The organism is Marinovum sedimenti, assembly GCF_054052205.1.
The window spans coordinates 2,511,795-2,568,765 of the sequence record NZ_CM133223.1; the positions used below are offsets into that span (position 1 = coordinate 2,511,795).

The window sequence follows — 56,971 nt, forward strand, 5'->3', positions numbered from 1 at the left end:
ATTCCGTTTCGTTCTTCAAAAGCGCATAGACCGTCCGCGCCGTACGATCGGCCAGCGCGATTGCAGCTTGTTTAGGCTTTTTGCGCTGGATGATTTTCCACAGCCAATCATCGCCAGGTTCCCCACGGCGGCGGGCGCTGACCTGCGCCATGGCACCGAGGTATAGCAATCGTCGCAAGTACCGGTTGCCCATTTTGGAAATGCGCCCCAATCGTTCCTTGCCCCCGCTGGAATGGGGCTTTGGCGAGAGACCCAGCGTCATGCCAGAGGCATGCTTTCAGTATGACGCTGAAAGATCCCTTCCTGACTTGAAACCGGACACCTCTGGCAAGGATGCGACCATCGCACTGGCTGTGATCGGGCCCACCCCTGGAATTGTTTGCAGGCGCTTCGCCGCTTCATTCGTGTTCGCATCTGCATGCACATCTGCGGTCAGATCCGTGATCTTCTTTTGCGTATCCATCAGTTGATCCGCCAGCAGATTCAGCGCTTTATGTGCTGCGGCAGGCAAACTCGTTTTATCACAGGCTTCGATCAGACGACCGACGTTCTGGATGCCCTTGGGTATGACGACACCGAATTCCCCTAAATGTGCGCGGATTGCATTCACGATCTGAGTTTGCTGACGTACCAGAAACTCACGTGCCTTATAGGTGACCAAATGACCTTGGGTCGTCTCGGATTTGACCGGAACAAACCGCATCGATGGTCGTGTGACAGCTTCGCAAATCGCTTCCGCATCGTTCGATGCGCTTTCGCGGCCCCACTGGGGCCACGGTCGCATCTCACCATCGGTCTTCCCACGCTTGACGTAACTCTTCACGTAACTTGGCGGCATCAGCCGAACCTCATGCCCCAGCTTGATGAGCGCACGCGCCCAGTAGTGCGCGCTGGCGCAAGCTTCCATACCGACCAAACAGCTGGGCAGTTTCTGGAAAAACTCCAGCATCTGGCTTCGCCGGAGCTGCCGCCGTATGACCGGTTTCCAGGACTCGTCTACGCCGTGAAGCTGGAAAACAGATTTGGCCAAATCGACCCCGATCGTGGTAATCTCATTCATGGATGGCTCCCGTCATTGGTGAAGTTACGAGCACCCAATGTGGCACATTGCGATGCCGGAAGCGGTGCCATCCATCCCATCAATGGCGGAAAATGGCCACGCCTTGGCGGAGCGGCAGCCCGAGGATGACCTTCAGGGTGAGGCAGGCCTGAATTGCAGCGTCGCTATAGGCCTGTTGACGGCCGCGACGGCTCGACGGAATGACTTCCCACTGCATTGAGGGATCGAACCAGACGGTCAGCAATCCGCGCTGCCTTAGCGCCCGATTGTAGCTTAGCCAAGTTGGTGGTCTTGTGGGTCGTTTTCGGAGGTTTGCTCATGCCTTCCGGTTACTACATTGGATTCGCAAGATGAATCCCTCCCCCTTTGTTCAACAAGGCCCTTCCGATGTCAATAAATTGCTTGGCTTCGAATCCCGTTTATTAAAATTCAACATTATAAAACTCGAGTAATAAGTCGCAGTGTTGTCGGATTTAGGTTCCGCAAACCGTCCCAGTGAAGAACGAAATATGCCCCATCACTTGCAATACATATCTTGGGGAATGGGTAAATGCGGACTAGAACTTATATTGCCAACAACGGGCTGGATCAAATACACACTTTTGCCGGGGGATTGGATAACACTGTTAATCATTGGGACACCTTAGGGTTTGAACGGATTACCGAGTTCTCCCACGGACACCATGCCCGCGCCGGCGGAGGCAACGACATTTTTGACTTTCAGAATTTGGATAACGTGGCGGGCACCGTAGTTGGCCGACTTGAGGATTTTGATCCAGCGCGTGACGAAATTCTCGTTGAAGGCCAGGCTCTCGATTTCGACAATCTGCCCTCCAATGTGCGGGTTGTTGCCTTCAACGGTGGACACAATGAAGCGGGTGCCACCCCACAGCCTTGGCTCTTGATCGAGACATCGGGGGGTGGGCACATCTTCTATGCGCTGGAAGGCGCGCGGGTCGACTTGGACCGCGACGGCGGCTCAAACGCCCATCGCCACGAAAACCATTTCATTTCAGAATCGATGGTGCCCGATTTCGACAGCCTGCCTGATTTTAACTATGACGACCCTCAGAACGTAGTGCCCATCGGCTATCAGGCAGATGGCGGCGTGGTCATTGAAGACCATGACCACTACGCTGACGACGTCACCACCGTGGTTGAGGGAACACAAGACGGCGACCTGATCGCGGCTGGCCTCAATGATGATACGGTGCGGGGTTTTGGCGGTGATGACTTCATCTGGGGCGGCAGCGGTGCCGATGTCGTCGAGGGCGGCAGTGGTAGCGACGAGATATGGGGCGGTGGCGGCAGTGACAGGCTGGACGGCGGGGAAGGCCGCGACATAATTCGCGGCGAAAGCGGGAATGATGGCATTCAAGGCGGAAGCCACGCGGATGTGGTGCGCGGTGGCGACGGCGACGACACTCTGGACGGTGGTTTTGGCCGCGACCGTGTATTCGGCGGCGCAGGCAACGACCTGATCATAGACAACGATCAAGACGGACCAAGCGGCGCAGACTTGTTGGTTGGAGGTGCTGGAAATGATGTAATCCGCGCCCAAGGCGGAGAAGACACCTTGATCGGCGGCAACGGTGCAGACATTCTACAAGGCGGCCATGGCTCGGACGTTCTGCGTGGTGGTGCCGGCGCAGACGAACTTTACGGGGGGCGGCACTCCGACCGGTTGAGCGGTGGGTTTGGCGACGATACGCTCGATGGCGGGTTGGGCCGCGACCAAGTTTACGGTGGCGCAGGAAATGACCTGATCCTAGACAACGATCAAGGCGGGCCTTGCGGCACGGATTTCTTAGCTGGAGGCGCAGGAAACGACGAAATTCGCGCCGGTTGGGGCGACGATACGCTAATTGGCGGCGGTGGCAATGACACGCTCTCCGGCGGCTACGACGACGATCTGCTTGAGGGCGGCTTCAACGCTGACGCGCTCTATGGCCAGCGCGGCCACGATACTCTGGTCGGTGGCAATGGGCGCGACATGATGGACGGCGGCGGCGGAAACGATACGCTGATTGACAATCAGCAAACCGGGATCTACGGCAACGACGTGATGCTGGGCGGCAATGGCAACGACATCTTCCAAATTGCCGGCGGTGATGACACCATCTCGGGGCAAGCGGACGCCGATACCTTTATCTTTATCGGCAATAACATCGAAAATGACATTGTGACTGATTACGAGGTTGGCACCGATGCGCTTCATCTGGACGATGCACTTTGGGGCGGCGGCCTGACCGAGGCCGAGGTCATCAACCAGTTCGCCACCGTGGTAAATGGCGATGTCGTGTTGGACTTCGGAGGCGGCAACTCGGTCACGCTCGAAGGCGTTGGCAGCACCTCCGGCCTGACCGCCGACCTCGAAATCTTCTGATCCGGCGCAGCGCCGTCGGTCATTTGGCCGTCGGCAAACTCGGCGCGTTCACCTCACAATTGCTGTCGTGTTTTCCTGTCGTGTCAAGCTTGGGAGCGGACGCCGCTCAGTTCTTTTCTTACTGTCTGCACTCGCGATCATAATCCGAACTGTCTCTTGTAAAACGCGGATCAATAATGGGCCACAGAAGCGGCTGCGCATCGCAGTTGTAGCGGAGTAAAACTCCGCCAGTTTGTGTCCTTCGTTTAGGGTCAGGACTCGTTCTCGTTTCATAGCCAGAACATGACGGTTGCGGCGAGGGCGATGGCGGAGAGGAAGACTTTCGGGCATCGGTCGTAGCGTGTGGCAATCCTGCGCCAGTCCTTCAGGCGCCCGAACATGATCTCGATCCTGTTGCGGCGTTTGTAGCGGCGCTTGTCGTATTTGACGGGCTTGGCGCGGGACTTCCGGCCAGGGATGCAGGGCTTTATCTCCTTGTCTTTCAACGCTTCCCTGAACCAGTCGGCGTCATAGCCCCGGTCGGCCAGAAGCCATTGTGCCGATGGCAGGCTGCCAAGAAGGGCCGCAGCGCCGGTGTAGTCGCTGACCTGGCCCGCGGTCATGAAAAACCGGATCGGTCGTCCCTCGGCATCGGTGACGGCATGCAGCTTGGTGTTCATGCCGCCTTTGGTTCGGCCGATCGCGCGCCCCCGCTGGTCGTCGGGCCCCCCTTTTTCGACCGCAGACTGCTCGCCGTGCGGTGCGCCTTCAGATAGGTCGCGTCGATCATCACCGTCTTTGGAACCGCTGCCTCCGACGCAAGGCCGTGCATCATCCTCGCGAAAATGCCCTTGTCGCTCCATCGTTTCCAGCGGTTATAGAGCGTTTTGGCCGGGCCGTATTCCGCGGGCGCGTCGCACCAGCGCAAGCCATTGCGATTGATGAATATTATTCCACTCAGAACACGCCGGTCATCCACCCGCGGCTTGCCATGGCTCTTGGGAAAAAACGGCCGAAGCCGGTCCATCTGCGCGTCCGTTAGCCAGAAAAGGTTGCTCATCATCACCCCCGTCAGTTTGGGAGCTTGAATCACGCTGCCGACGTAGCCTCAAGCAGATCAATGGGTCCTGAGCCTAGGACTTCGACAAAATCAGCGACAGATCTGACAATCCCACCCGACCGGGGTTCGCTGCTGCGGTAAGTAAGTTCTATGAACTCATTATTGAAGTGAACACAATGACTTACCCCTACAAAGCGTCACTTGCTGCGAAGTTTGTCTCTGATTGCGTGCAAGCTCTCTCGCACCGTAAGACCCAAGCGGAAATAGCGTCACAAGCTGGCTTCGCGAATGCCAACATGATGACCTTTCTGAAAAACGGAAAGAACAAGATCCCACTCGACCGGGTGCCGTCTCTTGCAGCAGCGCTTGAGGTCGATCCTGCATACCTGATGCGCCTGGCGCTTGAGCAATCGGCCGGCCCGACCGCCGCCAAGGCAATCATCGACGTCTTTGGAACGCCAGCGACTGAGAACGAACAGGGGTGGCTTGCCGAGTTGCGTGATGCGTCGGACAACAGCGATCCCCGCATCACCGCCCGGTCCCGCGTGGCTCTGAGAGGAATTTTCAACAAATGACTGAGGCAACATTCGCCGCTCCTGCGGCCCCGTCGGGGCAATGGGACAAGCTGAGCTCGAACGAGAAGGCGTGGGTCGAGTTTATCCGGGTTATCTCAAACGGAACTGATCCGCGCATCACAGCTGGTCGGGTGCGCGCGATGAGGGTGCTGCTCGACGATCCGTGATTGCTCCGAGGGCGGGAGGTTTCCCAGTCGGCTTGCGTTTCGTTAGGTGTCTGGTCCTCTTAGCCGAGGCTGCACGCTCACGCGCCCGGAGGGCGTGTATGCGGTCCCCTGAGGGGTCGCGGGGGTGTCAAGTTGCTAGTAGTTGTTTTTATGCTACAAGTATCGCGCCAATAATTGCTACAAAGTTCGCCGTGGGTTGCGCGTAACCCTTTGTAATTACTTGCTGTAAAGGAGAGGGGGAGAAGTCCAGCCTCTCACCTTTCTCCCCAAAACTGTCGCGGCACGTTTGATGCGCCTGCATGTGCTAGGAGTGGCAGCACAGCAAGTTGCGTTTGCGTGCCGTCAGCTGTGGGGGCGCACCAAAATATGCTCCGGGAGAATGCGTGGTCGGCAAGCGCTGGGGCGCTTGTTCAGTTGCATGCGGGTTAGGCCGGGACTGTCGCGGGAAGCGAGACCCGGCTATTGCGAATCGCGCTGTGGCAAACAGTGGTGTGGAGGTGCGGGTGGCATTGCGCCAAGCCGCGCACTGTTTCGCACCCGGTCGCGTAAAGCGAATTTGGCAATGAAAAACCGGTGCCGACACATCTGCCGCCACCGGTAATTTTCTGAAAGTACCGCGTATCCTAGAGGATATCGAACTCGGTGCTGGTGCCGCCGGCGGTTGCGGAGCCGGAATTGTCCGGATCGGTGCCGCGTACGCCTCCGGTCATCAACAGTTCTGCACTTTCGATATCATCCGGATGCTCGGTGAACTCGGGGAGGGTGTCGGCCGCGGCCGCGACTTGGGTGCCGCTCCACTGACCCTGCCCACCGGTCGTTCCGCCCGAGCCAGACCCTTTGGTGCCGCCCGTCGCGGAGCCACCGGTGCCGGACCCTTTGGTCCCGCCGGAGCCAGAGCCGCCAGTGCCGCCCGAACCCGAGCCGCCGGTACCAGATCCGCCAGTACCTGAGCCACCTGTGCCCGAACCACCCGTGCCGGACCCTTTGGTCCCGCCGGAGCCGGAGCCGCCCGTGCCACCTGAACCCGAGCCGCCCGTTCCTGAACCGCCGGTACCCGTTCCGCCGGTGCCACCTGTGCCCGAACCACCCGTGCCGGACCCTTTGGTCCCGCCGGAGCCGGAGCCGCCAGTGCCACCTGAACCCGAGCCGCCCGTTCCTGAACCGCCGGTACCCGTTCCGCCGGTGCCACCTGTGCCCGAACCACCCGTGCCGGACCCTTTGGTCCCACCGGAGCCGGAGCCGCCAGTGCCGCCCGAACCCGAGCCGCCGGTGCCAGATCCACCGGTGCCACCTGTGCCCGATCCACCGGTGCCGGACCCTTTGGTCCCGCCGGAGCCGGAGCCGCCGGAGCCGCCCATGCCTGAACCGCCGGTACCCGTTCCGCCGGTGCCACCTGTGCCCGAGCCACCCGTGCCGGACCCTTTGGTCCCACCGGAGCCGGAGCCGCCAGTGCCGCCCGAACCCGAGCCGCCCGAACCCGAGCCGCCCGTACCTGAACCACCAGTACCAGATCCGCCGGTGCCACCTGTGCCCGAACCACCCGTGCCGGACCCTTTGGTCCCACCGGAGCCGGAGCCGCCAGTGCCGCCCGTACCTGAACCGCCGGTACCCGAGCCGCCGGTGCCAGACCCGCCGGTGCCGCCAGTGTCGACGGAGTCAGCCGGGACAAGATACGCGTCCAGTTCCACTTTCGGCGGCAGGCCAGGACCATGGTCGCCTGTAATGGTGAAATCGTCCTCAGTGTAGGTAAAGCTCGTCGGATCCTCGGGCAAAATGATATCCGAGACATTCTCGAAATGGCCCCAGGCAACGGGTTGCCCGTCGGCACCCACGAACTCGACCGAGCCGGATTGGTTGCCGGTCGCCGGATCGGTGGTGACGTTGATGACAAAGGCCGCGCCCGCATCGGAGAGGTCGAGAACCGTGTCGCTCTGGCCAGCTACCGGGTCTGTTGAGCCTTTGGTGCCACCTGTGCCCGAGCCGCCTGTGCCGGAGCCACCTGTGCCCGAACCACCGGTTCCGCCTGTGCCTGAACCGCCAGTGCCGGAGCCTTTGGTGCCACCGGAGCCGGAGCCGCCCGTGCCGGAACCACCTGTCCCCGAGCCACCGGTTCCGCCCGAACCTGAGCCGCCCGTGCCAGTGCCTTTGGTGCCGCCTGTGCCGGAACCACCTGTGCCCGTACCACCTGTGCCACCTGTACCCGAGCCACCGGTTCCGCCTGTGCCTGAACCGCCAGTGCCGGAGCCTTTAGTGCTGCCGGAACCTGAGCCGCCCGTGCCGCCGGAGCCGGAACCGCCCGTGCCAGTGCCACCGGTACCGCCCGAACCTGAGCCGCCAGTGCCGGAGCCTTTGGTCCCGCCGGAACCTGAGCCACCTGTACCGGAACCTCCCGTGCCCGTGCCGCCCGTGCCGGTGCCACCGGTTCCGCCAGAACCTGAACCGCCAGTGCCACCGGTTCCGCCAGAACCTGAACCGCCAGTGCCACCGGTTCCGCCAGAACCTGAACCGCCAGTGCCGGAGCCTTTGGTGCCACCCGAACCAGTGCCACCTGTGCCAGTGCCGCCAGTCCCAGTGCCGCCAGTCCCAGTGCCACCTGTGCCAGTACCGCTCCCAATCGGGTCATCTTCTTTTTCGAACTCTTCCGCCAGATTGGCGGCGTACCATGCCTCCAGGGAATCGCCCTCGACGCCGCCATTGTGGTATGCCTTGGTCGTGCTGGCCGTGTCGTTGCCTGAACCTGTGGTGTCGGTCCGCAAATTCGTATCGCTAATCTGATCGTCAGACATTCGAAATCCCTTCTTGATGACGTGCCCATACGACGCCATCGTCCACAGTAAGCGGGCGGGTCTTTGGGCTGGGTTTATTGCGCGTATCAATTTGGGCTAAACGACCGCGGTAAATCGATCAAGTTTTCAATAATTTCATGGCTAATTCACCGCCCCACCGGAAACAATCACCTGCCTTAAGGAGTATTAACGCCGGAGCCTGTGGCAATCTGCCCAAGGCCGCCCCGGCGCGCTGTCGCAATTTCGCCCAAGTGATTCTCTCGCCGTCCACAGACCATCAAACTTCCGCCATTTTGTTCAGCTACTCCGGAGCGTGACGAGTAAAACCACGGGGCCATGATCGGCGTTGTGTCGGGCACTATTTGGTCGAAAGGTGATTGGGATGACACGCAGAAAATACCGCGAGCGGATTGCGAAACTGGTGACCTGCGCCGAGGCATTCTTTGGCGAAAAGGTAATGAAAACATCGGCTCCGGGTGGGGAAGGGCGCGCAAGTTGGCGCTTTGAGATGGAAAGCCGGCCGGTCATTGTCACCATGCGGCCGAACTTTCGGCGCACCCATATCGAGGCGATGGCGCTGCGCAAGATCGGCCAGTTCAACTCCGACATTCCGCAATGCCTCGGGGTGGTCGGTGAGGTCATGTTTCAGTCGGATGTCGGCGCGCGGCGGCTCAATCAAGAGATTGCCCTGATTGCCCCCGACCAACGTTTGGATATGGCGCAAGAGGCTGTTGCCGCGATATTTCGCATACAAGCGGCGGCGCGGCAGGCCGGGTTAAACGAAACAATGCCGCACCTCGGGGTCAATCGCGAATGGATCAGCAATTTCACCGAAGCGATCATATCATTAGAGCCGTTTTCCGCCGGGCGATGCGCGAGCGTTGATAAAATCGCCTTGGCCGAGGCAATTGCGCGCCCGGCCACGCAATTCGTCAAATGGGATTGTCGCTCGGGCAATGCCGCGATTGGCGAAGACGACCGCCTGCGCTGGTTTGACTTTGAATATTCCGGCGTGCGCCACGGCGCCGAAGACCTTGCCTGGTTGCTTGGTGATGAGGCTTGGCCGATTGCGCCCGACGCGATGGAACAGATCATCATTGCGAATTTTGACGCGGCCTGCGGTCATGATCTTGAGGGGTATCTCGATTATCTCGCGGTCTATGTGACCCTGCATTGTGTGCAACGGCTCAAGCTGATTGTGAAAGAGGCACACAAGCGTGGCTGGCTGTCGAAGGCGCGGGTGCGCAAATACGATGATGCTGGCGTTCACCCGGAATTTGCCGCCCAGATCTGTCGGGTCGGGGCCTATTTCGGCGCGCGTATGCCGCTCACGGTGCCCTTGGCGCGGGACTTTGAGGACGCGCAGAAGGTGTTTGAGGAGGTGCTGCGCAAAGGCAGCACCACGGCGCAAAAAGCGAGGGTGGCGGCATGAACGATCTTCGTCCAGATACGGCGCTGCACGCCGGGCTGCGTGTCGAGGTGATCGATACGTTTGACGGGTTCAAGTCGGTGGAGGCCGATTGGAAGGCTCTAGAGGCGCAAGACCCTGAAACCACAGTGTTTTTGTCGTGGGATTGGCTGGCGCAGGCCTTTGCCGACAATCCGTTCCGCTGGAGCGTGCTTGCGGTGCGGGCCGCCGACGGGTCGAACCGGCTTGTCGGGCTGTTGCCGCTGAAATACCGCGTGCATTGGAGCAGTTCGCGCAGTTGTTTCCAGTCCGAGATCGAGGCCGGCGGCCGGCTTTTGTTCAGCGAATACACCGGGTTTCTTTGCGATCCAGGCCAAGAGCCGCTGGTGATGTCGACGCTGGCGCATGCGCTGCGCACGATGCCGTGGTCGCGGCTGTCGCTGCGCTATGTCGCCCAGACGCGCCGGGCCGAACTGTTCTGCGCCGCATTCGAGCGGTTTGGATATGCGGTGGCGTGGAAGGATTATCGCATCAACGACGGCGAGACCGATAATCTGGTCTGTCCGCATGTGACCCTGCCGGACGATTTTGAGGACTATCTTCAGTCGAGCGTCAGCGCCAACACCCGCCAACGCTATCGCCGATTCAAGCGCAAGTATTTCTCGGGCGGGGAGTACTACTTCACCCATTGTGAGGCCGACACGCTCGACCGGGACATCGCCAATCTGATGCGGTTCTGGCAGATGAAGTGGGATCCGGTCAAAGGCGCGTCGAGCAGCAGCAAGGTCGCGGCGAACTTTGAGCAGGTGCTGCGCGCGGCGCACAGTGCCGATGCGCTGTTTTTGCCAACGCTGTGGCGCGGGGAAACGCCGCTTGGCGCTTTAGGTCATGTAATGGACCCGCGGGTCGGGGCTATGCATTTCATTATCGCGGGCCGCAATCCCGAGGCAGACGAGGCCTTTATCGGCCCGGCGCTGCATTTCCATAGCATCGAATGCGGGATTTATCTTGGCTGCCAAACCTATGATTTCGGCCACGGCGATGAGCCTTACAAGTTCAGCTATGGCGCGGAAAAGGTGCCGGTGTCGTATTTCACCATCATCCGCCCGGATGAAGACCGCGCGATGATGTTCGACCCGCTCAGCACCGGTGCGGCGCTGAAACGGATCGGGCAGTTCATCAAAGCCGGCAAGACAGAACAGGCCGAAGCCGCCTGCACCCAGCTTGCCGAATTGCTGGGGTAAACGCTGCGATTACAACCGGTTGGTGGAGAAGGTATCGCAAGCCTCCACCTGACCAGTCTCATAGCCATTGGCAAACCAGCGCGACCGTTGCTCGGATGTGCCGTGGGTAAAGGTGTGCGGCTGCGGCACCCGTCCGGCGCGTTTTTGCAAATAGTCGTCACCGATCCGCCGCGCCGCGTTCAGCGCTTCGTCGATGTCGCCGGGTTCGAGCAAGCCTTTGACCGAGCGCGCCCAGACACCGGACAGGCAATCGGCCTGAAGCTCCAGCCGCACGGTAAGCGCATTGGCCTCAGTCTCGCTCGCGCGTTGGCGTGCCTGTTGCACTTGCCCCAGAATGCCAAGCTCGTTTTGCACATGGTGCGCCACCTCGTGGGCAATCACATAAGCGGCGGCGAAATCGCCCTCGGCGCCCAATTCACGCGATAATGTGGCAAAGAAATCAGTGTCGAGATAGGCTTTCTCATCCGCCGGACAGTAAAACGGACCCGTCGCGCCGCTGGCATTGCCGCAGGGCGATTGCGTCACGCTGGAAAACAGCACCATCACCGGCGGCTCATAAGCGCGGCCGATCTGTTGCGGGAAAATATCGGTCCAGACATCTTCGGTGGTGGCCAGAACTTGCGAGGTGAACTGCGCCGCGCGCTCCTCTTCGGGCGAGATTTCGCGCGAAACGCGGGTTTGACTGCCGCCGCCCAAGGTGCCATCCAACAGCGGTGTCACGTCGATCCCAGTGAAATACCCCACCGCCAGAACGACCAAAAGCCCGACACCGCCGATCCCCCCCGCCTTGACACCCCCGCCGCTGCGACGGCGATCCTCGATATTGCGGCTGCTGCGGCGTCCTGTCAGGCGCATGGGGTCTCTCCTCGCTGTGGTGTGGCCAATCGTGGCGCGAACCGGGGGCAAGCCGCCCACAGACCACGCAGTCCGAAGGAACAACGGCCCAACCGCCCAGAAGTTCCCCGGTTTGGGTGCGGTCGGCTTAAGTGGCTGGTGTCGCGGTCAATTCCTGATCGAGCCAGTCGCGGGCGGCTTCCAATTCGCTGCGCTCAAACACCCGCATCCGCGCTGGCAAAAGCGCGCCCACTGCGCGGGCAATCGGGCTGATCCAGCCGATGTCGGTGACCAGCGCGATGTGGCTGATGTGCGGCACCGCCTTGAAATCAAACTTGATCCCCGGCAATAGGATCGACGGATCAAAGCCAGAGAAATGGTCCACCACCTCGATCATCTGCACCTTACCGTGGGTCGCGATAAACGCCTCCATCGGGTGGGCAATCTTTTCGTAATCCTCGCGGCTGATATGGCCGCTGACAGTGAATTCCACCCGCTTCTTTTCGGGGATTTCGGTGTAAGTGACGGTCATCTGGTCTCTCCTGTGCTGTGGTGTCCAGTCTGCCATCGCAATTGGCCCGCCGCCTTGATGCGGATCAACGTGAGCATCGTTCCCCGGCGTTGCGGGGGTGAAAACCTCCAGCGCGGCCACCCACCTGAGAACGCCCGGACTGTGCAGCCAAAGGCAAAGCGCGGACTGTCGGTCATGGGGTGCTTGTATCCGATCGCCCGCCGGGGCATCACGGGTGGCACTGTTTCAAGAGGTAAGCCATGGAATGTGATCACGCCAGTTGGCCGGAACCGGTGCGGCGGATCGTCGCTGCTGTTGGGGGTTGGTCATGAAGGTCGACGCGCTGGTCATCGGCGGCGGCCCTGCCGGGCTGATGGCAGCCGAGGCGTTGGCGCAGGCTGGGCACCGTGTGGTTTTGGCCGAGGCCCGGCCCTCGCTGGCCCGCAAATTCCTGATGGCGGGCAAATCCGGGCTGAACCTCACCAAATCCGAGGCTGCCGCGCCCTTCCTCGACAGCTACACCAACCGCACCGAGGCATTGCGCCCGATGCTGGCGGATTTCGGACCGGATGAGATGCAGCGCTGGGCCGAGAGCCTCGGGCAGGCGCTGTTCACCGGGCCAACCGGGCGGGTCTTTCCCAAGGCGATGAAGGCGTCGCCGCTGTTGCGCGCCTGGCTTGTCCGATTGGATGCCCTGGGCGTGGCGCGGCAGGTGCGCTGGCGTTGGCAGGGCTGGGACGGGGCGGACACCGTGTTTGACACGCCCGAGGGCCGGATCGCGGTGCAGGCGCACGTGACGGTGCTGGCGCTGGGCGGCGCAAGCTGGGCGCGGCTTGGCTCTGATGGCGCATGGGCCGAAATCCTGCGCGGCGAGGGCATTGCGGTCGCGCCCTTCCGTCCGGCAAACATGGGGCTCCGCGTCGACTGGTCCGATCATATGACGGCGCGTTTCGGTGCCCCGGTCAAAGGCGTGGCCTGGCACGCAGGGCCAGTGATGAGCCGGGGTGAAGCGGTGATTTCGGCGGGTGGCCTCGAAGGTGGTGGCATCTACGGGGTATCCGCTGCGGTGCGCGACGGCGCGGCGCTGACCGTTGATCTTGCTCCCGATTTCACCCTCACGGCGCTGACCGACCGGCTTTCGAAACCGCGCGGCAAGATGTCGGCGGCCAATTTCCTGCGCAAACAGGCGCGGCTTGATCCGGTGCAGCAGGCGCTCTTGATGGAGTTCGGCAGGCCGCTGCCCGAGACCCCGTTCAAGCTGGCCGAGCGGATTAAGGCGCTGCCGGTGCGCCATGCCGGACCGCGCCCAATGGACGAGGCGATCTCGGTGGCGGGGGGCGTTGATTTCGCCGCGCTGACGCCTGAGTTGGAGCTGCGCGCCCGCCCGGGCGTGTTCATCGCCGGCGAAATGCTGGATTGGGAGGCCCCGACCGGCGGATATCTCCTGACCGCCTGCATGGCCACTGGGCTTTGGGCGGGCCGGCACGCAGCGGCTTGCCTTGGCGCGCGGCGCGTGTAACTCAAGCCCGACAAAACGGGAGCCATCATGAACATCGGTCTTATCCTCCTCACGCTGAGCTATGTGTTCAGCCAGTTTTTCCGCTCGTTCCTTGCCGTTCTGGCCGAGGTGCTCGAGCGTGACATCGGGGCCTTGCCCGACGATCTGGCGACGGCGTCGGGCATTTGGTTTCTGGTGTTCGCAGCGATGCAGATCCCGGTGGGCAGCGCGCTGGACAAGATCGGGCCGCGCCGCACCGCGTCGGTCCTGTTCCTGCTCGGCGGGGCAGGCGGGGCAGCGGCCTTTGCTCTGGCCACCGCGCCTTGGCATGTGATGCTGGCAATGGGGCTGATCGGCTTTGGCTGTTCGCCTGTGCTGATGGCGTCGTACTACATCTTTGCCCGCACCCAGCGCCCGGCGATCTTTGCCTCGCTCGCCGCAACCGTTCTGGGCATCGGCACACTGGGCAATCTGGCCGGCACCGTGCCGCTGGCGCTGCTGGTCGAGGCGATCGGCTGGCGCGAAACGCTTTGGGCGCTGGCCGCTGTCTCGGCGCTGATCGCCGTCGGCCTGTTCTTTGTGGTGCGCGATCCGCCGCGCGCCGACACCGGCCACAAGGGCTCGGTGCTGGATCTGCTGCGGATGCCGGCGCTTTGGCTGATCTTTCCGATGATGTTCGTCAATTATGCTGCATCGGGCGGGCTGCGCGCCGTCTGGATCGGACCGTATCTGCGCGATGTACACGGGTTGGCGCAGGGCGCGGTGGGGCTGGCCACACTGGCGATGGGGCTGGCGATGATTGCGGGCACCTTCGCCTATGGGCCGCTTGACCGCTGGCTCGGCACGCGCAAATGGGTGGTGATCCCCGGCAATGTGATGGTGGTTCTGGGCTGCGGCGCGCTCTGGCTTTGGCCTGCGCCAGGCATGGCAGCGGCCATTGCGCTGTTCTGCATGGTCGGCCTGTTTGGCATGGCGTTTCCCCTGATCCTGGCGCATGGCCGCAGCTATGTGCCCGACCACCTCGCCGGGCGCGGCGTGACCTTGATGAACCTCTTCGGCATCGCCGGTGTCGGCGTGTTCCAAGTGGTCACTGGCCGCGTTCAGGACGCCGCCGCCGCCACAACACCCGTCGCCGAAAGCTACGCCCCGGTCTTTGCCGTTTTCGCGATCATCACCCTCATCGGCATCCTACCCTATTTGTTCAGCCGCGACCGTCTCGACTGATCCCCCTGCTTCTTCTGTTTATAAATACCGCGGGGGAGAGGCCGAAGGCCGAGAGGGCAGAGCCCCCACACTGCGCTGACCTTGCCACAGGCGATGCCGCAGTGCAGCATCACCCCCCTTTCCTCTTGCCGCGCTCTGCGGTATCAGGCGCGCACCAAATGCAAAGGAAAGGGTACCATGGGTTATCGAATCGTCGTCGCAGGCGCCACTGGCAACGTGGGCCGCGAAATGCTCAACATCCTCGCCGAACGGGGCTTCCCGGTCGATGAAATCGCAGTGCTGGCCTCGCGCCGGTCGCTGGGCACAGAGGTGAGTTTTGGCGACAAGACGCTCAAGATCAAGGACATCGACGGGTTCGATTTCTCTGGCTGGGACATGGCGCTCTTTGCGATCGGCTCTGACGCCACCAAGAAATACGCCCCCATCGCGGCGGCGGCGGGCTGTGTCGTCATCGACAACTCCTCGCTCTATCGCTACGACCCCGATGTTCCGCTGATCGTGCCCGAGTGCAACGCCGACGCGATCCACGGCTATTCCAAGAAAAACATCATCGCCAACCCCAACTGCTCGACCGCGCAGATGGTTGTGGCGCTCAAGCCGCTGCATGACCGCGCCAAGATCAAACGCGTTGTGGTATCGACCTATCAGTCGGTGTCCGGCTCGGGCAAAGAGGCGATTGATGAGCTCTGGGATCAGACCAAGGCGATTTACAATCCGACCACGGAATACAAGCGCAAGGTCTATCCCAAGCAGATCGCCTTCAACGTGATTCCGCACATCGATGTCTTCCTCGACGATGGCTCGACCAAGGAAGAATGGAAGATGGTCGCCGAAACCAAAAAGATCATCGATAAATCGATTAAAGTCACCGCAACTTGTGTGCGCGTGCCGGTTTTCGTGGGCCACTCGGAATCGATCAACATCGAATTCGAAGAGTTTCTCGATGAAGACGAGGCGCGTGACATCCTGCGCGAAGCGCCCGGGATCATGGTGATCGACAAGCGGGAAGACGGCGGATACGTCACCCCAATCGAATGCGTCGGTGATTTCGCCACCTTCATCAGCCGCATCCGGCAGGATTCGACCATCGACAACGGTCTGAACCTGTGGTGCGTCAGCGACAACCTGCGCAAAGGCGCGGCGTTGAACGCGGTGCAGATTGCCGAAACTCTGGGCAACAAGGTCCTGAAAAAGGGCTAATCCAGCGCGTCGCTAAAGCTTTGAAAAGGGGTGCCTCGGGTGCCCCTTTTTTTTATGCTCTGTCCTGCCGTTAGGGGCTGACGTCGCCTGCGTCCTTGCCCAAAATCCGTTGTTTCAAATGGCCCGGGGCGGCGCGTTTGGCTGGCGCATCTGGGCGTTTTCCCTGCGGACAGGGGCCAGGGCCGTGCAGAGGCGCGCACCGCTAGGCATGCCCAACAAAGCCAAGCATCTCCTGTCCTCGCCGGATTCACTTCGGGCGGGGTGCAGTCTGGTGTGCGGATCTAGCCACCAGTCTCTCCCCCGGCGCGACAGGCCGAAAACCGGTGCGAGGATTGCCTGCATCAGGGCCAAGAGCGCCTCAATCGCGCTCATCAACCCGCGCGCAGGCGGCAAAGTCGCAGTCCGTGAGTGGCCCAAGACCTGTGAAAACCTCATATCCCGTCGACTTGCGACTCGCTTCGCCACAGTCTGTAAAAGCCTATGCAGTTTCAGGGTGATTAATTGAATCATCATACCACTTAAAATTGCATCACAAGGTTAACAGACGGTAAACGCACCCCAGATTGACGTAATATTCACACATTAGACAGAATATGTTGAATTCGGAGGAATATGCGCAATATTTGAAAAATGAGGCCTCGTTGCTGCCACATTTAGATGGGACGCTTGGCACATAGGAGGCTTAGACAATGATACATCCACAGGACATCGCCCCACCGACGGGGCCCTCACAGACCCGCTGGCGCGGTCCGCAGGCAAGCAATCGTCTGGATTGCGAAACCGGGGTTCTGCTTCGCACCTTGCTTGAGCCGGTGTTTCAGCAAGCCACAAGCTGGGGAAACTTGCGCCGCAAGCTGTCTGGCAAGGGTTTTGGGCTAAGGTTCCACGACGGTCGGCTGGTTCTGACCGACAAGGCCAGCGACGAACGCATTTGTTCGTGCAAGTTTCTGGGCCATTCGCTGCAATCACTCAGCACCAAGCTGGGCCGGGCGCGGGTCATGGCCTCGACCCAAGGCATGGGACGTGGCACGCTGCTGGCCTAAGCCGCAGCGCGCATCCTCTTATCCGACGGGCCGGAACTGGCCCGATGCCGGATGAAATTCTTCCAACGCGCCTTCGCCAATGCCGGTCCACAGACCGTGCAGCGAAAGCTCTCCTGCTTCGACCCGCTCCGACACAAAGGGGAAGGTCATCAGGTTTTCCAGTGAAATCACAACCGACCGCTTTTCTAGCGCGCGTGCCTGTTTTTCGCCGGGCTCAACAGTCTTGATCGACTCATACCCCGGGCGCAGGATATCCATCCAGCGGCCGACGAAGGAATGCGGCTTTTCAAGCTCTGGCGCTTTGCCGTTGCACATGTCGATACAGCCCTGCACCCCGCCACATTGCGAATGCCCAAGCACAATCAGATGCGCCACATTCAGCGCCGTCACCGCGTATTCCACCGCGGCCGATGTGCCGTGGTGATCGCTGTCGGGCGCATAAGGCGGCACAAGGTTGGCGATGTTGCGGTGAATAAAGAACTCGCCGGTGTCCGCGCCAAAGATCGAGGTCACATGCACCCGGCTGTCGCAGCAGGAAATCACCATCGCACGCGGATGTTGTCCGTCGGTGGCGAGGCGTTTGTACCAAGCGGCGTTCTCGGCATAATCGGTGGCTTTCCAACCCTGATAGCGCTGCACCAGATATTTGGGCAGAGATTTCGCATGTTCCATCGGCGCTGTCCCATCTTTTCATCTGGCCACGGGTGATACGCGCAAACTGCTACGAATTCGAGCGAAATAATGCAGCCGCAGAAAGGTTTCCCAAATCAGTTTGCTCTAGATCGGTCTGTGCCGTGGGGGCAAGAGTGAAAGGTAGGATCCGATGGAACAGATAAACAGGCTTGCGCCGCAAGAGGGCGTTCGGCTTGATGAGGCGCGGATCGAGGCGCTGTATCATCAGATGGGCGACCAAGGGGCCGATGACGTGGTGTGCCGCGCATTGGAGGAGATCGCCGTTCGGATCGCCTGTGCCGCGAAACTGCGCCTGGACGGCAAGATTGACGAGTTGCGCAAATGTCTGCGCTCGCTGTCAAAGATTGCCGAGCAGGTCGGGATGGTGGCGCTTGCCAGTGTCGCGCGCGATGTGTGCCAGTGCATTGATCAGCAGGACACCGTTGCCATTGCGGCCACCTTATCGCGCCTGGTGCGCACGGGAGAGCAATCGCTGACCGCGATCTGGGATTTGCAGGACTTCTAGACAGGACTTCTAGACTGGACGTTTGGGCAGACCTCTTGGACAGGCGGTCTCGCCGGGGGCAATCGTTGGCCGTCACGCGCGGCGCCCCTTGCAGGCACCACCGGGCAGGCTAGGCTGCAGAAAAGGTTTTTTCCGGAGTGTGCCCCATGTCGCAAGACAATCCCATGATGTTTGCCGATCCCGATGCCGCGGCGATCCCGCTGGCGCTTTTGACCGTCGAGGCGTTCGATGGTTGGAAACTGGCGCAAGAGCCAAGCGCGCGGGGCTGGGCCGAAGCCAATGGATTTACCGCCGGGCCCGGTCAGACCCTGCTGTTTCCGGGCGAGAATGGCGCACCCGAGGCGGTGCTGGCCGGGGTTGGCTCTGCCAAAGACCGCGCGCGCGGGCGATTCGCCCTTGCTGCGGTGGCGCAGAACCTGCCCGACGGCACGTATCAGATTGAAAGTGGCCTGCCTGCGGACCCGGCCGACATCGAGGCCGAGCTTTTGGGTTGGCTTTTGGCGGGCTATCGGTTTGACAAATATCGCGCTGCGACCGGCAAATCGGTGCGGCTGGTGGCCCCGTCGGGGGTAGACACCGCCCGGATCGAAGCCATTGCCGCAGGCGAGGCGCTGACCCGCGATCTGATCAACACGCCCGCCAATGACATGACGCCGGATGGGCTTCAGGCCGCTGCGGCGGCTCTGGCCAGCGACCATGGGGCCAGCTGCACGGTGATTGGCGGCACCGAGCTGTTGGCCGAAAACTTCCCGTTGATCCATGCGGTGGGCCGCGCGTCGGATTGTGCGCCTCGCCTGATCGACATGCGTTGGGGCAAGGCCGGGCCAAAGCTGACCTTGGTGGGCAAGGGCGTGTGTTTCGACACTGGTGGCCTCAATCTCAAGCCCGGCGCATCCATGGGCCTGATGAAGAAAGACATGGGCGGCGCGGCGACGGTTCTGGGGCTGGCGCAGATGATCATGGCGCTGGACCTGCCGCTGCAATTGCGGGTACTGATCCCGGCGGTCGAGAATTCGGTCTCTGCCGGCGCCTTCCGTCCCGGCGACATCCTGACCTCGCGCAAGGGGCTGACGGTCGAGATCAACAACACCGATGCCGAGGGGCGCTTGGTTCTGGCCGATGCGCTGGCGCTGGCCTGCGAGGAACCATCGGACATGGTGATCTCGATGGCCACGCTGACCGGCGCGGCGCGGGTCGCGGTAGGCCCCGATCTGGCACCGTTCTACACCGATGACGAGACCGCAATCCGCCTCGAGGCAGGCGGGCGCGAGGCGCACGATCCGCTATGGCGGATGCCGTTCTGGGATCCATATGAATCGATGATTGAACCGGGGATTGCCGATCTCGACAATGCGCCCAAGGGCGGCTTTGCCGGATCGATCACCGCCGCGCTGTTCCTGCGCCGTTTCGTGACCGAAGAGACCCGCTATGCGCATTTCGACATCTACGGCTGGCAACCCGAGGCCAAACCGGGCCGCCCCAAAGGCGGTGTCGGCATGGGCGCGCGGGCAATTCTCGCGGCGCTGCCGGAGCTGTTGCAGCTGGAGGACTAAGCGATGAACACCGACAGGCGGGTGCTGAAATCCAACGGGCGTGTTGCGCACAGTTCGCTGCGCGGCACGGTCGAGGCCGCGCATTTCACCGATGGCGAACGCTGGCAGGTGGTGGCGGACCGGGTGGCGGTCATGGACGCCGATGGCGTCAAACGCGAACGCGAGATGATCCTCGGGCAGGGGTTTCAGGAGTTGGAGGTGCGCGACCGGATGGCCTTTGGGTTCTGCGAGCACAACGGCTATGTCGGCTATGTCGACACGCTTGGCCTCGCGCGGAATATGCCTGCGCCGACGCATAAAGTGGCCGCGTTGATGAGCTATTCCAAGGCCGCGCCCGATCTGAAAGCGCGCAACGAGGTTTCTTTGCTGTCGCATGGAGCGCTTGTGACTGTGCTAGGCCAGCAGGACGATTGGAGCGAAATTGTCACCTTTGCCGGTGACGAGGGCGGCCCGGCGTCGATCTGGGTGCCCTCGCAGCATCTGGAACCGATTGCGCAGCTCAAGGATGATCCGGTGGCCGTGGCCGAGATGTTTGTCGGCACGCCGTATCTTTGGGGCGGCAATTCGGTGTTTGGCTTGGATTGCTCGGGGCTGGTGCAGGCCGCGCTGCACAGTTGCGGCTATACCTGTCCCGGCGACAGCGATCTTCAGGAGGCGGCGCTGGGCGTGACCTTGCCCAAGGAGGTGCCGCTGCGGCGCGGCGATCTGTTGTTTTGGCCGGGGCATGTGGGGATCGTGGCCGACGAACGCACGTTTCTGCACGCCAACGCCCACCACATGGCCGTGGCTTATGAGCCGTTGGACGCGGTTTTCGCCCGCATTGGCCGCCACGGAGCGGACTCAGTGCGCCGCCGCGCGCGGCTTGATCCGGCACAGAAAGGGACGCAATGACCGAGGATTTCTTTACACCGGTGTCCGGCATGGACCTGCCGCGCTTTGCCGGGGTGCCAAGTTTCATGCGCCTGCGGGTGGTGCAGCCCGGCCATGCGCGGTTTGACGATGTCGATATCGGCATCATCGGCGTGCCTTGGGACAGCGGCACCACCAATCGCCCCGGTCCGCGCCACGGGCCACGGCAGTTGCGCGATGCCTCGACCATGATCCGCGCCGAAAATGCCGCCACCCGCGTGCGCCCGTTCGAGGCCGCCAATTGCGCCGATCTCGGCGATGTGGGCATCAACCCGGCGGATATTGACGATTCGATGGATCGGATCACCGCTTTTTACGAAAAGCTCGCCCCCGCAGGCATCCGGCCGCTGACGGCGGGCGGCGATCACCTGACCTCGCTGCCGGTTCTGCGGGCGCTGGCCAAGGACGCCCCACTTGGCATGGTGCATTTCGATTCCCACACCGATTTGTTTCACAGCTATTTCGGCGGCACAATGTACACCCACGGCACCCCGTTCCGCCGCGCCATCGAGGAAGAGCTGCTTGATCCGCGCCGGGTGGTGCAGATCGGCATTCGCGGCACGGCCTATGACTTTGAGGACCGCGACTTTGCCGAGGCGGTCGGGGTGCGGGTGATTCCGATTGAGGAGTTCTTTGCCCGTGGTGTGACCGATGTGATGGCCGAAGCCTGCGAGATTGTCGGCGAGGCTCCGGTGTACGTCAGCTACGACATTGATTTCGTCGACCCGGCGTTCGCGCCCGGCACCGGCACGCCGGAAGTGGGCGGGCCGAATGCGTTTCAGGCGCTGCAGGTGGTACGGGGATTGTCGGGCCTCGATATCATCGGGGCTGACATGGTCGAAGTGTCGCCGCCGTTTGATAACAGCGGGGCCACCGCCTGGCTCGGCGTGTCGATCATGTTCGAACTGCTCTGCGTGATGACCCGTTAGGGGCAGTGGCTAGGAGACAGGGGCTTACAGCCCCTTGTCTTGCGCCCGGATCTGGCGCGCGCGCGTCAGGATGGCATCTTCGATGGCGCGCACGGTTTCGGCGCTGACCGGACCCGCCCGGGTTTGCAGCGCGAGATTGAGCGAACGCGCATCAAGCGCCGGGTCGGTGACGAAAATCGTGGCGCGATAGGCGCGGCCGCCGCCCGGAGGGGTGCCATAGCCAGTGGTGATCACGCCGGTAAACGGGTCGACCGATTCCACGGGAAGGAAATCGAGCACCTCAAGCGAGGCGTTCCAGATGTATTTGTTGACCCGTCCGACAGTGGAGCGGTCCTGCGGGCCGCGGAAAAAGTCCCACAGGGTCGAGCGTGGCGCGCCGCGGCCTTCATAAAGCTCTTCGGCCAAAACCTCGTCCGGGTCGCGCCCGGGGCCGAACTGCGTGCCACAGGCGGTAAGGACAAATGCGGCACCAGCCAGAAGAATCACGGCTTTTCTGGATATGGCGATCATCTTTGCTCCTGCGCGGCGGCTTCAGTTGGGTTCAACGTCTTCAATACAAGCCATAACAAGCAACGACAAGATACTCATTCGCAATCGCTTTTCAGTGCATTTTGAGGGGGCGAAACCACTGTAGTAATATGCGGCTGTCCGGCGGGCCAATTTCTTGTGACAATTGCGCATCACTCAAAGCCTTGTTGCCGCCACGATTTCGGCACGCGCTTGCATCAGGAGGGGCAGAAGGTGCAAGACAAGCTCATCAAGGCCGGGCGACCGGTTTGGTACGTGCACAAGACACATGAGGGAAACAATGAAAAATATTCTTTTTGCTACCACGGCACTGGTCGCAACTGCCAGCTTCGCTTCCGCTGAAGTATCCGGCTCCGGCCCCGGCACAATCAACATCACCGGTTCCGCCGAAATGGGCGTAATGGGCGGCGAGTCCATCGACATGTTCGGCCCGTTCGCAATCGGTACAACCGATGTTGACGCGCAATTCCACACCGACATCGACATCACTTTCGCGATGACCGGCACAGCTGACAACGGCCTGACTTTCGGCGCGTCGGTTGACCTCGACGAAGGCGGCGCGGGCGCAGCAGCTCACGCAAACGACGCAGACGATGGCGGCGCGACAATGTTCGTATCCGTTGGCGGCGCGACACTGACAATGGGCGACACCAACGGTGCACTCGACCAAGTCATGCGCGAAGTTAACTATGCTGGCGGTTCGCTCGGCGACAACGAAGAGCACATCGCATTCGGTGGCTTCGGCAACAACGGTCTCGACGGCTTCTACGACGGTCAGATCGCTCGTTTTGACTATGCTTTCGACGGCTTCACCGGCTCCCTGTCGGCTGAAATCGACGACTCCGGCAACGACAACCCAGTTTGGGGTCTCGGCGCTCGTTACTCCGGCGAAATGTCCGGCGTTTCCTTCGGCGTTGGCCTCGGCTACCAAGCTGTAAGCGAAGTCGGCACCGTTACCTTCATGGGTTTCCCGGTTGGTACAGACGCATCCGTTTCGCTGGTTGGTCTGTCGGTTGACGCAGGCTTCTCGAACGGCGTGACCGCTGGCTTCACCTACACCGTTGCAGACATCGACGGCGACGAAGCAACTCACGGCGCGCTCGGCCTCGGCTACGAAATGAACGCTCTGGCAATCGGTGTGAACTACGGTCACTACACCATCGACGGCGACGAGTACACTTCGGGCTTCGGCCTCGCGGCGTCCTACGACCTCGGTGGCGGTCTGTCCGCTCAAGCCGGCTACGGCGCTTCGACTGTTCGTGAAACCTTCACCGCATCCGGTGATGACGAAAACGGCAGCAGCTGGTCGCTCGGTCTGGCAATGTCGTTCTAAGAACGTCTTAAGCCTTACTTAGTTAAGAGCGGGTCTTCGGGCCCGCTCTTTTCGTTTGTGCCCCCTTTTCCTTTCCCGCATGGCAATGTTAGCAACGGTCCAGACAACAAGGGCCGGGATATGGGACTGACAGACATCACCGCGCGCATGCACAAGGCCGAGATCGCCTCGGGCCGTGCAGAGGGCAGCACCACACTTATTGCCGTATCAAAAAAGCAGCCGGATGCGCGGGTGGCAGAGGTGTTGGACGCCGGCCACCGGGTCTTTGGCGAGAACCGGGTGCAAGAAGCGGCGGGCAAATGGCCCGACTTCCGCGAGGCCTATGACGGGATCGCGCTGCACCTGATCGGCCCGCTTCAGACCAACAAAGCCCGCCAAGCGATGGAGCTGGCCCAGGCCATCCATTCCGTTGACCGCCCGAAACTGGCCACCGCTCTGGCGCGACTGGCGCAGGAAATCGGCCAGTGTCCGGACCTGTTTGTGCAGGTGAACACCGGGGAAGAGCCGCAAAAGGCCGGGGTTCTGCCTGCTGACGTTGATGGGTTTATTGCCGACTGCCGCAAACTTGATTTGCCGGTGCAGGGTTTGATGTGTATCCCGCCGGTAGAGGAGCACCCCAGTTTGCACTTTGCTCTGCTGGCGAAGTTTGCGGCGCGCAACGGGCTGGCGGGGCTCTCGATGGGCATGTCGTCGGATTTCGAGCAGGCCATCGCCCTTGGCGCGACACATATCCGGGTCGGGTCTGCGATCTTTGGCGAACGCCCAACACCACCTCAGGCGTAACGCGGCAAACCTATACGTTCGTATAGGCTGCATATCCGTTTGGGTAGGTGGGTATACGACTGTCCTCCGGCGCCGGGATTCATATCGTGTAAAAGGAATGTGGGCACCTCCTCACTGCGACCCCGCCACTGTGCGGGAGGGGGAGGCACACGGTTACGTTCTGAGCGCTCTGCGTTCATCACTCACGGGACACACCGTTGGCGGGCGGCCAGATGACTGGGCGCCCGCCGTCACTTTGCGGCAGCGGCTTCCGTACCATCCAAAGATTCGATCACCTGAGTCAGACGCGCAATCGCGTTGGTCCACGTCCCGGCGTCGGGATCGTTTTTGGCTCTGCCCTGCATCGCAATCAAAGCGGCGTGCAGGTCGGTTTCGCCAAAGACCGCCGCAGTGCCAGCCGCTTGGTGGCAGCGATAGTCCACCTCGGCCGGATCAGGCTTGGACGTTGCGAGCCAAGCCACCAAAGCGTTCATTTCCGTCAAGAACCGCCGCCGCAGATCCGGCGGGATTTCCACCGGGTCCTCGTTTACCAAAGGCACCGAGGAGAGCAGGCCGATGTTGGCCAAAAGCTCCACAAGGCTCTTTTTCATCAACGGTTTGGTCAACGCGTGCTGCATCCCCGCAGCAAGAAAGCGGCGCCGGTCTTGCGGCAGCACATTGGCCGAAAGCGCCACAATCGGGACCGTCGCAGATGCGCCCTCAGAGGATCGTATCGCCGCTGTGGCCTCGATCCCGTCCATCTTGGGCATCGCGATGTCCATCAGGATCAGATCAAAGCGCTGCGCTGTGGCCATCTTGACGCCCAACTGCCCATTGCGCGCCACATCCACTTTGTGGCCCATGCCCCGCAGCATATCGCGGGTCAGTTCGAGGTTGATCTGGTTGTCTTCGACCACAAGGATGCGCAACGTTTCCGCCGCTTCTTTCGGCACGATGGCGGGGCGCGGCTTTGGCGGCGCGGCGCTTGGCGGGGCCGGAAACCGGACCCAGAACACGCTGCCCTCGCCGGGGGTGCTTTCAACGCCAATCTCGCCCTGCATCGCCTTGACCAACCGGTAGGCAATCCCAAGCCCAAGGCCGGTGCCGCCAGTCTTGCGGCCAAAGGATGGATCGGTGGTGCGAAAGTCGTCAAACACATGCGGCAGGTCTTCGGGCGCAATGCCGGTGCCCGAGTCGATCACCCGCAGCTCCATCTCGCCCGAACCATCAGATTTGGCACGGCGGTGGTATTCCGCCTCGACCGAAACCTCGCCGATATGGGTGAATTTCAGCGCGTTGGAAACCAGATTGAGCAAGATTTGCTGCAACGCTGATTTGTCGCTGCGGATCCACTCCACCGGCGGCCCGATCCATGTCCAACTAAGCTTGTTGCCCTGCTCCATTGCACGGCTTTCCTGCCCGTCAACGATGTCTTGCAGCAGTTGTTCAACCTGTAGCGGCTCGTCATTCAGGCTGATGTTGCCGGTGGCAAACCGCGTGAGGTCAAGTACGGCGTCGACGTGATCCATCAAAACCTGCCCCGAGATGTCCATGTTGCGGACATATCGCGCCTGATCGGTCTCAAGCGTGCTGTCCTGCAACAGGGCGATATTGCCGAGGATGCCGTTCAGCGGCGTGCGGATTTCGTGGCTCATGACAGCGAGGAACTGCTCTTTGGCCTTCTCGCCGGCCAGCGCGCGGTCACGGGCTTCGGTCAGGTCACGCTCGGCGGTGACATTGGCCGAGATGTCGCGCAGGAACCCGATAAACAGCGGGGCCTCATTGCTTTGGATTTCGCGCAGAACCACCTCGACCGGGAAATTGCTGCCGTCTGCCCGCCGCGCCTCAAGGCGCACCCGCCCGCTTCCCAGCAGGCGGTGAACGCCGGTGTTGCGCGCCCGCTGCATCCCGGTTTCATGCGCCTCGCGCAGCGCGTGCGGCACGATTAATTCGCCCACGGTTTTGCCCCGAACATCCATCAGCCGATAGCCAAAGATATCCTCGGCAGCTGCGTTCATCTCGATAATACAGCCATAGGCATCAGTCAGGATCACGCCATCAATCGAGGCCGACAGCACCGCGTTCAGCCGTGCGTTGGTTTCCCCAAGGGCGCGCCCCTGCCGCAAGGCGCGTTTGCGCACCCTGTTGGAATACAGCGACAACACGCAAAGCGCCGTCACCATCGCCACCGTGACAATGGCAAGCCGCAGCAAGGTCCAAGAGATCGTATCGCGGCGCGCATCAGAGATCCGCGCGAACTGGGTCAATCCGATGGTCGACAGGCTGCGCACATTATCGGCAAGCCCACGCGACGCCCGCAGCAGGGCCGGCACGGCGCTCACCAGATCGGGGTCATTTGCATCGATCACCGGCGCATGACCATCAAGGAAATCGCGCACCGTGGTCAGCACGCCAGAGAATTCCGGCGTGCGCCGCAGGTCAATGTAAATCCGCCCGTTTTCCAGAGTGTCGATCCGGCTGTAGAAGATGTCAAAGGCTCTGCGCACCTGCTCGGGGGCGGGTGGATCTGTGGTTGCCGCCGCGTCCAACGTCGCGAGAAACTTGAGGAATTCAACCTCGGATTGGGCGATGCTCCACTGCACATTGTCGGAGTTGGCGGTGGACAACAGCCGCAGATCCCGCGCCACCTGACCGGCCAGCATCACAACGGCCAAGGCCGACGCCACCGCGAGGCCCAGCAAAAGAGCGATGCCGATGCGTTGTGTCAGGGCGGAGCGTTCCATCGCGGCCAAGACTAGACCAGTTCAGCGCGGGGCGGAAACCCCAAGTGGTGTGTCAGGTCGCGCCAAACCGCAGATTTCACAGGCCTTTGCGCGCGATTTCGGTGATCACATCAAAGGCCAGCGCCACGTCGGCCTCGGTGCAGTCAAATTGCCCGGCCTGAAAGCGGATCGCCTTGTCGCCCTTCACCAGCGTCTGGGTCAGATAGATGCGGCCATCATCGTTGATCGCATCCACCAGCCGTTGGTTCAGCGTGTTCAGATCCTCGGCCACCTGCGGCGCATAACGAAAGGTAAACAGCGATAGCACCGGCTCGGTCACAATCTGGAAATCCGGCTCTGCGCCCAGCCGGTGACACAGGTTTTGCGACCAGGCAACGTGGTTGCGCAGGCGTGTCCGCAGGTCTTCAAGTCCGTAAGAGCGCAGCAAAAACCAGATCTTCAGCGCGCGGAACCGGCGGCCCAGTGGAATCGACCATTCAGAGTAATTGACGATCTCGGCGTCGCTTGTGGTTTTGAGATAGTCGGGCTGGATCGCCAGCGTCTTGCGCAGGGTGTCAGGGTCGCGGATGAACTGGATCGAGCAATCGAACTGCGCCCCGAGCCATTTGTGCGGGTTGAACACGATGCTGTCGGCGCGCTCTGCCCCGGCCCAAAGCTTGCGGAACTCGGGGCAGATCATCGCGCTGCCCGCCCAGGCGGCATCGACATGCACATAAAGATCATGCGCCTCGGCGACGTCCATCACACCGGAAATCTCGTCACAGGCCCCGGTCGAGGTGCCGCCGGTGCAGGCGATGATGCCCGCCGGTTTGTGCCCCGCCGCGATGTCCGCCTCAATGGCGTGGCGCAGCGCCGCGTTGTCCATTGCGCGCATCGGGCCAGTGGTCGGGATCCGCACGAGGTTGTCCGCCCCGATCCCGGCAAACCAGATCGCGCGGTCAATCGAGGTGTGCACCTCGTCCGAGCAATAGATCCGCAGCACCGGCTGCCCCGACAGCCCCTGTTGCTTGCCCGCCCAGTTCAGCGCCCGTTCCCGCATGCAAAGCACCGCCGATAGGGTGGCCGACGAGGCACTGTCCTGGATCGCGCCGGTGAACGCCGTGGGAAGACCCAGCGATTGTCGCATCCAGTCGACCATCCGGGTTTCCATTTCGGTCGCGGCAGGCGAGGTTTGCCACAGCATGCACTGCGGTGCGATCACCGAGGTCAGGAAATCCGCGAGCATCGAGGGCGGCGTCGCGTTGGCGGGGAAATAAGCAAAGAAGCGGGGGTGTTGCCAGTGGGTGATGCCGGGCAGGGCGATGGTTTCAAAATCCTCAAGGATTGCCTCCATCGCCTCGCCACTCTCGGGGGGGGCGTCGGGCAGCGCGTCGTAAACTTCGCCCGGTTTTGTACGGGCGCGCACCGGCCTGTCGCGCAGCGTTTGGTGGTATGTCGCGCCCCAATCAGCAATGTCGCGCCCGTGGCGGGCAAAGGTGTTCCAGTCCATAAGTTCCCCCTGATGCGCCAGTTCACCTGCACGGCGTCGTGCAATCGCACAGGCCGTGATCCCATGCGAAAGACCGCAGGCCAAGCCAATTTTAATTGCGATGTTAATTAAATGACGCACGCGCGTCCATCTATTTTGCTGGCTTGGTTGGGCCGCAGGGCATAAACTTTGGAAATGACAGATGATGCGCGCGACGTTCCCCCGATTGACCTGCCGCCAACGCAGCAGTCTTTGCCGATCGCGATGATCCGCGCGCGTGAAAAGCTTATGGGCCCGATCCGCGATATGCTTCAGGCCTCGGGGTTGACCGAACAGCAATGGCGCATCCTGCGCGTGCTCGAAGAATACGGGCCGCAGGACGCCACGAAACTGGCCGAACGCTCTAGCCTGTTGATGCCCAGCCAGACCCGGATCGTGCAGAACCTGTCGGAAAAGGGCCTTGTGTCGCGCAAGACAAGCACCGAGGACCGTCGCAGGCAGGTGGTGACGATCACGCCCGAGGGCCGCAGCATCCTTGTCGAGAATGCTGAACAGGCGCGGGCGATTGCCGGCCAGGTGCGCACCGCACTTGGCGATGAAAAGGTGCGACAACTGCTGGCGCTCTTGGATGATATTGTGCGCATGTAGCGCAGCCAGACCCGCACCCCTGCTGTGCTTTAACCTTGCATCAATACCGCGCCTGCCGCAAAACGGCGGGAATTATTGCTGGAGGTTTTCATGAAGATTGCAATGCTTGGCACTGGATATGTGGGCCTTGTTTCCGGGGTCTGTTTTTCGGATTTCGGCCATGAGGTGGTTTGCGTCGACAAAGATCCGCGCAAGATCGAGCTGTTGCATCAGGGCAAGGTGCCGATCTACGAGCCGGGTCTTGAAAGCCTGATGATGCGCAATGTCGAGGCCGGGCGCCTGACCTTCACGCTTGATCTGGCCGAGGCGCTCGACGGCGCCGATGCGGTGTTTATCGCCGTGGGCACCCCCACGCGGCGCGGCGATGGCCATGCCGATCTGACCTATGTGATGGCCGCCGCGCGCGAGATAGCGCAGACCGCCAAGGATTACATCGTCGTCGTCACCAAATCGACAGTGCCAGTGGGCACCAACCGCAAGGTGGCGCAGGTGCTGGCCGAGACCAATCCCGATCTGCAATTCGACGTGGCCTCGAACCCCGAGTTCCTGCGCGAAGGCGCGGCCATCGACGATTTCATGAAGCCCGACCGCGTGGTTGTCGGCGTTCAAAACGCGCGTGCGGCCTCGGTGATGGAAGACGTCTATCGCCCGCTGTTCCTGCGTGATTTCCCGATTGTGACCACCGATCTCGAGTCCGCCGAGATGATCAAATACGCCGCCAACGCGTTTCTGGCGACCAAGATCACCTTTATCAACGAAATCGCCGCCCTGTGCGAAAAGGTCGGCGCGGATGTGAAGCAGGTGTCCAAGGGCATGGGGCTTGATGGCCGGATCGGCAACAAGTTCCTGCATGCCGGCCCCGGTTATGGCGGCTCGTGTTTTCCCAAGGATACCAAGGCGCTGGCCCGGATTGGCCAAGAGCACGCCAGCCCGATGCAGATCACCGAGGCGGTCATTCAGATCAACGAAGAGGTCAAGCGCCGCATGGTCGAAAAGCTGCGCGATCTCTGCGACGGATCGTTCAACGGCAAGACCATCGCTGTGCTTGGCGTGACGTTCAAGCCCAACACCGACGACATGCGCGACGCGCCGTCTTTGACCATCGTTCCGGCGCTTGTCGGCGGCGGGGCCAAGGTGCGCGTTACCGATCCGCAGGGCCGCCACGAGGGCGAGGCGCTGCTGCCCGGCGTGACATGGAGCGGTGACGCCTATGAGGCGGCGGACAAGGCCGATCTGGTGGTGATCCTGACCGAGTGGAATGAATTCCGCGCGCTTGATCTGTCGCGCCTGTCGGGCGGCATGGAGACACCGCGGATGGCCGATCTGCGCAACATCTATTCCGAAGAGGTCGTCAAAGGCGCAGGCTTTACCGACTACACCTCAATCGGTCGCGGCCGCGAAGCCAGCGCGCAGGCGGGCTGAGCCATGCCCAAGGCGCTGGTCACCGGCTCGGCCGGCTTCATCGGTTTTCACCTGTGCCAGCGCCTGTTGGCGGATGGGTATGAGGTCATCGGGCTTGACGCGATGACCGATTATTACGACGTCGCGCTCAAAGAGCGGCGGCAGGCGATGTTGTTGCAAACGCCCGGCTTTCGCGCGGTCAATGACCGGATCGAACGCGACGGAGTGCTGCATGATCTGATCGCCGCCGAGACCCCGGATGTGATTGTGCATCTCGCCGCGCAGGCCGGGGTGCGCTATTCAATCGACAACCCGCAAAGCTATGTCGAGGCCAACCTGATCGGTACCTTCAAGCTGCTCGAAGCGGTGCGCGCGACGCCCTGCGACCATTTGCTGATGGCCTCAACCTCGTCGGTGTATGGGTCCAACACCGAGATGCCGTACGCCGAGACGGATAAGGCCGATACGCAGATGTCGTTCTACGCCGCGACCAAAAAGGCGAACGAGGCGATGGGCCATTCCTATGCCCACCTCTATGATCTGCCGATCACCATGTTCCGGTTTTTCACCGTCTATGGCCCTTGGGGCCGCCCCGACATGGCGCTGTTCAAGTTCACCAAAGCGATTCTGAACGGCGACCCGATTGACGTCTATAACCACGGCGATATGCGCCGGGATTTCACCTATATCGACGATCTGGTGCACGGCATCCGGCTGTTGATCAATGCGGTGCCCGAACGCTCGGACGATCCGGTGCCCGAGGGCGACAGCCTGTCGCCGGTCGCGCCCTACCGGGTGGTCAATATCGGCAATTCCGAGCCGGTCCAGCTCTTGGCCTTTATCGAGGCCATCGAAGAGGCAATTGGCCAGAAGGCGGCCAAGACCTTCATGGATATGCAGCCCGGCGATGTGCCCGCAACCTGGGCCAATGCCTCGCTGTTGCAATCGCTGACCGGCCACAAGCCGCAAACCGAAGTGCGCGACGGCGTGGCCAAGTTCGTGGCGTGGTATCGGGAATACTACGGGGTCTAGCGCGACGCATCCGGCGCGTTAACAGCGGCCACTGCCGCCGCGCATCGCCGATCCGCCCCACGGGGTGGCGATTTTGTTCCCGCCAGCGCTTCCTTCACAGCTTTTTCGGATGTTGCCGGCATAAACTGCCCCTCGCACCCGTCGCATCGCCACCCCGCAGGTCGGCGATGCGCGGCTTTGCATCCAGCCGAATAACCCCGCCCGCTTGCGCGGACGGGGCCGTGTCATTGCGCTGCTTACGCCAGATCGAAGCGGTCGGCGGTCATCACCTTGGTCCAGGCGGCCACAAAGTCGCGGGCCATTTTCTCGGCGTTGTCGTCCTGTGCATAAAGCTCGCAATAGGCGCGCAGGATCGAGTTCGAGCCAAACACCAGATCAAGCCGCGTTGCGGTCCATTTCTCGGCACCGGACTTGCGGTCGATGATGGCATAGGTGCCGTCGCCCTTGTCTTCCCACTTGTTCGCCATATCGGTCAGGTTGACGAAGAAGTCATTGACCAACGCGCCTTCGCGGTCGGTAAAGACGCCATGCTTGCTGCCACCGTGGTTGGTGCCGAGCATCCGCATGCCGCCAACCAATACGGTCATTTCCGGCGCGGTCAGGCCCAAAAGCTGTGCCCGATCCACCAAAAGCTCCTCGGGCGGAACGCCGAGATCTTCTTTCAGCCAGTTGCGGAACCCGTCTGCGAAAGGCTCGAGCGGCTCAAAGCTCTCGTTGTCGGTCATCTCGTCGCTGGCATCGCCACGACCGGGGGCAAAGGGCACATCGACGCTAAGGCCAGCAGCCTTGATCGCTTGTTCCAGCCCGACATTCCCGGCCAGCACGATGGTATCGGCCAGCGAGGCACCGGCGGCATCGGCCAGCGGTTGCAACGTGTCGAGAACCTTGGCCAGACGCGCAGGCTCATTGCCAGCCCAGTCCTTTTGCGGCGCAAAGCGGATGCGGGCACCATTGGCCCCGCCGCGCAGGTCAGAGCCGCGGAAGGTCCGCGCCGAATCCCAGGCGGTGGCGATCATGTCGGCACCCGACAGGCCGCTATCAGCGATCTTGGCTTTCAGCCCGTCAACGTCGTAACCGGTGGCACCTGCGGGCACCGGATCTTGCCAGATCAGGTCTTCGCTCGGCACATCAGGGCCGAGGTAGCGCACCTTGGGCCCCATGTCTCGGTGGGTCAGCTTGAACCATGCGCGTGCGAAGGTGTCCTTGAAATACTCCGGATCGGCCATGAATTTCTGGCAGATTTCGTTGTAGATCGGGTCCACTTTCATCGCCATGTCGGCGTCGGTCATCATCGGCATGGTGCGCTTGGACGGGTCCGAAGCATCGCGCGGCATCTGGTCTTCGGCAATGTCCACCGGCTTCCACTGTTTCGCACCTGCGGGCGAGGTGGTCAGCTCCCACTCATGGCCGAACAGCATGTCGAAATAGCCCATATCAAAGGTGGTGGGGTCCGCCGTCCATGCGCCCTCGATGCCAGACGACACCGCGTTTGACGCCAATCCGCCCTGGTTCTCGTTGACCCAGCCAAAGCCCTGCGCCTCGATGCCCGCCGCTTCGGGATCGGGGCCGAGGGTCGAGGCATCGCCGTTGCCATGCGCCTTGCCGACAGAGTGGCCCCCGGCGGTCAGTGCGGCGGTTTCTTCGTCGTTCATCGCCATGCGTGCAAAGGTTTCGCGGACATGCAGCGCGGTGCGCGCGGGATCGGGGTTGCCGTTCACGCCTTCGGGATTGACGTAGATCAGACCCATCTGCACCGCGGCCAGCGGGCCGTTCATCGTGCCGGCATCCTCAAGATCACCATAGCGGCTGTCGGACGGTGCCAGCCATTCCTGCTCTTCACCCCAGAACACATCGTTCTCGGGAGACCAGATATCTTCGCGGCCAAAGGCAAAGCCAAAGGTCTTGAGACCCATCGATTCATAGGCCATCGTTCCGGCCAGCAGCATCAGGTCAGCCCAGCTGATCTGGTTGCCGTATTTCTTTTTGATCGGCCACAGCAGGCGGCGGGCCTTGTCGAGGCTGACGTTGTCGGGCCAGGAATTCAGCGGCGCAAAACGCTGGTTGCCAGTGTTGCCACCGCCACGGCCATCCGACAGACGGTAAGAGCCAGCGGAGTGCCACGCCATCCGCACCATCAAGCCACCGTAGTGGCCCCAATCGGCGGGCCACCAATCCTGACTGTCGGTCAACAGCGTTTCGACGTCTTTCTTCAGCGCCTCAACATCAAGGTTTTTCAGCTCTTCGCGGTAGTCGAAATCCGGGGTCATCGGATTAACCTTGGCGTCATGCTGGTGCAGGATGTCGAGGTTCAGCGCATTGGGCCACCAGTCGCGGGCGCGGCGGCCTTTGGCGCTGCTGCCATGCATTACCGGGCATTTGCCCATATCATTTCCATCCATTTGCTCACTCCGATGTTGGTTTTTTGGTTTCTCTTGCGTGTCACACAAGGGCCGCGCATTGCGCGGTTCGGACGAATCCTCCCTCATGTCCTGCGCTGACGCTAACAAAGGAATTCGATATGATAAAATTGTATTTCCGGATTGATGTGATAATCTAAAGTTATGGACAGCATCACTCTGAGACAGTTGCGTTATTTCGAGGCCCTCGCGCAGCACGGGCATTTTGGCCATGCCGCCGCCGCCTGTTCGGTGTCGCAGCCCGCGCTTTCGGTGCAAATCAAAGAGTTGGAGGAAACGCTTGGCGCGGTGCTGTTTGAGCGTGGCACACGGCAGGCGCGGCTTACCGGTTTTGGCGCGGCGTTTGGCGAACGGGTGCGCGGCATCCTGAGTTCGGTGGATGATCTTGGCGATCTCGCGCGCGCGGCGCAGGACAGGCTGGTCGGGCGGCTGCGGATCGGGGTGATCCCGACGATTGCGCCGTATCTGCTGCCTCGGATCATTGGCGTGCTGACCCAAGGCTATCCCGGCATCGATCTGCATGTGCGCGAAACCCAGACCGAAAAGCTGATCGGCGAGCTGGCCGAGGGGCGGATCGACACCGCCATCGTGGCGCTGCCGATCTCCGAGGCTTGGCTGACCGAAGCGGCGCTGTTTGACGAAGATTTCGTGCTGGTCCGGCCGGCGGCGGATGCAGGCAAACCGGTGCCCGACCGCGAAAAGCTGCGCGAAATGCGGCTGCTTTTGCTGGAAGAGGGGCACTGCTTTCGCGATCAGGCGCTCAGCTTTTGCAACATCCGCTCGGCGCTGTCGCGCGATGGGCTGGATGGCTCATCCCTCACGACGCTGGTGCAGATGGTCGGCGCAGGCATCGGCGTGACGCTGATCCCTGAAATGGCGGTGCAGGTGGAAATGCGCTCGGCCAATGTGGCGATTGCGCAGTTCCCCGCGCCCCGGCCCAGCCGCACCATCGGCATGATCTGGCGCAAATCCTCGCCATTGGCGCACCAATTGACCGACTTGGCCGAAGTGCTGCGCCGCTTGACCCCGCCGGGCGCCGATGTAGGTTCTGGGGCAAGGTCACAGCACCACAGGAGCCCCATATGACACAGCGATTGCACCTCGTTTTCGGCGGCGAACTCGTCGATCCCACGGGAACCACGTTCAAAAATCCCGACGATATTCACGTTGTCGGGATTTTCCCCAATTACCAATCCGCCTATAACGCCTGGAAATCCGAGGCGCAGCGCACGGTGGACAACGCGCATATGCGTTACTTCATCTCGCACTTGCACCGCATGCTTGATGAAGAGGCCGAGGCCTCGCCGACCCAAGAGATTGACAACTGACCGATCTGCCACGCCCCTTTTCCATTCAGGCCCATATGACCTGGGCGCGCAGGCGCGACCGCAAGCGGGTGATCTATCCGCCGCGCCCCGAAGGCATGATCGTGTGGATTCATGCCGCGCGTGGCGAGCGGATGTCGGCCATCATGCAGCTTGCCGCGCGGCTGGTCACGCAGCGCGGCAATGCCTTTGTGCTGGTGACGCTGTCGCCCGGCGTGATTGGCCCCAAGCGGCTGAAGAAAAAGATCATCACGGTCGAGGCACCGGGGGTGCACCCCGATGATATGGCGGCGTTTCTGGCCCATTGGCAGCCCGAGTTGTGCCTGTGGACCTGCGGCGATCTCGTAACTTCGCATGTGGTGACGGCGGCCGAGGCCGGGCTGGCGCTGTATCTTGTGGATGCACGCGAGGATGGGTTTGATGACCGCCCGGTGGCGCTTTTGCCCGATCCGGCCCCGGCGTTGCTGGGGTATTTCACTGTGATCATGGCCTCGGATGCCAATGCCGCGCGGCGGTTGCGCAAACTGGGGCTGGATGAGGAAGACCTGACCATTGCCGGCCCGTTGCAAGAGGGCAGCGCGGCGCTCGGCTGTCGCAAGTCTGACCTTGATGATCTGCGCGAGGCGATCGGCACGCGCCCGGTTTGGCTGGCGGCGATGGTGCAACCCGAAGAGCTGGCCACCGTGCTGCGCGCCCATCGCGCGATTTCGTCCTGGGCACACCGGTTGTTGCTGATCCTGGTGCCGGACAAGCCCGAGATGGGCGATGACATGGCCGAGTTGATGCGGCGCGGTGACATGAGCTTTGTGCGCTGGTCTGACAGTGAATACCCCGACGAGATGACCGAGGTTCTGCTGGCCGACACTTATGGCGAAATGGGGCTGTGGTATCGGCTGGCACCGGTGTCGTTCATGGCGTCTTCGCTGGTGGCGGGGCATGGCGGCTGTGACCCGTTCGAGCCTGCCGCTTTGGGGTCTGCCATCCTGTATGGCCCCAACATTGGCCGCCATCTGCACGCCTATTCGCGGCTGGCCGAGGCCGGTGCTGCCCGGATCGTGCGCGACACCGATACCCTGAGCACCGCGCTGAAACAGCTTGTCGCGCCGGACCGCGCGGCGGCGATGTCTTTGGCCGCGTGGGAGATTGTGTCGGAGGGCGCGCAGGTGACGGACCGGATCATGGACCTGATCCACGACACGCTTGATCTGGCCGAGGTGACATGATGCGCGCGCCCCGATTTTGGCACACTGCGCCGGACAAACCGGCGCTGGCGGCGCGGCTTTTGGCCCCGCTCGGGGCGCTGACGGCGCAGGCCACGGCGCGGCGGGTGGCCAAACCGGCCGATCTGCGCGCCGAGGTGCCGGTGATCTGCGTCGGCAACCTCAACGCCGGGGGCACCGGCAAGACGCCCACCACGATGGACCTGTTGCTGCGGCTGATGGCGCGGGGGCGCAATCCTGTGGTGTTGTCGCGCGGCCATGGCGGGCGGCTGGAAGGCCCGGTGACGGTGGACCCGCACACACACGGCGCCGCAGATGTGGGCGACGAGCCGCTGCTGCTGGCCGCCTTTGCGCCGGTGGTCGTGTCGCGCGATCGGGCGCTTGGCGCGCGCCTTGCGCTGGCCGAAGGGGCCGATGTGCTGGTGATGGACGATGGCTTTCAAAACCCCGGACTGGCCAAAGATCTGTCGCTGATCGTGGTCGACGCCGCCAAAGGCTTTGGCAACGGGCTGTGCATGCCTGCCGGTCCGCTGCGCGAGCCGGTCACGGCGGGTCTGGCGCGGGCCGATCTGGTGCTCAGCATCGGGGCGGACACGGCGCAGACGGCGTTTGCCGCGCAATGGGCCAGCCAAATCGCGCTGCCGCATATCAAGGGAAAGTTAGAGCCGCTGATGACCGGGATGGATTGGCAGGGCCTTGCGGTGCTGGCCTTTGCCGGCATCGGCCACCCCGAGAAATTCTTTGCCACCCTGCGCGGAATGGGGGCGGATTTGCGCCGCGGCGAGGCGTTGGAGGATCACCAGCCGCTGACTCCCGCCTTGCTCACCCGGCTTGAGAAAGAAGCAGCCGAGCTTGGCGCGCAATTGGTCTGCACCGAAAAGGACGCGGTGCGCCTGCCGCCGGAGTTTCGCCACAAGGTGCTGACCCTGCCGGTGCGGTTGCAGATCGATGACGATACGGCGCTGAATGCGGCGCTCGACCGCGTGCTGCAACCGCGCTGATCCCCACACCAAACACAGAGCCAGTAAAACCCAAAGCGCGACCTCTTGATGGACAGTCCCGCGCGCCCAATATAATCAAGCGAAATGGCCCAGAAGAAAAACACAGACCCGAACTACAAGGTTCTCGCCGAAAATCGGCGGGCGCGGTACGATTATGCCATCGAGGACGATATCGAATGCGGCATCATCCTGACCGGGTCCGAGGTGAAAAGCCTGCGGGAAACCTCATCCAATATCGCGGAAAGCTATGCTGCCGTGGATGAGGGCGAGCTGTGGTTGGTGAACTCCTACATCGCGCCTTACGACCGGGCGATGTTTGGCCACGAAGAACGCCGCCGCCGCAAGCTTCTGGTCTCGCGCAAGGAATTGGCGCGGCTTTGGTCGGATACCCAGCGCAAGGGCATGACGCTTGTGCCGCTGGTGCTGTATTTCAATCACAAGGGTCTGGCCAAGCTCAAGATCGGCATCGCCAAGGGCAAAAAGAACTACGACAAGCGCGCCACCGATGCCAAACGCGACTGGAGCCGCCAGAAGCAGCGGCTGTTGCGCCACAACAGCTGAGCGCGGGCCGGGGCGGAAAATAGCCAATTGGTAGCGCTTTGACTGGCACCTGCCGCTCTTGTTTCCGGTCTTGCCCTTGGGTACAGAGGGCCAACGGCTTTCAGGGGGCATCATGATGCAGGACGATCCCAAAACGCTGGTCTCGACCGAGTGGCTGGCGCAGCACCTCAAGGACCCGGATCTTCGCATTCTCGACGGCAGTTGGCACATGCCCGACGCCGGGCGCGATGCGCGGTCTGAATATGACTCGGGGCACATCCCCGGCGCGCGCTTCTTTGACATCGACGATATTTCGGACGCGCGTTCGGATCTGCCGCATATGGTGCCGCCGGTCGAAAAGTTCATGAGCCGGATGCGGGCCTTGGGCGTGGGCGACGGCCACCAAGTGGTGGTGTATGACAGCACCGGGCTGTTTTCGGCCGCGCGCGTCTGGTGGCTGTTCCGGCTGATGGGCCAAGACAACGTTGCCGTGCTTGATGGTGGGTTGGCCAAGTGGAAGGCCGAGGGCCGCGAGATCGAAGACCTGCCGCCGGTGATCCGCGATCGCCACATGACGGTGCGGGTGCAAAACAACCTTGTGCGCGACGTGACCCAGGTGAGTGCCGCCGCCAAGCTCAAGACCCACGTTGTTGTCGATGCCCGCGGTGCGGCGCGTTTTACCGGCGAGGCGCCTGAGCCGCGCGCAGGTCTGCGCTCGGGGCATATTCCCGGTGCGCGCAATGTGCCCTATGCCAGCCTGCTCAATGCGGATGGCACGATGAAATCCCCCGACGAGACCCGCGCGATCTTTGATGCGGCGGGTGTCGATCTGACCAAACCGGTCATCACCTCCTGCGGCTCGGGCGTAACGGCGGCAATCCTGTCGCTCGCGCTCGAACGTTTGGGCAAGACTGACCATTCGCTATATGACGGCTCTTGGGCCGAGTGGGGGCAGTTCCCCACCTTGCCCGTTGCCACCGGAAAGGCCTGACCCCCATGTTGTCACATCTCAAAGAGCAACCCGCCGACAAGATCCTCGCGCTGATGAAGACCTACCGCGATGATCCGCGTCCGCAAAAGATCGACCTTGGCGTTGGCGTCTACAAAGATGCCGAGGGCAAAACCCCGATTTTCCGGGCCATCAAGGCGGCGGAGAAAAAGCTCTGGGAACAGGAAGACACCAAGAGCTATGTCGGCCTGATCGGCGATCCGGCGTACCGCGATGCGCTGTCAAAGCTGATCCTTGGCGATGCGGTCACACCCGATACCATCGCAGGCGCGGCCACCCCCGGCGGCACCGGCGCGGTGCGCCAATGCTTTGAGCTGGCGCGGATGGCCAACCCCGAGGTGCGGGTCTGGGTATCTGATCCGACATGGCCCAACCACCTGTCGATCCTCAAGTTCATGGGCCTGCCCTTCACCGAATACCGCTATTTCGACAGCGAAACCCGTGGCGTCGATTTCGACGGCATGATGGAAGATCTGGCCGAGGCACAACCCGGCGATCTGATCCTGCTGCACGGCTGTTGCCACAACCCGACCGGGGCCAACCTGAACCTGACCCAATGGCAGTCGGTGGTGGATCTGCTGCTGAAAACCGGCGCGACGCCAATGATCGACATCGCCTATCAGGGCTTTGGCGACGGGCTGGAACAGGATGCGGCGGGCACGCGGCTTGTGGCCTCTTCGGTGCCCGAACTGCTGATTGCGGCGTCCTGCTCCAAGAACTTCGGCATCTACCGCGAGCGTGCCGGCCTCGCCATGGCGATCAGCCAGGACACAGAGCGCCGCGCGCTCCACGAAGGCGGGCTGGCGCATCTCAACCGTCAGAACTTTTCGTTCCCGCCCGATCACGGCACCCGTCTGGTGACCATGGTGCTCAACGACGCTGATCTGCGCGCCGATTGGGCCGCCGAGCTCGAAGACATCCGCCTCGGCATGCTCAAACTGCGCGAACATCTGGCATCCGAGCTGCAGGCGCAGGCTGGCTCCGACCGCTTCGGTTTTATCGCCGAGCACCGCGGCATGTTCTCGCGCCTCGGCACCACGCCCGAAATGGTCGAGCGTCTGCGCGAAGAGCACGCGATCTATATGATCGGGGACAGCCGGATGAACATTGCCGGCCTCAACAAACACACCGTTCCGGTGCTCGCCAAAGCGATCGTCGAAACCGGTATCTGACCTATGAAAAATGCGCCCGGCTTGCCGCTGGGCGCATCTTGGTCTTCTTCTGTTTGAAAATACCTCGGGGGGCGGCCAAAGGCCGGGGGGCAGCGCCCCCAACCTTCGCGTGCCAATCAGCGCCCGCCGAACAGATCCTTGAGCACCTGTTGCAGCACGGTCTCGGCCACATCCTCAATCGTTGTGTTGCGCCGTTTTTCCTGCCGTGGCTGTTGCTGGCGCTGCTCCTGTTCCGGTTGCGGCGGTGGGGCCGCACGTTCCGGTACCTTCATCGGCAACTCGCGCACCGGCAGACCCTCATGCACGCGCACCATCGTCTCGTGCCAGATCTCTGCAGGCAGCCCGCCACCAGTCACCCCGGTCAGCGGCGTGTTGTCGTCATAACCCATCCAAACGCCCGCCACGTAATCGGCGGTGAAGCCGATGAACCAGGCATCGCGCGCGGCCTGCGTGGTGCCGGTTTTGCCCGCCGCAGGACGACCATCCAAAGCCGCGCGGCGGCCCGACCCCTCGGACACGACTTTTTCCATCATATAAACGAGGGACCGCGCCGCATCTTCCTGAATGACCCGCTCACCGATGCCGCCGGTTGCGTCCATCATCGGCGCGTCGTCGCCCAGCAGCTTCAGGTCCACAAGCCCATAAGGCGTGACAGCGGACCCGCCGTTAAGGATGCCGGCATAGGCGCCGACCATCTCGATCAGTGTCGACTCCGAAGCCCCCAGCGCCATAGCGGGGGTGTCGGCCAAGGCGCTGTCGATGCCAAAGTCGCGCGCGACCTTCTGCACCAGATCGCGGCCCATCGCCTCGGAAATCTTGACCGCCGGGATGTTCAGCGAGTTTTTCAACGCATCGGTCAGCGTCACTGACCCCTTGAAATCATTGGTATAGTTCTTCGGGCACCATTCACCCGAGCCGGGGATGTTCATACAGAACGGCTCATCCACCACGGTATCAAGCGGGCTGTAGCCCATCTCCATCGCGGTGGCATAGACGAAGGGTTTGAACGATGACCCGGTCTGCCGCTTGGCCTGCGAGGCGCGGTTGAACACGCCCGACACTTTGGTGCGGCGCCCGCCAACCATGCCGCGCACCGCGCCATCGGCCGACATCACCACGATGGCTGCCTGCGCTTTGCTGCCTTCGCGCACCTTTTCTTCAAAGATGTATTTCATCGCATCTTCGGTCGCGGTCTGAATACGTTGGTCCAGCGTGGTGCGGATGATCACGTCTTCGGTGGTGTTGCGGGTAAAGAACTCCGGCCCCGAGGCCATCACCCAATCGGCGAAATAGCCGCCCGCTTCGGCCTCCGCGGCTTCGGACAGCACCGCAGGGTTGGCCTGCGCTTGGCGGGCCTCGGCGGCGCTAAGCAACCCTTGTTCCTCCATCAGCCGGACCACCGTAGCCGCCCGGCGCTGCGAGCGTTCAAGATCGTTGGTCGGGGCATAGCGCGTCGGAGCCACCAGCAACCCGGCGAGCATCGCGGCCTCTGCGGGGGCAACCTCATTGGCGGATTTGCCGAAATAGCGCTGGCTTGCGGCTTCGAACCCGCGCGACCCTTCGCCAAGGAAGGCGCGGTTCAGGTAGACGGTCAGGATCTCGTCCTTGGAGTATTTGGCCTCCATCGCCATCGAATAGGTGGCTTCCTTGATCTTGCGCCAAAGCGACCCTTCGCGGCACTCGGCCTCATAGGCGCGTTCGCTATCCCACAGCTTTTCGTCGAACGGCGTGCCAAGGCAGATCAGTTTGGCGGTCTGCTGCGTGATGGTGGAGCCGCCGTGGCCCGACAACGGCCCGCGGCCTTCGCTCAGGTTGATCTTGATCGCGCTGGCCACACCGCGCGGCGAGATGCCGAAGTGGCTGAAAAATCGCCGGTCTTCGGTGGCAACCACAGCGTTGCGCAAATGCGGAGACACAGTGGCGGCATCAATCGCACCGCCAAATTGCTGCCCGCGCCAGGCAAAGACATCGCCGTCCGAGTCGAGCATGGTGACAGAGCCGCGCGCGCGCCCGTCGAGCAGGTCCTGCACCGGCGGCAGCGTTGAATAGAAATACGCCACACCAGCCGCAATCAGCAGCACAATTACGGCTCCGACACTGGCAACCGTCTTCCAGATCAGCCCCAGAACCCAGCGCACAGCCAGGGCGAGATAGCCAATCGGTCCCCGCCGCACCTTCTTGGGGGCTGGCTTGCGCGCGCGCTTTTTCGGCGGTGCAGGGGGCTGTTTGCCGCCGCCCGTCCCTGTCTTGGAGGAATATCTTTTATCCGCAATCAAACGCGGTTTCCGGCCACCGGAATCACTCATGTCACTGACCTGCTCGGGCTTATCGCTTTCGCTCTAAACTAGTTCGTTTTCTGCCGGATGTTGAGGGCACCCACCGCTTCCCACAGTTTATTTACTGCCTAATTTTTGAACATAGGTCAAGATTAGTGCAAAAAATGTGCAAGTGCTGCGATATTCGCCGCTTGTTCGGCGCTGTTCAACTTCAACTTTGCCCTTAACCGCCGTTTTGCTGCGAGTGCGAAATCTGCAGCGCCCGAACGATATGGGGTCTGCTTACCGAAAGGGAAGAACGTGAAACTCATCATTGCAACAATCAAGCCGTTCAAGCTTGAAGAGGTGCGCGAGGCGCTGACCGGCATCGGAGTGCGCGGCATGATGGTGACCGAGATCAAGGGCTTCGGCTCGCAGTCCGGCCACACCGAAATTTATCGTGGCGCCGAATACGCCGTGAACTTCGTGCCCAAGATCAAACTCGAAATCGTCGTGTCCGCCTCGATGGTGGATCAGGTTGTCGAGACGATCACCACAACCGCCCAGACTGGCAAAATCGGCGACGGCAAGATTTTTGTGCTCGACGTCACGCAGGCCGTGCGCGTCCGCACCGGCGAAACCAACGAAGACGCGCTCTGAGCGACGCGGAATAGGGGACCAATCCAATGAAAACACTCACCAAACTAAGTCTTGCCGCTGCGATTATCGCCGCGCCGAGCCTTGGCGTTGCGCAGGACGCGGCCGAAGCCGCTGTCGACATGACGCCGCCGACCGGCGAAATCGGTTATATTTTCACCACCTTCATGTTCCTCGTCGCGGGCTTTCTCGTGTTCTGGATGGCGGCCGGTTTTGCCATGCTCGAAGCGGGCCTCGTGCGGTCCAAGAACGTGGCGATGCAGCTGACCAAGAACGTGGCGCTGTTTTCGCTGGCGTCGATTTTCTATTACCTGATTGGTTACAACCTGATGTACCCCGGCGATGGCTGGAGCGTTGACGGCATCCTTGGTGCCTTCGCTCTGACCGGGCTTGAGCCTGTTGGTCTTGATGGCGCAGAGCCCGATCTGACCTACGCGTCTGTTGGGTCCGACTTCTTCTTCCAGCTGATGTTCTGTGCTGCGACCGCCTCGATTGTGTCGGGTGCGCTGGCGGAACGTATCAAGCTGTGGCCCTTCCTGATCTTCACCGTCATCCTGACCGGCATCATCTATCCGATCCAGGCGTCGTGGAAATGGGGCGGTGGCTTCCTTGATGCGATGGGCTTCCTTGATTTCGCTGGCTCGACCGTTGTGCACTCGGTTGGGGGCTGGGCCGCTCTTGCAGGCGCTCTGATCCTTGGGCCGCGTATCGGCAAGTACACCAAAGACGGCAAAACTATTCCGATCCCGGGCTCCAACTTGGCGCTGGCCACTCTGGGCACGTTCATCCTGTGGATGGGGTGGTTCGGTTTCAACGGCGGTTCGCAGCTTTACATGGACACCGCGAGCAACGTCACTGACATCAGCCGCATCCTCTCGAACACCAACGCATCGGCGGCCGGTGGCGCCATTGCCGCGCTGATCCTGACCCAGCTGCTGTACAAAAAGCCTGACCTTACCATGGTGCTCAACGGCGCTCTGGCGGGCCTCGTTTCGATCACCGCAGAGCCGCTGACCCCCTCGCTGGGCGCAGCAACCCTGATCGGTATGGTCGGTGGCGTGATCGTGGTCTTCGCGGTTCCGTTCCTCGACAAGCTGAAGATCGACGACGTTGTTGGCGCGATCCCGGTTCACCTGTTCGCCGGTATCTGGGGCACCATCGCCGTGGCCTTCACCAACTCTGATGCGTCGTTTGGCACCCAGCTCTATTCGATCATGGTCGTGGGTATCTTTACCTTCGTGGTGTCGGGTGCGATCTGGTTCATCCTCAAAGCGACCGTGGGCATCCGCGTCGGCGAGGAAGAAGAGATCAACGGTCTCGACATGGCCGAACTGGGCATGGAAGCCTACCCGGAATTCTCCAAGAGCTAAGCCGCTCTTCACATCGTTACTAAAAGGCGCGGGACCCCTCGCGCCTTTTTTCATGCGCAGTGTTGTCCGGGGTTACGCTGGGTGATCTGTCGGGCGCGGTCCTCACCGGGGTTATCCACTGGAAAGGCCGCCAATCCCCCTCGCAGAATCAAAGTGGCTTATGCTAGGTTTGGGGGTATGAAGGACCAAACCCCCAATATCCGCGATAGAGACGCCCCTGTGATCCGCCAGCTTGATGAGGCGGCGGTCAATCGGATTGCGGCTGGCGAAGTGGTGGAGCGGCCTGCTTCTGCGGTCAAGGAACTGGTTGAAAACGCGCTGGATGCCGGGGCGACTCGGATCGAGATCGACATCGCGGGTGGGGGCAAATCGCTGATCCGCGTGCGCGACAATGGCTGTGGCATGTCCGCCGATCAATTGCCGCTGGCGCTGTCGCGCCATGCCACCTCCAAGATCGACGGCTCCGACCTTCTTGATATTCATTCCTTCGGCTTCCGGGGCGAGGCGCTGCCGTCGCTTGGCGCGGTTGGGCGGCTCACCATCACGTCGCGGGCGGCCAATGCCGAGGCGGCGATGATCCATGTCGAGGGCGGCGACCATGCGCCGGTGCGTCCCGCCGCCTGCAATCGGGGCACCACCGTCGCGCTGTGCGATCTGTTCTTTGCCACCCCGGCGCGGCTCAAGTTTCTGCGCTCGGACCGGGCCGAGATGCAGGCGATTTCCGAGGTGGTCAAACGCCTTGCGATGGCCGAGCCGTTCGTCGGCTTCACCCTGCGCGATGTCAGTGGCGACAAAGAGCGCGTCAGCTTTCGCGCCGAACCGCAATCGGGCGAGCTGTTTGAGGCCTTGAACGGGCGGCTGACCCAGATCCTTGGCCGCGAGTTCACCGAAAACGCTGTGCCGCTGGGCGCCGAGCGCGAAGGGCATCACCTGACCGGCTTTGCCGCCCTGCCGACCTATTCGCGTGGCTCTGCCGTGGCGCAGTACATGTTCGTCAACGGTCGTCCGGTGCGCGACAAGCTGTTTTACGGCGCGCTGCGCGGGGCTTACGCCGATTTCCTGTCGCGGGACCGGCATCCGGCTGTGGCGCTGTTCCTTGATTGCGATCCGCATCTGGTTGACGTGAACGTGCACCCCGCCAAATCCGAGGTCCGCTTTCGCGATCCCGGCCTTGCGCGCGGGTTGATCGTCTCGGGCCTGCGCCATGCGCTGGCCGACGCCGGGCACCGCGCCTCAACCACCGTGGCGGGCGCAACTTTGGGTGCGATGCGGCCCGAACCGATGCAGTCTGATCCGATGCAACCCCGCGTCTATCAGATGGACCGCCCCAGCCCCTTTGCCCGCGAAGCCGCGTTCAAGGCGCAATCGCCGGGGTTTGCCGATATGGCCGACAGCTATAGCGCCCGCGTTGAGCCGCAAGGCGAAGCGCCGACGCAAGCGCAGGAGCAACCGCTCCAGCGCCATCCGCTGGGGGCCGCGCGCGCGCAGGTGCATGAGAATTACATCATCGCCCAGACCGAAACCGGCATCGTGCTGGTTGATCAACACGCGGCGCACGAACGGCTGGTTTATGAGCGGTTGAAACGGCAAGCGGCGGAAAACGGCATCGCGGCGCAGGCGCTGCTGATCCCCGATGTGGTCGAACTGTCCGACACCGATTGCGCCTTGCTGCTGGAACATGCCGAGGCGCTGCGGGATCTTGGGTTGAGCATCGAGCCGTTTGGCGGCGGCGCTGTCGCGGTGCGCGAAACCCCGGCCATTCTGGGCGAGGTCAACGCCCCCGGCCTGATCCACGACATCCTTGATGAGCTGCACGATCTCGGCCAGTCCGGCCAGTTGAAGGACCGCATCGACGCCATCCTAAGCCGCGTCGCCTGCCACGGGTCGATCCGGTCGGGCCGCCGGATGCAGGCCGACGAGATGAACGCGCTGCTGCGCGAAATGGAGGCGACGCCGCATTCGGGGCAGTGCAACCACGGGCGGCCCACCTATGTCGAGCTGAAACTCAGCGATATTGAGCGGCTGTTCGGGCGCACATGATCCAGATCGGTCCGTATTCCTTTTCGTTCAGTGACCCATCGGCGCTGGCGGCGCTGGGGGGCGTTTTGGTCCTGCTGCTCATCCTGTGGCTGCTTGTTTCCACCGCGCGGGCGGCGGGCCGCTCTGCGCGCATGACCGAACCTTTGGCGCGGCAGATGCATGCGCTGGGGGGGCGGGTGCAGGCGCTCGGCGACGGGCAGGAACGGCTTTCGGGCGGGCTTCACCATGTCAGCGAGGCGCAGGCGCAGAGCCAGATCAAGATGCTGCAAATGATGGAGCAACGGCTGGCGCAGGTGCAGCAGCAAATGAGCGAGAACCTGCATGGCTCGGCCCGCCGCACCGCGCACAGCCTTGGCGAATTGCACGAACGCCTGACCGCCATCGACAAGGCCCAGGACAATATCACCAAGCTGTCCGGCGATGTTCTGAGCCTTCAGGACATCCTGTCGAACAAACAGACGCGCGGGGCCTTTGGCGAGATCCAGTTGAATGACATCGTGTCCAAGGCGCTGCCGTCCGACAGCTATACGTTGCAGGCTACGCTTTCCAACGGCAAGCGGGTCGACTGTCTGATCCATCTGCCCAATCCGCCCGGCCCGATTGCCATCGACAGCAAATTCCCGCTTGAGGCGTATGAGGCGCTGCGCCGGGCCGACAGCCCCGAGCGGCTGCAACGGGCGGCGCAACAGCTGCGGATATCGGTGCGCAAACACATCAAGGACATCGCCGAGCGCTATATTCTGGATGGTGAGACGGCGGAGGGCGCGCTGATGTTCCTGCCCTCCGAGGCGGTCTATGCCGAGCTGCACGCCAATTTCCCCGAGGTGGTGCGCGAGGGGTTTGATAAGCGGGTTTGGATCGTATCACCGACCACCTGCATGGCGACGCTGAACACCATGCGCGCGATCCTGAAAGACGCAAGGATGCGCGAACAGGCCGGGGCAATCCGCAAAGAGCTTGGCCTGTTGTTCTCCGATGTCGAGCGTTTGGGCACGCGGGTCGAGAACCTTGATCGGCATTTCGGGCAAGCGGCCAAGGATATCGCAGACATCAAGATCAGCGCGGATAAGGCCGGACGGCGGGCGCGGCGGCTCGATAACTTCGATTTCGAGGAACTGGCCCCGGACAGTGACGCTAAGGTGGTGCCGCTGACGAAAGGCTAGGGCACGGTAGGGACGGGGCTGGCGACTGCGCAGGCGCGCGGTACATCGCCCGGTTTCAGATTGCTCCGTTTCAGATCGACCCGTTGCAAGTCTCCCAGTCTTGGATTGACCAGTCTCCGATCGCCCGGTCTCAGATCCCGAGAAACGGCTGAGCCAGTCGCGGCAAGAGTCCGCGAAACCGCAGCGGCGCGTCGGTCACGGCGAGACAAATGCAATCCTCGCCAATATCCGCAATCGGAGTGTGTTCGTCGGCCTCGTTGGCAATTTCCACATCGCCGGGGCCAAACCTGTCGGCCTCGTCAAAGAACGCCCCGCGCAGCACCAATGTCAGTTCGGTGCCGCGGTGCCCGTGGTCCGGCATCGCCGCGCCCGCAGGAATATACAGCAGCCGGGCCGTCGCCTCTTTCGAGGTTTTCAGCACGGCTTGTTTCACGCCCATCCCCACCGACCGCCACCGGACATCCGCAAGCGAGCCGCCAATATAGGCGGTCAGTGGCTCTGGCACGTCAGTCGCCACAGGCGCTTGCGGCGGCGCCGTATCGGCATGGATCATCGCGAGGGTCATCGCCAGCGCATCTGGCCGCATCTCGGCGGTGTTGGCCTCGGCCAGAACCACCCCGCCGAGGGCATCAAAGCTGTCAACCGAAGCGCGGCAGGCGTCACACATCGACACATGCGTGGCGATGGCGAGGTTGAACGCCTCGGGCAGCGTGCCCGCGCAATAGCCCAAGAGCAGCGCGTCAGTCAGGTGATGGGTGATGGTATCGGTCATTGTGTTCATTTCATCGCATGGCGCAGACGGTCAATCGCCAGCCGTATTCGGGATTTGATCGTGCCAAGAGGAAGGCCTGTCAGCGCGGCAATCTCGCTATGTGACATGTCGCCATAAAACGCCTTTTCGATCAGCTCCCGCTGTTTGGCGGGCAGGTCGGCCAGGGCGCGGCCCAGTTGATCGGTTTCCTGTTGCAGGGCCAGCACATCGGTCTGATCCGGCTCGGCCTCGGGCCCCCAGGTCAGGTCTTGCGGCTCGGGGCGGCGCTGGCGGCGCAGCACGTCGATCCGTTTGTTGCGCGCGATGGTAAAGATCCAGGTGGCGACGCTGGCCCGGCTGGGATCAAACAGATGCGCCTTTTGCCAAAGGGTGGCCATCACCTCTTGCGCGCATTCCTCGGCGATCACCGGATCGCCGCCCGAGCGCATCAGAAAAGCCTTCACCCGCGGCGCGAAATGCGCAAACAGCTCGGCGAAAGCGGCTTCGTCACGTGCATCGCGGATGCGCATGACATGCGTCACCCATTCGGTCCGCGCGGTCGCGACGTGCATCTTTCGGCTCATACCTTGTGTCGTTGGCACCGGGCGCATTGCCCTGCACCTATATGAAACCGAAATCGGCAGGTTGTCACCCGCTAGTCTGTCTATTGCGTTCAACATGACTGTTCTACGGGCCAGCGCCGCCCTCGGATCACGCAATAGCCGATTTAATTTTCATCCGATTGATCACGCGCGCCGTAGATATGTCAGAAACGTTTTTATGGTATCGGATTTTGGTATGTTGATCAGTCGCTCAGGCCCCACACAGACCCGCATCGCCGTCATTGGCGGCGGCATTTCAGGTATGGGGGCGGCACATTTCCTCGCGGAGGACTATGATGTCACGGTGTATGAGGCCGGTCGGCGGCTGGGCGGCCATGCCCGCACCATTGTGGCCGGAAAGAATGGCGATCAACCGGTCGATACCGGGTTTATCGTGTTCAACCACGCCAATTATCCGCTGCTGACCCGGCTGTTTGACGATCTGGGTGTGCCGACCACCGAAAGCAACATGAGCTTTGCCGCGTCTCTGCGCGATGGCGCGATGGAGTACGGTCTGGCCAACCTGAACGCGGTGTTCAGCCAGCGGCGCAACATGTTCAATCCAAAGTTCCTTGGCATGATCCGCGATATCGCCCGCTTCAATGCCCGCGCTTTGGATGCGGCGCGGGATCGGCACCAGCCGTTGGGCGATTTTCTGGCCGAGCTGGGCACGGGGGACTGGTTTCGTGACTACTATCTGCTGCCGCTCTCGGGGGCGATCTGGTCGACGCCGCCGGAAAAGATCATGCAATTCCCGGCGCAGGCGCTGATCCAGTTCTTTGAAAACCACGCGCTGCTGCACCACAAGGACCAGCATCAATGGCACACGGTTGAGGGCGGCTCGGTAGAATATGTCACCCGGCTTGATGCCTCGTTGCGCCTACGGGGGGTGAAGATCAAGACCGATACGCCGGTCGGGGCGGTGCGCCGCGTGCCGGGCGGGGTTCAGGTGTGCAGCGAGAGCGGCATATGGGAGCCTTTCGATCAGGTGGTCTTTGCCACCCATTCCGATGACACGCTGCGGCTGTTGTCCGACCCCTCCCCGGATGAGACCCGCGCGCTGGGTGCGATCCGCTATCAGCCCAACGAGGTCACGCTGCACGCCGATCCGCAGGTGATGCCGCGGCGCAAGGGGTGCTGGTCGTCGTGGAACTATACCGAAGGCCCCAAGGCGCGTGAGGGTGGCATTGATCTGACCTACTGGATGAACAAGCTACAGCCGATCCCCGCCAATGATCCGATGTTCGTGACCCTGAATGCCCGGCGGCCGATCCGGGAGGAGCTGATCTATGATCAGGTCACGCTGCGCCACCCGGTCTTTGATCTTGGCGCGCTAGAGGCGCAGCGGGCGGTGCGCCGTTTTAACGGGGCGCAACGGACGTGGTTCTGCGGAGCATGGATGCGCAATGGCTTCCACGAAGACGGGTTGGCCAGCGCTGTGGAGGTGGCGACCCAGATCGCCGCCGGTCCGCAAACTCTGTTGGCGGCGGAATGAGCGCGGTTGACCATATCGCCGGCCACACCTGGCATGGCCGCAAGGGCGGGGCGAAAAATGCCTTTCGCTATGGCGTCGATTATGTGCTGCTTGATGGCGAGGCGGAGGTCGCCGGGCCGTCGCTGTTTGCCCGCAATGGCGCTGGGCTGACTTCGCTTCACGACCGCGATCATGGCGGTGCGCCGGGTGAGGGGCGCGGTGCGGCCTGGGTGCGCGAGGTGTTGCACGCGCATCAGATCGCGGTGACGGGGCGGGTGCTGCTGCTGGCGCAACCTCGGGTGCTGGGGCACGGGTTCAACCCGGTAAGCTTTTGGCTGGTGCATGACCAAGCCGACCAGTTGTGCGTGGTGATTGCCGAGGTGACGAACACCTTTGGCGACCGGCATTCCTATCTCTGCCACCGGCCCGATCACGCGCCGATCACCGCCGAAGACCGGATCGAGGCGCAAAAGCTTTTGCATGTCTCGCCGTTTCAGCCGGTTGAGGGCGGGTATACCTTTCGCTTTGACATCCGGCCCGACCGCATCGGCATCTGGATCGACTTTTCCTCTGGTGAGGGCGGCGTGATGGCCACGCTTACCGGGCCGCGCCGGCCTTTGACCAACGGCGCAATCCTGCGGTTCTGTCTGCGGCGGCCGTTTGGCGCGCGGCGGGTGCTGGCGTTGATCCATTGGCAGGCGTTCAAGCTGTGGCTGAAAGGCGCGCGCTACCGCACGAGGCCGGAGCCGCCGAAGGCCGAGGTGTCTTGATGCCCCGCTTTGAGGCGCTAATTTTTCAGTGAACGGTTTGAACGTGAGGTTTGAGGAGGCGAGATGACAGATTGGATCGGCAAACGCTATTGGCTGGTGGGCGCAAGCGAAGGGCTGGGCCGCGCATTGGCGCTTAAACTCAGCCGGGCCGGGGTGCATCTGATCCTGTCGGCCCGCTCCGAGGATCGGCTGGCCGCCCTTGCGGCAGAGCTGCCCGGACCTTGCGAGGTTGTGCCTTGCGATGTGTCGGATGATGCGGATGTTGCGCGCGCGGCGGCGAAGGTGGGCGAGATTGACGGGCTGGTTTACCTCGCTGGGGTTTATTGGCCGCAATCGGCGCAGGGTTGGCAGGCCGATCAGGTCACCGCGATGTGCAACGTGAATTTCACCGGTGCTGCGCGGGTTCTGGGGCAAGTGGTGCCGGGCATGGTGGCGCGCGACCGGGGGCATATCGTCATGACCGGCTCGCTTTCGGGCTTTCGGGGCCTGCCCGGTGCCACGGGCTATGCCGCCTCAAAGGCCGGTGTGATGGTCATGACCGAGGCGCTACATGCCGATCTGCGAGGCACAGGCGTGTCGGTGCAACTGGTCAATCCCGGCTTTATCCGCACCCGGCTGACCGAAAAGAATGATTTCAACATGCCGTCTCTGATGGAGCCCGAAGAGGCCGCGACGGCAATCTTTGAGCATATGAACACCGACAGGTTTCAGAAAAGTTTCCCTGCGCCGTTCTCTTGGCTGTTCCGGTTTGGCCAGCTTTTGCCGGACGCTTTGTATTATCGCCTGTTTGCGTGACGGCCTTTCGGCAACGGGCGGAGCAATCCGCCCGCCTCGGGATCAACCCGCGCTTTTGAGATCCTGAATCATCGCATCGATGTTGCCTTTGCGCCGGTCAATCATCGCGCCGATCTCGGTGCGTTCGGTCAGCAACAGGTTCACGCCTTCGATCTTCATGTTGCGAAACAGGGGCCGACCGGTCCGATCACTCACCTCGAAATCCAAGGCAAACGGGGCGTGACCGCGCAAATGTGCAAGGCTGGTGACTTCATAGAAGCTCTTGACCTTGCGCACGCCAGTAACCTCGATCCGCCCCCCGATGAATTCCCGAAACCGTGCCCCATATTTGCGAGAGATGTAGCCCGTGAACGCATCCGAAAACGCCCGTTTTTGCCCGGCCGAGGCGCGGCGTCCATCCACGCCCATCGCAGAGGCTGCAATATAAGGGATGTCACCGTAGCGTTTGAAAATGCGTTCAAAGTCGGCGTACATCGCCGTCTGAGACTTGCCCGAAGCAATCACTCGGTTGATCTCGCCCACGAGGCCCTCGACAAGCGTGCGAGCCGAAGCTTCGTTGACCGCCGCCATAGCCGGGGCCGCAGGGAACGACAGAGTTGCAGCGGCAAGGCCGGTGGCGATGAAGTTGCGGCGTGAGAAATGGGTCATTGGTTAAAATCCCTCAATATCAATTTCATCGGGTTCAATATAGTCTGTTTCCCCGTCGCCGCCAATTTCGAACCGTCTATTTTGCAGGTAAAGAATGCGTGTCTGAGCATAGCTGTCGGCACTGTCATAGAGCACGGAATCCAACGACCCCGCAAATCGCCCGCGTTTGCCGAACTTCGCGGTGATCCGGCTGGCGCTGAGATAAGTGCTCGTGGGCCGGGGCGCAGAGTTCAACGGATCAATCAGGCGATCGACGACGATGCCCACCGCGTCACGCTCGGTTGCGGGCCCGAAAATCGGCAGTTCAAGATAGGCCCCCTCGGGCACGCCCCAAACCGCGAGGGTCTGGCTGAAATCGGCGTCATCCTCGATAATCTCAAATTCGCGCGCGACATCAAAGATCCCGCCGAATCCGAGCGTGGAATTCAGCCCAAAGCGGACGGTATTGCGCAACGCCCCTTCGAGATCGGCCTGCAGCACTTGGTTCACCACCGATCCGGGCACCGACAGATTGCTGGCGAAATTGGTCACTAGATCCTGCGCCGGGACGGGCACGGTGTTGACATAGGCCAGCGCAACCGGGCGGATCACCGCGCGGTCGAGGCTCTTGCTTGCTTCGTGCACCTTACGATTGCGCGCCTCGTAGGGATCGAAGACACCATCGCGCGTGACCTCGCCAGGTGACGGCAGGGTGCACCCCGCAAGAAGCACAAGGCCAACGATGGCCAAGGCCTGTTTGAGGGGCGCGCGCAGGATCATGGGAAGAACTGTTGGCAACACTGGCAATCTCAATCGGTTGGCAATAAAGTTTGTGTAGTGAATTTGGCAGTCGTGCCGGTGGGCCGCTCTGGCGATCAATGAGTTTATAGCCCAAGACCGACCCATAGTCTGGCCCATTCGGGCCGTCCGGACAACCCGGCATCCGGGCAGGCTCTGTCAGGACGGGCAAGAGAGGCAGGAACCCGCGTATGCAGCAACGCCAAGCTGGTCTGAGCGAACTTCGGGGCATTCGCCGCGAAAGCCGTGGGCTCTATTGGTCTGTCGGCCTGTTCAGCTTTTTCGCCAATCTTCTGATGCTGACCGGGCCGCTTTATATGCTTCAGGTCTATGACAGGGTGCTGTCGAGCCGGTCTGAGGCAACGCTTGTGGCGCTCTCGGTTATCGTGATTTTCCTGTATAGCGTTATGGGTTTGCTGGATTTTGTCCGGGGGCGGGTCATGGCGCGGGTCGGTGCACGGTTTCAGGCGCGGCTGGATGACCGGGTGTTCGACGCCAGCCTGCGGCGCTCGGCCACGCGGCCCGATGATACGGCGGCCACCGGGCTGCGCGATCTGGAATCGGTGCAGCGTTTTATGACCTCGCCGGTGCTGTTGGCGCTGTATGATTTGCCATGGACACCGCTGTTTCTGGCCGGAATCGCGATTTTCCATCCCTATCTCGGGATTATGGCGGTTGGCGGCGGGGCGCTTTTGGTGGGGATCGCGTTGATTTCGCAACAGATGCAGAAGGCGCCGGTGCTGGAATACGGTCGCGCGGCGCATAAGTCCGAAACCGTGGCCGCCCGTCTGCGCGACGAGGCCGAGATGGTGCAGGCGATGGGCATGCGCAAAGCGGCGCTGTCACGCTGGAAGGGCGCGCGGATGGCGACTTTGGTGGGCCAGATGCGCAGTTCGGATGTCAGCGGTGGCTTTACCGCGATGACCCGTGCGCTGCGGCTGTTGTTGCAATCGGCGATGCTCGGCCTTGGGGCGTGGCTGGTGCTGCGCGGCGAGATGTCGCCCGGCGCGATGATTGCCGGGTCGGTCCTGCTGGGCCGGGCGCTGGCACCGATCGAGGTTTTAATTGGCCAGTGGGGGGCCGCGCAGCGGGCGCGCCAAGGCTGGAGTTCCCTTGCCGATCTTCTGGGGAACACCCCGCCCGAGGTGGCGCGCATGGAGCTTCCCCGGCCCAAGGCACGGCTGGAGGTGCAGCAAATCACCATCATTCCGCCCGCAGACCGGCAAGCGGCCCTGCGCATGGTCACCTTTGATATCAAACCCGGACAGGCGATGGGTGTGATCGGGCCGTCGGGCGCGGGCAAATCCACGCTGGCGCGGGCAATCACCGGGCTGTGGCCGCCGGCCTCGGGGCGCATCCGGCTTGATGGCGCAACGTTGGACCAGTACGACGCCGAATTGCTGGGGCAATACATCGGCTATCTGCCGCAAAAGGTTGAGCTTTTTGATGGAACCATCGCCGAGAATATCGCCCGGCTTCAGCCCAATCCCGATGCAGAACAGATCGTCGCGGCGGCGCGGATGGCGGCGGCGCATGAGCTGATCCTCAAGCTGCCAGACGGGTATGACACCCGTGTTGATATTCATGGCGGGCGGCTGTCGGGCGGGCAGATGCAACGGATCGGGCTGGCGCGTGCGCTTTATGGCAACCCCGAAATTCTGGTGCTCGACGAGCCCAATTCCAACCTCGACAACGAAGGCAGCGCGGCGGTCAATTCCGCCATTCGCGCGGTCAAGGCGCGGGGCGGCGCGGTGCTGATCATGGCGCATCGTCCGGCGGCGATACAGGAATGTGACACGCTTTTGGTGCTGGATCAGGGGGCGCGCGTGGCCTTTGGTCCGCGCGATGAGGTGCTGAAGAAAACGGTGCAGAACGCGGCGCAGTTGCGCACGCCCAACCCCGGAGGCGTGCAATGAAAGACGCAGGGTTCCCCGTCCGCATACCGATGATTCTGGGTGCGCTGGCGCTTATTGTGCTGGTGGGCGGCTTTGGCGGCTGGTCAGTGTTCAGCCGGATTTCCGGCGCGGTCATCGCCTCGGGGCAGGTTGAGGTGGATCAAAACCGGCAGGCCATCCAGCACCCCGATGGCGGTGTGGTGGACGCGCTTTTGGTGAAAGAGGGCGATGCGGTGGAGGCCGGCGATGTCCTGCTGCGGCTTGACCCGGACCTGATGCAATCGCAGATGACGGTGGTGCAGGACCAGTTGCACGAAATCATGGCCCGCCGCGCCCGGCTCGAGGCCGAGCGGGATGGCGCGCCCGAGCCGGTGTTTGACGACAGGCTGCTGGCCGCGGCGCTGGAAAATCCCTCGGTGGACGAACTGATGAACGGGCAGGCGCGGCTGTTCCATGCGCGGGCAGAATCGCTTGCCCGTGAGACCGAGCAATTGGCGACACAGTCCAAGCAGATTTCGGTCCAGATCGAGGGGATTGATGCGCAACAGACCTCGCTGAGCGAGCAATTGGTACTGATCGAAAAAGAGCTGGCCGATCAACAAAGCCTGCTCGACAAGGGGCTGGCACAGGCGTCGCGGGTGCTGGCGCTGCAACGGCAAAAGGCGCAATTGGCCGGGCAGGTGGGCGAGCTGACCTCGCAAAAGGCGCGCGCCTTTACCCGGATTTCCGAGATCGACATTGCGATCCTTTCGGTCGGCTCGCGGCTGCGCGAACAGGCGATTTCCGAGCTGCGCGACCTGCATGTGCGTGAACGCGAGCTGGCCGAAGAGGCCAACTCCCTGGGCGACAGGCTGGGCCGGATGGCGATTCGTGCGCCGGTGGCCGGGGTGGTCTATGGCCTTGCGGTCTTTGGCCCGGCGGCCGTGGTGCGCCCGGCTGATCCGCTGATGTTCCTTGTGCCGCGCGACCGTCCTGCGATCATCGCCGCCCGCGTCGCGCCGATCAACATTGACGAGGTGCATGTCGGGCAGGATGTGCTGTTGCGGATGACCGCGCTCAGCCAGCGGGAAACGCCCGAGATTTTCGGCGAAGTGGTCAATATTTCCGCCGATTCCTTTGTCGATGACGTAACGCGCCAGCCTTATTACCGCGCCGAGATCGTGCTGCGCCCCGGCGAGGCGGCCAAGCTGCCCGAGGGCACGCCGCTGATTCCCGGCATGCCGGTCGAGGCGTTCATTCGCACCGGAGACCGCTCGCCGCTGGCCTATCTGTTGAAACCGATGGCGGATTATCTCGCGCGGGCCCTGCGCGAAAGCTGATCCCGGCTCTTGCCCGCGCTGCGCCTGCCGTCTAGCGTCGCCGCAAATGACAGGAGATGCGCGATGGACAACATGATCGAAAAACGGCTGTCGGACCTCGGGCTGACCCTGCCCGCCGCCCCCGCGCCTGCGGCCAATTACGTGCCCTATGTGCGCACGGGCGATACGCTGTATGTCTCCGGGCAGGTGTCGGCGGATGCGGATGGGCTTATCCTCGGCAAAATCGGCCGCGACCTGAGTGTCGAAGACGGGGCCAAGGCCGCGAAGGCCTGCGCGCTGAGCCTTTTGGCG

49 protein-coding genes and 2 pseudogenes (2 of these 51 only partly in view) are annotated in these 56,971 nt (G+C 62.2%); 35 read left to right on the forward strand and 16 right to left on the reverse strand.

Features of this window, described 5'->3' with window-relative positions:
• Positions 1–1,060: pseudogene (locus tag ACW9UO_RS12090) on the reverse strand (IS110 family RNA-guided transposase) (it extends 23 nt beyond the left edge of the window).
• A gap of 103 nt (positions 1,061–1,163) precedes the next feature.
• Positions 1,164–1,380, reverse strand: a pseudogene (locus tag ACW9UO_RS12095) (transposase); the annotation flags it as partial.
• A 230-nt stretch (positions 1,381–1,610) separates the two neighbouring features.
• Here ACW9UO_RS12095 and ACW9UO_RS12100 point away from each other — a divergent pair.
• Positions 1,611–3,446 (forward strand): calcium-binding protein, encoded by a 1,836-nt coding sequence (locus ACW9UO_RS12100; RefSeq protein ID WP_457086056.1) that lies wholly within the window; start codon positions 1,611–1,613, stop codon positions 3,444–3,446.
• 269 nt (positions 3,447–3,715) lie between these two features.
• Here ACW9UO_RS12100 and ACW9UO_RS12105 read toward each other — a convergent pair.
• A protein-coding gene (locus ACW9UO_RS12105) for an IS5 family transposase (RefSeq protein ID WP_457088577.1) occupies positions 3,716–4,485 on the reverse strand; the annotation gives its coding sequence in 2 pieces (ribosomal slippage) (positions 3,716–4,149 and positions 4,149–4,485; 771 coding nt in all).
• 176 nt (positions 4,486–4,661) lie between these two features.
• Between ACW9UO_RS12105 and ACW9UO_RS12110 the strand changes: the two genes are divergently transcribed.
• Both ACW9UO_RS12110 and ACW9UO_RS12115 read left to right on the forward strand, forming a co-directional pair.
• Complete coding sequence (locus ACW9UO_RS12110) at positions 4,662–5,060, forward strand: helix-turn-helix domain-containing protein (protein WP_457086057.1); 399 nt, start codon at positions 4,662–4,664, stop codon at positions 5,058–5,060.
• Entirely contained in the window at positions 5,057–5,227 is a 171-nt protein-coding gene (locus ACW9UO_RS12115; RefSeq protein WP_457086058.1) for a hypothetical protein, read from the forward strand. The genes ACW9UO_RS12110 and ACW9UO_RS12115 overlap by 4 nt, the downstream gene beginning before the upstream one ends.
• A 623-nt stretch (positions 5,228–5,850) precedes the next feature.
• Here the strand turns inward: ACW9UO_RS12115 and ACW9UO_RS12120 are convergent.
• Positions 5,851–8,013 carry a hypothetical protein gene (locus tag ACW9UO_RS12120; protein ID WP_457086059.1) on the reverse strand — a complete coding sequence of 721 codons (2,163 nt, stop codon included), beginning with the start codon at positions 8,011–8,013 and terminating at the stop codon, positions 5,851–5,853.
• Between the two features lie 382 nt (positions 8,014–8,395).
• Between ACW9UO_RS12120 and ACW9UO_RS12125 the strand changes: the two genes are divergently transcribed.
• Both ACW9UO_RS12125 and ACW9UO_RS12130 read left to right on the forward strand, forming a co-directional pair.
• Positions 8,396–9,445 (forward strand): hypothetical protein, encoded by a 1,050-nt coding sequence (locus tag ACW9UO_RS12125; protein WP_457086060.1) that lies wholly within the window; start codon positions 8,396–8,398, stop codon positions 9,443–9,445.
• Positions 9,442–10,665, forward strand: a complete 1,224-nt coding sequence (locus tag ACW9UO_RS12130) for a GNAT family N-acetyltransferase (RefSeq protein WP_457086061.1) — start codon at positions 9,442–9,444, stop codon at positions 10,663–10,665. Before ACW9UO_RS12125 ends, ACW9UO_RS12130 begins: the two co-directional genes overlap by 4 nt.
• 9 nt (positions 10,666–10,674) lie before the next feature.
• Here the strand turns inward: ACW9UO_RS12130 and ypfJ are convergent, their stop codons facing one another.
• Together ypfJ and ACW9UO_RS12140 are read right to left on the reverse strand one after the other, a co-directional pair.
• Positions 10,675–11,520, reverse strand: coding sequence for a KPN_02809 family neutral zinc metallopeptidase (gene ypfJ, locus ACW9UO_RS12135; RefSeq protein WP_457086062.1), 846 nt, complete (start codon positions 11,518–11,520; stop codon positions 10,675–10,677).
• Between the two features lie 127 nt (positions 11,521–11,647).
• Complete coding sequence (locus ACW9UO_RS12140; protein WP_457086063.1) at positions 11,648–12,031, reverse strand: SpoIIAA family protein; 384 nt, start codon at positions 12,029–12,031, stop codon at positions 11,648–11,650.
• A gap of 307 nt (positions 12,032–12,338) precedes the next feature.
• Here ACW9UO_RS12140 and ACW9UO_RS12145 point away from each other — a divergent pair, with 307 nt between their 5' ends.
• From ACW9UO_RS12145 to ACW9UO_RS12160, 4 genes are all read left to right on the forward strand, one after another.
• Positions 12,339–13,529: a TIGR03862 family flavoprotein gene (locus ACW9UO_RS12145; RefSeq protein WP_457086064.1), complete on the forward strand. Its 1,191-nt coding sequence runs from the start codon at positions 12,339–12,341 to the stop codon at positions 13,527–13,529.
• A 27-nt stretch (positions 13,530–13,556) separates the two neighbouring features.
• On the forward strand, positions 13,557–14,732 hold the full coding sequence (locus ACW9UO_RS12150) for an MFS transporter (protein ID WP_457086065.1): 1,176 nt from the start codon (positions 13,557–13,559) through the stop codon (positions 14,730–14,732).
• 177 nt (positions 14,733–14,909) lie between these two features.
• A complete protein-coding gene (locus ACW9UO_RS12155) occupies positions 14,910–15,932 on the forward strand; it encodes an aspartate-semialdehyde dehydrogenase (protein WP_457086066.1) in 1,023 nt (340 codons plus the stop codon).
• A gap of 689 nt (positions 15,933–16,621) precedes the next feature.
• Positions 16,622–16,975, forward strand: a complete 354-nt coding sequence (locus tag ACW9UO_RS12160; RefSeq protein WP_457086067.1) for a hypothetical protein — start codon at positions 16,622–16,624, stop codon at positions 16,973–16,975.
• 18 nt (positions 16,976–16,993) lie between these two features.
• On the opposite strand, the gene ACW9UO_RS12165 is transcribed toward ACW9UO_RS12160, so the two are convergent.
• On the reverse strand, positions 16,994–17,647 hold the full coding sequence (locus ACW9UO_RS12165; RefSeq protein WP_457086068.1) for a carbonic anhydrase: 654 nt from the start codon (positions 17,645–17,647) through the stop codon (positions 16,994–16,996).
• Between the two features lie 151 nt (positions 17,648–17,798).
• Between ACW9UO_RS12165 and ACW9UO_RS12170 the strand changes: the two genes are divergently transcribed.
• The 4 genes from ACW9UO_RS12170 to speB all read left to right on the forward strand — a co-directional run bounded on the left by ACW9UO_RS12170 (position 17,799) and on the right by speB (position 21,564).
• Positions 17,799–18,173 carry a hypothetical protein gene (locus ACW9UO_RS12170; RefSeq protein WP_457086069.1) on the forward strand — a complete coding sequence of 125 codons (375 nt, stop codon included), beginning with the start codon at positions 17,799–17,801 and terminating at the stop codon, positions 18,171–18,173.
• A 146-nt stretch (positions 18,174–18,319) separates the two neighbouring features.
• Complete coding sequence (locus ACW9UO_RS12175) at positions 18,320–19,726, forward strand: leucyl aminopeptidase family protein (RefSeq protein WP_457086070.1); 1,407 nt, start codon at positions 18,320–18,322, stop codon at positions 19,724–19,726.
• 3 nt (positions 19,727–19,729) lie between these two features.
• The gene (locus ACW9UO_RS12180) at positions 19,730–20,617 is read left to right on the forward strand and encodes a C40 family peptidase (RefSeq protein WP_457086071.1); all 888 of its coding nucleotides are present in this window, start codon (positions 19,730–19,732) and stop codon (positions 20,615–20,617) included.
• Positions 20,614–21,564 (forward strand): agmatinase, encoded by a 951-nt coding sequence (gene speB, locus ACW9UO_RS12185; RefSeq protein WP_457086072.1) that lies wholly within the window; start codon positions 20,614–20,616, stop codon positions 21,562–21,564. Before ACW9UO_RS12180 ends, speB begins: the two co-directional genes overlap by 4 nt.
• A 24-nt stretch (positions 21,565–21,588) precedes the next feature.
• On the opposite strand, the gene ACW9UO_RS12190 is transcribed toward speB, so the two are convergent.
• Positions 21,589–22,074, reverse strand: coding sequence for a DUF3576 domain-containing protein (locus ACW9UO_RS12190; protein WP_457086073.1), 486 nt, complete (start codon positions 22,072–22,074; stop codon positions 21,589–21,591).
• Between the two features lie 298 nt (positions 22,075–22,372).
• Here ACW9UO_RS12190 and ACW9UO_RS12195 point away from each other — a divergent pair, with 298 nt between their 5' ends.
• Positions 22,373–23,425, forward strand: a complete 1,053-nt coding sequence (locus tag ACW9UO_RS12195) for a porin (protein ID WP_457086074.1) — start codon at positions 22,373–22,375, stop codon at positions 23,423–23,425.
• A 120-nt stretch (positions 23,426–23,545) separates the two neighbouring features.
• Positions 23,546–24,208 carry a YggS family pyridoxal phosphate-dependent enzyme gene (locus tag ACW9UO_RS12200; protein WP_457086075.1) on the forward strand — a complete coding sequence of 221 codons (663 nt, stop codon included), beginning with the start codon at positions 23,546–23,548 and terminating at the stop codon, positions 24,206–24,208.
• 230 nt (positions 24,209–24,438) lie between these two features.
• Here ACW9UO_RS12200 and ACW9UO_RS12205 read toward each other — a convergent pair whose 3' ends face one another.
• Together ACW9UO_RS12205 and ACW9UO_RS12210 are read right to left on the reverse strand one after the other, a co-directional pair.
• On the reverse strand, positions 24,439–26,931 hold the full coding sequence (locus ACW9UO_RS12205) for a hybrid sensor histidine kinase/response regulator (RefSeq protein WP_457086076.1): 2,493 nt from the start codon (positions 26,929–26,931) through the stop codon (positions 24,439–24,441).
• Positions 26,932–27,007: 76 nt separating this feature from the next.
• On the reverse strand, positions 27,008–28,420 hold the full coding sequence (locus ACW9UO_RS12210; RefSeq protein ID WP_457086077.1) for a pyridoxal phosphate-dependent decarboxylase family protein: 1,413 nt from the start codon (positions 28,418–28,420) through the stop codon (positions 27,008–27,010).
• Between the two features lie 174 nt (positions 28,421–28,594).
• Between ACW9UO_RS12210 and hpaR the strand changes: the two genes are divergently transcribed.
• From hpaR to ACW9UO_RS12225, 3 genes are all read left to right on the forward strand, one after another.
• Entirely contained in the window at positions 28,595–29,047 is a 453-nt protein-coding gene (gene hpaR / locus ACW9UO_RS12215; RefSeq protein ID WP_457086078.1) for a homoprotocatechuate degradation operon regulator HpaR, read from the forward strand.
• Positions 29,048–29,137: 90 nt separating this feature from the next.
• On the forward strand, positions 29,138–30,469 hold the full coding sequence (locus ACW9UO_RS12220; RefSeq protein ID WP_457086079.1) for a UDP-glucose dehydrogenase family protein: 1,332 nt from the start codon (positions 29,138–29,140) through the stop codon (positions 30,467–30,469).
• 3 nt (positions 30,470–30,472) lie between these two features.
• Positions 30,473–31,480, forward strand: a complete 1,008-nt coding sequence (locus ACW9UO_RS12225) for an NAD-dependent epimerase/dehydratase family protein (RefSeq protein ID WP_457086080.1) — start codon at positions 30,473–30,475, stop codon at positions 31,478–31,480.
• Between the two features lie 236 nt (positions 31,481–31,716).
• Here the strand turns inward: ACW9UO_RS12225 and katG are convergent, their stop codons facing one another.
• Entirely contained in the window at positions 31,717–33,879 is a 2,163-nt protein-coding gene (gene katG, locus ACW9UO_RS12230; RefSeq protein WP_457086081.1) for a catalase/peroxidase HPI, read from the reverse strand.
• Between the two features lie 162 nt (positions 33,880–34,041).
• Here katG and ACW9UO_RS12235 point away from each other — a divergent pair, with 162 nt between their 5' ends.
• The 7 genes from ACW9UO_RS12235 (at position 34,042) to ACW9UO_RS12265 (ending at position 40,164) form a co-directional block, all read left to right on the forward strand.
• Positions 34,042–34,983: a hydrogen peroxide-inducible genes activator gene (locus ACW9UO_RS12235; RefSeq protein ID WP_457086082.1), complete on the forward strand. Its 942-nt coding sequence runs from the start codon at positions 34,042–34,044 to the stop codon at positions 34,981–34,983.
• Positions 34,980–35,225, forward strand: a complete 246-nt coding sequence (locus tag ACW9UO_RS12240) for a DUF4170 domain-containing protein (RefSeq protein ID WP_457086083.1) — start codon at positions 34,980–34,982, stop codon at positions 35,223–35,225. The genes ACW9UO_RS12235 and ACW9UO_RS12240 overlap by 4 nt, the downstream gene beginning before the upstream one ends.
• Before the next feature lie 35 nt (positions 35,226–35,260).
• Positions 35,261–36,445, forward strand: coding sequence for a 3-deoxy-D-manno-octulosonic acid transferase (locus ACW9UO_RS12245; protein WP_457086084.1), 1,185 nt, complete (start codon positions 35,261–35,263; stop codon positions 36,443–36,445).
• Positions 36,445–37,443 carry a tetraacyldisaccharide 4'-kinase gene (lpxK, locus tag ACW9UO_RS12250; protein WP_457088647.1) on the forward strand — a complete coding sequence of 333 codons (999 nt, stop codon included), beginning with the start codon at positions 36,445–36,447 and terminating at the stop codon, positions 37,441–37,443. The genes ACW9UO_RS12245 and lpxK overlap by 1 nt, the downstream gene beginning before the upstream one ends.
• Positions 37,444–37,527: 84 nt before the next feature.
• Positions 37,528–38,004 carry an SsrA-binding protein SmpB gene (gene smpB / locus ACW9UO_RS12255; RefSeq protein WP_457086085.1) on the forward strand — a complete coding sequence of 159 codons (477 nt, stop codon included), beginning with the start codon at positions 37,528–37,530 and terminating at the stop codon, positions 38,002–38,004.
• Between the two features lie 115 nt (positions 38,005–38,119).
• Positions 38,120–38,974 carry a 3-mercaptopyruvate sulfurtransferase gene (sseA, locus tag ACW9UO_RS12260; protein ID WP_457088648.1) on the forward strand — a complete coding sequence of 285 codons (855 nt, stop codon included), beginning with the start codon at positions 38,120–38,122 and terminating at the stop codon, positions 38,972–38,974.
• A gap of 5 nt (positions 38,975–38,979) precedes the next feature.
• A complete protein-coding gene (locus ACW9UO_RS12265) occupies positions 38,980–40,164 on the forward strand; it encodes an amino acid aminotransferase (RefSeq protein ID WP_457086086.1) in 1,185 nt (394 codons plus the stop codon).
• Between the two features lie 116 nt (positions 40,165–40,280).
• On the opposite strand, the gene ACW9UO_RS12270 is transcribed toward ACW9UO_RS12265, so the two are convergent.
• Positions 40,281–42,470, reverse strand: a complete 2,190-nt coding sequence (locus ACW9UO_RS12270; protein ID WP_457086087.1) for a transglycosylase domain-containing protein — start codon at positions 42,468–42,470, stop codon at positions 40,281–40,283.
• A 270-nt stretch (positions 42,471–42,740) separates the two neighbouring features.
• On the opposite strand from ACW9UO_RS12270, the gene ACW9UO_RS12275 reads away from it, so the two are divergent.
• The 4 genes from ACW9UO_RS12275 (at position 42,741) to ACW9UO_RS12290 (ending at position 47,649) form a co-directional block, all read left to right on the forward strand.
• Positions 42,741–43,079, forward strand: a complete 339-nt coding sequence (locus ACW9UO_RS12275; protein ID WP_457086088.1) for a P-II family nitrogen regulator — start codon at positions 42,741–42,743, stop codon at positions 43,077–43,079.
• A gap of 26 nt (positions 43,080–43,105) precedes the next feature.
• Positions 43,106–44,446, forward strand: coding sequence for an ammonium transporter (locus tag ACW9UO_RS12280; protein WP_457086089.1), 1,341 nt, complete (start codon positions 43,106–43,108; stop codon positions 44,444–44,446).
• 177 nt (positions 44,447–44,623) lie between these two features.
• A complete protein-coding gene (gene mutL, locus ACW9UO_RS12285) occupies positions 44,624–46,486 on the forward strand; it encodes a DNA mismatch repair endonuclease MutL (protein WP_457086090.1) in 1,863 nt (620 codons plus the stop codon).
• On the forward strand, positions 46,483–47,649 hold the full coding sequence (locus tag ACW9UO_RS12290; RefSeq protein ID WP_457086091.1) for a DNA recombination protein RmuC: 1,167 nt from the start codon (positions 46,483–46,485) through the stop codon (positions 47,647–47,649). Before mutL ends, ACW9UO_RS12290 begins: the two co-directional genes overlap by 4 nt.
• Positions 47,650–47,779: 130 nt before the next feature.
• Here the strand turns inward: ACW9UO_RS12290 and ACW9UO_RS12295 are convergent, their stop codons facing one another.
• Both ACW9UO_RS12295 and ACW9UO_RS12300 read right to left on the reverse strand, forming a co-directional pair.
• Positions 47,780–48,430: a ChrR family anti-sigma-E factor gene (locus ACW9UO_RS12295; protein WP_457086092.1), complete on the reverse strand. Its 651-nt coding sequence runs from the start codon at positions 48,428–48,430 to the stop codon at positions 47,780–47,782.
• Positions 48,427–48,984 carry a sigma-70 family RNA polymerase sigma factor gene (locus ACW9UO_RS12300; RefSeq protein ID WP_457086093.1) on the reverse strand — a complete coding sequence of 186 codons (558 nt, stop codon included), beginning with the start codon at positions 48,982–48,984 and terminating at the stop codon, positions 48,427–48,429. Before ACW9UO_RS12300 ends, ACW9UO_RS12295 begins: the two co-directional genes overlap by 4 nt.
• A gap of 214 nt (positions 48,985–49,198) precedes the next feature.
• On the opposite strand from ACW9UO_RS12300, the gene ACW9UO_RS12305 reads away from it, so the two are divergent.
• The 3 genes from ACW9UO_RS12305 to ACW9UO_RS12315 all read left to right on the forward strand — a co-directional run bounded on the left by ACW9UO_RS12305 (position 49,199) and on the right by ACW9UO_RS12315 (position 52,041).
• Complete coding sequence (locus ACW9UO_RS12305) at positions 49,199–50,497, forward strand: NAD(P)/FAD-dependent oxidoreductase (RefSeq protein ID WP_457086094.1); 1,299 nt, start codon at positions 49,199–49,201, stop codon at positions 50,495–50,497.
• The gene (locus ACW9UO_RS12310) at positions 50,494–51,246 is read left to right on the forward strand and encodes a DUF1365 domain-containing protein (protein ID WP_457086095.1); all 753 of its coding nucleotides are present in this window, start codon (positions 50,494–50,496) and stop codon (positions 51,244–51,246) included. The genes ACW9UO_RS12305 and ACW9UO_RS12310 overlap by 4 nt, the downstream gene beginning before the upstream one ends.
• A 63-nt stretch (positions 51,247–51,309) precedes the next feature.
• A complete protein-coding gene (locus tag ACW9UO_RS12315) occupies positions 51,310–52,041 on the forward strand; it encodes an SDR family NAD(P)-dependent oxidoreductase (RefSeq protein WP_457086096.1) in 732 nt (243 codons plus the stop codon).
• A 42-nt stretch (positions 52,042–52,083) separates the two neighbouring features.
• Here ACW9UO_RS12315 and ACW9UO_RS12320 read toward each other — a convergent pair whose 3' ends face one another.
• Positions 52,084–52,689 (reverse strand): MlaC/ttg2D family ABC transporter substrate-binding protein, encoded by a 606-nt coding sequence (locus tag ACW9UO_RS12320; RefSeq protein ID WP_457086097.1) that lies wholly within the window; start codon positions 52,687–52,689, stop codon positions 52,084–52,086.
• 3 nt (positions 52,690–52,692) lie between these two features.
• The gene (locus ACW9UO_RS12325) at positions 52,693–53,448 is read right to left on the reverse strand and encodes an MlaA family lipoprotein (protein WP_457086098.1); all 756 of its coding nucleotides are present in this window, start codon (positions 53,446–53,448) and stop codon (positions 52,693–52,695) included.
• 209 nt (positions 53,449–53,657) lie between these two features.
• Between ACW9UO_RS12325 and ACW9UO_RS12330 the strand changes: the two genes are divergently transcribed.
• From ACW9UO_RS12330 to ACW9UO_RS12340, 3 genes are all read left to right on the forward strand, one after another.
• Complete coding sequence (locus tag ACW9UO_RS12330; RefSeq protein ID WP_457086099.1) at positions 53,658–55,382, forward strand: type I secretion system permease/ATPase; 1,725 nt, start codon at positions 53,658–53,660, stop codon at positions 55,380–55,382.
• A 29-nt stretch (positions 55,383–55,411) separates the two neighbouring features.
• On the forward strand, positions 55,412–56,680 hold the full coding sequence (locus tag ACW9UO_RS12335) for an HlyD family type I secretion periplasmic adaptor subunit (RefSeq protein WP_457086100.1): 1,269 nt from the start codon (positions 55,412–55,414) through the stop codon (positions 56,678–56,680).
• A gap of 63 nt (positions 56,681–56,743) precedes the next feature.
• Positions 56,744–56,971, forward strand: the beginning of a protein-coding gene (locus tag ACW9UO_RS12340) for a RidA family protein (protein ID WP_457086101.1). It continues 237 nt past the right edge of the window; the window shows 228 of its 465 coding nt (coding positions 1–228); its start codon is at positions 56,744–56,746; the stop codon falls past the right edge of the window.

Coding starts and splice junctions, on each gene's coding strand:
- ACW9UO_RS12100 (WP_457086056.1), top strand. CDS start 1,611: ATGCGGACTAGAACTTATATTGCCAACAACGGGCTGGATCAAATACAC.
- ACW9UO_RS12110 (WP_457086057.1), top strand. CDS start 4,662: ATGACTTACCCCTACAAAGCGTCACTTGCTGCGAAGTTTGTCTCTGAT.
- ACW9UO_RS12115 (WP_457086058.1), top strand. CDS start 5,057: ATGACTGAGGCAACATTCGCCGCTCCTGCGGCCCCGTCGGGGCAATGG.
- ACW9UO_RS12120 (WP_457086059.1), bottom strand. CDS start 8,013: ATGTCTGACGATCAGATTAGCGATACGAATTTGCGGACCGACACCACA.
- ACW9UO_RS12125 (WP_457086060.1), top strand. CDS start 8,396: ATGACACGCAGAAAATACCGCGAGCGGATTGCGAAACTGGTGACCTGC.
- ACW9UO_RS12130 (WP_457086061.1), top strand. CDS start 9,442: ATGAACGATCTTCGTCCAGATACGGCGCTGCACGCCGGGCTGCGTGTC.
- ypfJ (WP_457086062.1), bottom strand. CDS start 11,520: ATGCGCCTGACAGGACGCCGCAGCAGCCGCAATATCGAGGATCGCCGT.
- ACW9UO_RS12140 (WP_457086063.1), bottom strand. CDS start 12,031: ATGACCGTCACTTACACCGAAATCCCCGAAAAGAAGCGGGTGGAATTC.
- ACW9UO_RS12145 (WP_457086064.1), top strand. CDS start 12,339: ATGAAGGTCGACGCGCTGGTCATCGGCGGCGGCCCTGCCGGGCTGATG.
- ACW9UO_RS12150 (WP_457086065.1), top strand. CDS start 13,557: ATGAACATCGGTCTTATCCTCCTCACGCTGAGCTATGTGTTCAGCCAG.
- ACW9UO_RS12155 (WP_457086066.1), top strand. CDS start 14,910: ATGGGTTATCGAATCGTCGTCGCAGGCGCCACTGGCAACGTGGGCCGC.
- ACW9UO_RS12160 (WP_457086067.1), top strand. CDS start 16,622: ATGATACATCCACAGGACATCGCCCCACCGACGGGGCCCTCACAGACC.
- ACW9UO_RS12165 (WP_457086068.1), bottom strand. CDS start 17,647: ATGGAACATGCGAAATCTCTGCCCAAATATCTGGTGCAGCGCTATCAG.
- ACW9UO_RS12170 (WP_457086069.1), top strand. CDS start 17,799: ATGGAACAGATAAACAGGCTTGCGCCGCAAGAGGGCGTTCGGCTTGAT.
- ACW9UO_RS12175 (WP_457086070.1), top strand. CDS start 18,320: ATGTCGCAAGACAATCCCATGATGTTTGCCGATCCCGATGCCGCGGCG.
- ACW9UO_RS12180 (WP_457086071.1), top strand. CDS start 19,730: ATGAACACCGACAGGCGGGTGCTGAAATCCAACGGGCGTGTTGCGCAC.
- speB (WP_457086072.1), top strand. CDS start 20,614: ATGACCGAGGATTTCTTTACACCGGTGTCCGGCATGGACCTGCCGCGC.
- ACW9UO_RS12190 (WP_457086073.1), bottom strand. CDS start 22,074: ATGATCGCCATATCCAGAAAAGCCGTGATTCTTCTGGCTGGTGCCGCA.
- ACW9UO_RS12195 (WP_457086074.1), top strand. CDS start 22,373: ATGAAAAATATTCTTTTTGCTACCACGGCACTGGTCGCAACTGCCAGC.
- ACW9UO_RS12200 (WP_457086075.1), top strand. CDS start 23,546: ATGGGACTGACAGACATCACCGCGCGCATGCACAAGGCCGAGATCGCC.
- ACW9UO_RS12205 (WP_457086076.1), bottom strand. CDS start 26,931: ATGGAACGCTCCGCCCTGACACAACGCATCGGCATCGCTCTTTTGCTG.
- ACW9UO_RS12210 (WP_457086077.1), bottom strand. CDS start 28,420: ATGGACTGGAACACCTTTGCCCGCCACGGGCGCGACATTGCTGATTGG.
- hpaR (WP_457086078.1), top strand. CDS start 28,595: ATGACAGATGATGCGCGCGACGTTCCCCCGATTGACCTGCCGCCAACG.
- ACW9UO_RS12220 (WP_457086079.1), top strand. CDS start 29,138: ATGAAGATTGCAATGCTTGGCACTGGATATGTGGGCCTTGTTTCCGGG.
- ACW9UO_RS12225 (WP_457086080.1), top strand. CDS start 30,473: ATGCCCAAGGCGCTGGTCACCGGCTCGGCCGGCTTCATCGGTTTTCAC.
- katG (WP_457086081.1), bottom strand. CDS start 33,879: ATGGATGGAAATGATATGGGCAAATGCCCGGTAATGCATGGCAGCAGC.
- ACW9UO_RS12235 (WP_457086082.1), top strand. CDS start 34,042: ATGGACAGCATCACTCTGAGACAGTTGCGTTATTTCGAGGCCCTCGCG.
- ACW9UO_RS12240 (WP_457086083.1), top strand. CDS start 34,980: ATGACACAGCGATTGCACCTCGTTTTCGGCGGCGAACTCGTCGATCCC.
- ACW9UO_RS12245 (WP_457086084.1), top strand. CDS start 35,261: ATGACCTGGGCGCGCAGGCGCGACCGCAAGCGGGTGATCTATCCGCCG.
- lpxK (WP_457088647.1), top strand. CDS start 36,445: ATGCGCGCGCCCCGATTTTGGCACACTGCGCCGGACAAACCGGCGCTG.
- smpB (WP_457086085.1), top strand. CDS start 37,528: ATGGCCCAGAAGAAAAACACAGACCCGAACTACAAGGTTCTCGCCGAA.
- sseA (WP_457088648.1), top strand. CDS start 38,120: ATGCAGGACGATCCCAAAACGCTGGTCTCGACCGAGTGGCTGGCGCAG.
- ACW9UO_RS12265 (WP_457086086.1), top strand. CDS start 38,980: ATGTTGTCACATCTCAAAGAGCAACCCGCCGACAAGATCCTCGCGCTG.
- ACW9UO_RS12270 (WP_457086087.1), bottom strand. CDS start 42,470: ATGAGTGATTCCGGTGGCCGGAAACCGCGTTTGATTGCGGATAAAAGA.
- ACW9UO_RS12280 (WP_457086089.1), top strand. CDS start 43,106: ATGAAAACACTCACCAAACTAAGTCTTGCCGCTGCGATTATCGCCGCG.
- mutL (WP_457086090.1), top strand. CDS start 44,624: ATGAAGGACCAAACCCCCAATATCCGCGATAGAGACGCCCCTGTGATC.
- ACW9UO_RS12290 (WP_457086091.1), top strand. CDS start 46,483: ATGATCCAGATCGGTCCGTATTCCTTTTCGTTCAGTGACCCATCGGCG.
- ACW9UO_RS12295 (WP_457086092.1), bottom strand. CDS start 48,430: ATGAACACAATGACCGATACCATCACCCATCACCTGACTGACGCGCTG.
- ACW9UO_RS12300 (WP_457086093.1), bottom strand. CDS start 48,984: ATGAGCCGAAAGATGCACGTCGCGACCGCGCGGACCGAATGGGTGACG.
- ACW9UO_RS12305 (WP_457086094.1), top strand. CDS start 49,199: ATGTTGATCAGTCGCTCAGGCCCCACACAGACCCGCATCGCCGTCATT.
- ACW9UO_RS12310 (WP_457086095.1), top strand. CDS start 50,494: ATGAGCGCGGTTGACCATATCGCCGGCCACACCTGGCATGGCCGCAAG.
- ACW9UO_RS12315 (WP_457086096.1), top strand. CDS start 51,310: ATGACAGATTGGATCGGCAAACGCTATTGGCTGGTGGGCGCAAGCGAA.
- ACW9UO_RS12320 (WP_457086097.1), bottom strand. CDS start 52,689: ATGACCCATTTCTCACGCCGCAACTTCATCGCCACCGGCCTTGCCGCT.
- ACW9UO_RS12325 (WP_457086098.1), bottom strand. CDS start 53,448: ATGATCCTGCGCGCGCCCCTCAAACAGGCCTTGGCCATCGTTGGCCTT.
- ACW9UO_RS12330 (WP_457086099.1), top strand. CDS start 53,658: ATGCAGCAACGCCAAGCTGGTCTGAGCGAACTTCGGGGCATTCGCCGC.
- ACW9UO_RS12335 (WP_457086100.1), top strand. CDS start 55,412: ATGATTCTGGGTGCGCTGGCGCTTATTGTGCTGGTGGGCGGCTTTGGC.